This is a genomic window from Natrialba sp. SSL1, from assembly GCF_001861355.1.
Classification (GTDB): domain Archaea; phylum Halobacteriota; class Halobacteria; order Halobacteriales; family Natrialbaceae; genus Natrialba.
In genome coordinates this window covers 1-56,859 of sequence record NZ_MASN01000034.1, presented here as the reverse complement: position 1 = coordinate 56,859, position 56,859 = coordinate 1, and the positions used below count along the sequence as shown (strand labels likewise).

Annotated in this window: 56 protein-coding genes and 3 pseudogenes; 40 read left to right on the top strand and 19 right to left on the bottom strand. The window is 57.7% G+C overall.

The features are described 5' to 3' along the window. Positions 1-174: 174 nt before the first annotated feature. The 4 genes from BBD46_RS10560 (at position 175) to BBD46_RS10545 (ending at position 1,880) form a co-directional block, all read left to right on the top strand. Complete coding sequence (locus tag BBD46_RS10560; RefSeq protein ID WP_071401754.1) at positions 175-465, top strand: hypothetical protein; 291 nt, start codon at positions 175-177, stop codon at positions 463-465. Beyond that, on the top strand, positions 465-830 hold the full coding sequence (locus tag BBD46_RS10555) for a DUF7558 family protein (RefSeq protein WP_071401667.1): 366 nt from the start codon (positions 465-467) through the stop codon (positions 828-830). The genes BBD46_RS10560 and BBD46_RS10555 overlap by 1 nt, the downstream gene beginning before the upstream one ends. 112 nt (positions 831-942) lie before the next feature. Next, positions 943-1,311, top strand: coding sequence for a hypothetical protein (locus tag BBD46_RS10550; RefSeq protein WP_071401666.1), 369 nt, complete (start codon positions 943-945; stop codon positions 1,309-1,311). After that, positions 1,308-1,880, top strand: coding sequence for a hypothetical protein (locus BBD46_RS10545; protein WP_071401665.1), 573 nt, complete (start codon positions 1,308-1,310; stop codon positions 1,878-1,880). The genes BBD46_RS10550 and BBD46_RS10545 overlap by 4 nt, the downstream gene beginning before the upstream one ends. 2 nt (positions 1,881-1,882) lie before the next feature. On the opposite strand, the gene BBD46_RS10540 is transcribed toward BBD46_RS10545, so the two are convergent. Then, a complete protein-coding gene (locus BBD46_RS10540; RefSeq protein WP_071401753.1) occupies positions 1,883-2,143 on the bottom strand; it encodes a winged helix-turn-helix domain-containing protein in 261 nt (86 codons plus the stop codon). A 121-nt stretch (positions 2,144-2,264) separates the two neighbouring features. Between BBD46_RS10540 and BBD46_RS10535 the strand changes: the two genes are divergently transcribed. Beyond that, positions 2,265-2,525: a HalOD1 output domain-containing protein gene (locus tag BBD46_RS10535; protein ID WP_071401664.1), complete on the top strand. Its 261-nt coding sequence runs from the start codon at positions 2,265-2,267 to the stop codon at positions 2,523-2,525. Between the two features lie 11 nt (positions 2,526-2,536). On the opposite strand, the gene BBD46_RS22645 is transcribed toward BBD46_RS10535, so the two are convergent. Further along, positions 2,537-2,914, bottom strand: a complete 378-nt coding sequence (locus BBD46_RS22645) for a hypothetical protein (RefSeq protein ID WP_171908191.1) — start codon at positions 2,912-2,914, stop codon at positions 2,537-2,539. 280 nt (positions 2,915-3,194) lie between these two features. Between BBD46_RS22645 and BBD46_RS10530 the strand changes: the two genes are divergently transcribed. The 18 genes and pseudogenes from BBD46_RS10530 (at position 3,195) to BBD46_RS10445 (ending at position 18,175) form a co-directional block, all read left to right on the top strand. Next, on the top strand, positions 3,195-4,091 hold the full coding sequence (locus BBD46_RS10530; protein ID WP_071401663.1) for a DNA-binding protein: 897 nt from the start codon (positions 3,195-3,197) through the stop codon (positions 4,089-4,091). Between the two features lie 213 nt (positions 4,092-4,304). Continuing rightward, complete coding sequence (locus tag BBD46_RS10525; protein WP_071401662.1) at positions 4,305-5,231, top strand: transcription initiation factor IIB; 927 nt, start codon at positions 4,305-4,307, stop codon at positions 5,229-5,231. Positions 5,232-5,327: 96 nt separating this feature from the next. Beyond that, positions 5,328-6,218 carry a hypothetical protein gene (locus tag BBD46_RS10520; protein WP_071401752.1) on the top strand — a complete coding sequence of 297 codons (891 nt, stop codon included), beginning with the start codon at positions 5,328-5,330 and terminating at the stop codon, positions 6,216-6,218. A 431-nt stretch (positions 6,219-6,649) separates the two neighbouring features. Beyond that, positions 6,650-7,029, top strand: a pseudogene (locus BBD46_RS10515) (hypothetical protein). 68 nt (positions 7,030-7,097) lie between these two features. Further along, the gene (locus BBD46_RS10510; protein ID WP_071401661.1) at positions 7,098-7,760 is read left to right on the top strand and encodes a DUF6735 family protein; all 663 of its coding nucleotides are present in this window, start codon (positions 7,098-7,100) and stop codon (positions 7,758-7,760) included. 71 nt (positions 7,761-7,831) lie between these two features. Beyond that, complete coding sequence (locus BBD46_RS10505; protein ID WP_071401660.1) at positions 7,832-8,239, top strand: hypothetical protein; 408 nt, start codon at positions 7,832-7,834, stop codon at positions 8,237-8,239. A 122-nt stretch (positions 8,240-8,361) separates the two neighbouring features. Next, positions 8,362-8,853, top strand: a complete 492-nt coding sequence (locus BBD46_RS10500) for a hypothetical protein (protein WP_071401751.1) — start codon at positions 8,362-8,364, stop codon at positions 8,851-8,853. A gap of 2 nt (positions 8,854-8,855) precedes the next feature. Beyond that, entirely contained in the window at positions 8,856-9,221 is a 366-nt protein-coding gene (locus BBD46_RS10495) for a DUF7568 family protein (RefSeq protein WP_071401659.1), read from the top strand. Between the two features lie 78 nt (positions 9,222-9,299). Continuing rightward, on the top strand, positions 9,300-9,695 hold the full coding sequence (locus BBD46_RS10490) for a DUF7567 family protein (protein WP_071401658.1): 396 nt from the start codon (positions 9,300-9,302) through the stop codon (positions 9,693-9,695). An 83-nt stretch (positions 9,696-9,778) separates the two neighbouring features. Further along, positions 9,779-10,360 carry a hypothetical protein gene (locus BBD46_RS10485; protein WP_071401657.1) on the top strand — a complete coding sequence of 194 codons (582 nt, stop codon included), beginning with the start codon at positions 9,779-9,781 and terminating at the stop codon, positions 10,358-10,360. A gap of 53 nt (positions 10,361-10,413) precedes the next feature. Continuing rightward, positions 10,414-11,364 (top strand): winged helix DNA-binding protein, encoded by a 951-nt coding sequence (locus BBD46_RS10480; protein ID WP_071401656.1) that lies wholly within the window; start codon positions 10,414-10,416, stop codon positions 11,362-11,364. Then, positions 11,361-12,230 (top strand): hypothetical protein, encoded by an 870-nt coding sequence (locus BBD46_RS10475; protein WP_071401655.1) that lies wholly within the window; start codon positions 11,361-11,363, stop codon positions 12,228-12,230. Before BBD46_RS10480 ends, BBD46_RS10475 begins: the two co-directional genes overlap by 4 nt. A 153-nt stretch (positions 12,231-12,383) precedes the next feature. Further along, positions 12,384-13,070: a DUF6166 domain-containing protein gene (locus tag BBD46_RS10470; protein WP_071401654.1), complete on the top strand. Its 687-nt coding sequence runs from the start codon at positions 12,384-12,386 to the stop codon at positions 13,068-13,070. Between the two features lie 301 nt (positions 13,071-13,371). Next, positions 13,372-13,647, top strand: coding sequence for a hypothetical protein (locus tag BBD46_RS10465; RefSeq protein WP_071401653.1), 276 nt, complete (start codon positions 13,372-13,374; stop codon positions 13,645-13,647). Positions 13,648-13,744: 97 nt separating this feature from the next. Beyond that, complete coding sequence (locus BBD46_RS10460; RefSeq protein ID WP_071401652.1) at positions 13,745-14,491, top strand: helix-turn-helix domain-containing protein; 747 nt, start codon at positions 13,745-13,747, stop codon at positions 14,489-14,491. Positions 14,492-14,562: 71 nt separating this feature from the next. Then, entirely contained in the window at positions 14,563-16,467 is a 1,905-nt protein-coding gene (locus BBD46_RS10455; protein ID WP_071401651.1) for a heavy metal translocating P-type ATPase, read from the top strand. Positions 16,468-16,583: 116 nt separating this feature from the next. Next, positions 16,584-16,757: pseudogene (locus BBD46_RS10450) on the top strand (AAA family ATPase); the annotation flags it as partial. 257 nt (positions 16,758-17,014) lie between these two features. After that, on the top strand, positions 17,015-18,175 hold the full coding sequence (locus tag BBD46_RS10445; RefSeq protein ID WP_071401649.1) for a hypothetical protein: 1,161 nt from the start codon (positions 17,015-17,017) through the stop codon (positions 18,173-18,175). Positions 18,176-18,515: 340 nt separating this feature from the next. Here the strand turns inward: BBD46_RS10445 and BBD46_RS10440 are convergent, their stop codons facing one another. Then, the gene (locus BBD46_RS10440; RefSeq protein ID WP_071401648.1) at positions 18,516-20,807 is read right to left on the bottom strand and encodes a heavy metal translocating P-type ATPase; all 2,292 of its coding nucleotides are present in this window, start codon (positions 20,805-20,807) and stop codon (positions 18,516-18,518) included. 14 nt (positions 20,808-20,821) lie between these two features. Then, complete coding sequence (locus BBD46_RS10435) at positions 20,822-21,172, bottom strand: SHOCT domain-containing protein (RefSeq protein ID WP_071401647.1); 351 nt, start codon at positions 21,170-21,172, stop codon at positions 20,822-20,824. Positions 21,173-21,354: 182 nt separating this feature from the next. On the opposite strand from BBD46_RS10435, the gene BBD46_RS10430 reads away from it, so the two are divergent. Next, positions 21,355-21,807, top strand: coding sequence for a universal stress protein (locus BBD46_RS10430; RefSeq protein ID WP_071401646.1), 453 nt, complete (start codon positions 21,355-21,357; stop codon positions 21,805-21,807). 68 nt (positions 21,808-21,875) lie between these two features. Here BBD46_RS10430 and BBD46_RS10425 read toward each other — a convergent pair whose 3' ends face one another. Continuing rightward, positions 21,876-22,745: a permease gene (locus tag BBD46_RS10425; RefSeq protein WP_084777729.1), complete on the bottom strand. Its 870-nt coding sequence runs from the start codon at positions 22,743-22,745 to the stop codon at positions 21,876-21,878. A 45-nt stretch (positions 22,746-22,790) separates the two neighbouring features. Between BBD46_RS10425 and BBD46_RS10420 the strand changes: the two genes are divergently transcribed. Beyond that, positions 22,791-23,621, top strand: a complete 831-nt coding sequence (locus BBD46_RS10420; RefSeq protein ID WP_071401644.1) for an IS5 family transposase — start codon at positions 22,791-22,793, stop codon at positions 23,619-23,621. A gap of 21 nt (positions 23,622-23,642) precedes the next feature. Here BBD46_RS10420 and BBD46_RS10415 read toward each other — a convergent pair whose 3' ends face one another. From BBD46_RS10415 to BBD46_RS10400, 4 genes are all read right to left on the bottom strand, one after another. After that, positions 23,643-24,191, bottom strand: a complete 549-nt coding sequence (locus BBD46_RS10415; RefSeq protein ID WP_071401643.1) for a permease — start codon at positions 24,189-24,191, stop codon at positions 23,643-23,645. A gap of 94 nt (positions 24,192-24,285) precedes the next feature. Then, the gene (locus tag BBD46_RS10410; RefSeq protein ID WP_253184546.1) at positions 24,286-24,882 is read right to left on the bottom strand and encodes a class I SAM-dependent methyltransferase; all 597 of its coding nucleotides are present in this window, start codon (positions 24,880-24,882) and stop codon (positions 24,286-24,288) included. Between the two features lie 112 nt (positions 24,883-24,994). Next, positions 24,995-27,631, bottom strand: coding sequence for a heavy metal translocating P-type ATPase (locus BBD46_RS10405; protein WP_084777727.1), 2,637 nt, complete (start codon positions 27,629-27,631; stop codon positions 24,995-24,997). A gap of 92 nt (positions 27,632-27,723) precedes the next feature. After that, positions 27,724-28,314 carry an AsnC family transcriptional regulator gene (locus BBD46_RS10400; RefSeq protein ID WP_071401642.1) on the bottom strand — a complete coding sequence of 197 codons (591 nt, stop codon included), beginning with the start codon at positions 28,312-28,314 and terminating at the stop codon, positions 27,724-27,726. 133 nt (positions 28,315-28,447) lie between these two features. On the opposite strand from BBD46_RS10400, the gene BBD46_RS10395 reads away from it, so the two are divergent. Together BBD46_RS10395 and BBD46_RS10390 are read left to right on the top strand one after the other, a co-directional pair. Further along, entirely contained in the window at positions 28,448-28,654 is a 207-nt protein-coding gene (locus tag BBD46_RS10395) for a heavy-metal-associated domain-containing protein (RefSeq protein ID WP_071401748.1), read from the top strand. Positions 28,655-28,666: 12 nt separating this feature from the next. Beyond that, on the top strand, positions 28,667-29,029 hold the full coding sequence (locus BBD46_RS10390; protein WP_071401641.1) for an SHOCT domain-containing protein: 363 nt from the start codon (positions 28,667-28,669) through the stop codon (positions 29,027-29,029). Positions 29,030-29,059: 30 nt separating this feature from the next. Here the strand turns inward: BBD46_RS10390 and BBD46_RS10385 are convergent, their stop codons facing one another. Beyond that, positions 29,060-29,404 carry a winged helix-turn-helix transcriptional regulator gene (locus BBD46_RS10385; RefSeq protein WP_084777726.1) on the bottom strand — a complete coding sequence of 115 codons (345 nt, stop codon included), beginning with the start codon at positions 29,402-29,404 and terminating at the stop codon, positions 29,060-29,062. Positions 29,405-29,482: 78 nt separating this feature from the next. Between BBD46_RS10385 and merA the strand changes: the two genes are divergently transcribed. The 6 genes from merA (at position 29,483) to BBD46_RS10355 (ending at position 34,721) form a co-directional block, all read left to right on the top strand. Then, positions 29,483-30,937, top strand: a complete 1,455-nt coding sequence (gene merA / locus BBD46_RS10380) for a mercury(II) reductase (protein WP_071401639.1) — start codon at positions 29,483-29,485, stop codon at positions 30,935-30,937. An 87-nt stretch (positions 30,938-31,024) separates the two neighbouring features. Further along, entirely contained in the window at positions 31,025-31,240 is a 216-nt protein-coding gene (locus BBD46_RS10375) for a hypothetical protein (protein ID WP_071401638.1), read from the top strand. A gap of 122 nt (positions 31,241-31,362) precedes the next feature. After that, positions 31,363-32,364, top strand: coding sequence for a DUF6610 family protein (locus tag BBD46_RS10370; protein ID WP_071401637.1), 1,002 nt, complete (start codon positions 31,363-31,365; stop codon positions 32,362-32,364). Positions 32,365-32,438: 74 nt separating this feature from the next. Continuing rightward, positions 32,439-32,786, top strand: coding sequence for a hypothetical protein (locus tag BBD46_RS10365; protein WP_071401636.1), 348 nt, complete (start codon positions 32,439-32,441; stop codon positions 32,784-32,786). A gap of 87 nt (positions 32,787-32,873) precedes the next feature. Beyond that, positions 32,874-33,821, top strand: a complete 948-nt coding sequence (locus tag BBD46_RS10360; protein ID WP_071401635.1) for an ArdC-like ssDNA-binding domain-containing protein — start codon at positions 32,874-32,876, stop codon at positions 33,819-33,821. 90 nt (positions 33,822-33,911) lie between these two features. Next, a complete protein-coding gene (locus tag BBD46_RS10355) occupies positions 33,912-34,721 on the top strand; it encodes a hypothetical protein (protein ID WP_071401634.1) in 810 nt (269 codons plus the stop codon). Positions 34,722-34,734: 13 nt separating this feature from the next. Here the strand turns inward: BBD46_RS10355 and BBD46_RS22180 are convergent, their stop codons facing one another. The 3 genes from BBD46_RS22180 to BBD46_RS10345 all read right to left on the bottom strand — a co-directional run bounded on the left by BBD46_RS22180 (position 34,735) and on the right by BBD46_RS10345 (position 38,413). Continuing rightward, the gene (locus BBD46_RS22180) at positions 34,735-36,579 is read right to left on the bottom strand and encodes an AAA domain-containing protein (RefSeq protein ID WP_139173565.1); all 1,845 of its coding nucleotides are present in this window, start codon (positions 36,577-36,579) and stop codon (positions 34,735-34,737) included. A gap of 107 nt (positions 36,580-36,686) precedes the next feature. After that, positions 36,687-37,490, bottom strand: a complete 804-nt coding sequence (locus BBD46_RS10350; RefSeq protein ID WP_071401633.1) for a DUF6036 family nucleotidyltransferase — start codon at positions 37,488-37,490, stop codon at positions 36,687-36,689. Beyond that, positions 37,490-38,413, bottom strand: coding sequence for a helix-turn-helix transcriptional regulator (locus BBD46_RS10345; RefSeq protein ID WP_071401632.1), 924 nt, complete (start codon positions 38,411-38,413; stop codon positions 37,490-37,492). Before BBD46_RS10345 ends, BBD46_RS10350 begins: the two co-directional genes overlap by 1 nt. 138 nt (positions 38,414-38,551) lie before the next feature. Between BBD46_RS10345 and BBD46_RS10340 the strand changes: the two genes are divergently transcribed. Continuing rightward, positions 38,552-38,875, top strand: a complete 324-nt coding sequence (locus BBD46_RS10340) for a hypothetical protein (protein WP_071401631.1) — start codon at positions 38,552-38,554, stop codon at positions 38,873-38,875. Positions 38,876-38,963: 88 nt separating this feature from the next. Here the strand turns inward: BBD46_RS10340 and BBD46_RS10335 are convergent, their stop codons facing one another. From BBD46_RS10335 to BBD46_RS10320, 4 genes are all read right to left on the bottom strand, one after another. Beyond that, complete coding sequence (locus BBD46_RS10335; protein ID WP_049987539.1) at positions 38,964-40,241, bottom strand: Cdc6/Cdc18 family protein; 1,278 nt, start codon at positions 40,239-40,241, stop codon at positions 38,964-38,966. Positions 40,242-41,424: 1,183 nt separating this feature from the next. Next, positions 41,425-43,590: a type B DNA-directed DNA polymerase gene (locus BBD46_RS10330; protein WP_171908190.1), complete on the bottom strand. Its 2,166-nt coding sequence runs from the start codon at positions 43,588-43,590 to the stop codon at positions 41,425-41,427. Positions 43,591-43,592: 2 nt separating this feature from the next. Next, complete coding sequence (locus BBD46_RS10325) at positions 43,593-43,898, bottom strand: hypothetical protein (protein ID WP_071401629.1); 306 nt, start codon at positions 43,896-43,898, stop codon at positions 43,593-43,595. Between the two features lie 2 nt (positions 43,899-43,900). Then, positions 43,901-44,845 (bottom strand): hypothetical protein, encoded by a 945-nt coding sequence (locus tag BBD46_RS10320; RefSeq protein ID WP_171908189.1) that lies wholly within the window; start codon positions 44,843-44,845, stop codon positions 43,901-43,903. Between the two features lie 273 nt (positions 44,846-45,118). On the opposite strand from BBD46_RS10320, the gene BBD46_RS10315 reads away from it, so the two are divergent. After that, positions 45,119-45,805 (top strand): SOS response-associated peptidase, encoded by a 687-nt coding sequence (locus BBD46_RS10315; protein WP_071401746.1) that lies wholly within the window; start codon positions 45,119-45,121, stop codon positions 45,803-45,805. A gap of 18 nt (positions 45,806-45,823) precedes the next feature. Here BBD46_RS10315 and BBD46_RS10310 read toward each other — a convergent pair whose 3' ends face one another. Next, a complete protein-coding gene (locus BBD46_RS10310) occupies positions 45,824-46,852 on the bottom strand; it encodes a Cdc6/Cdc18 family protein (protein ID WP_071401628.1) in 1,029 nt (342 codons plus the stop codon). 110 nt (positions 46,853-46,962) lie between these two features. On the opposite strand from BBD46_RS10310, the gene BBD46_RS23135 reads away from it, so the two are divergent. The 4 genes from BBD46_RS23135 to BBD46_RS10290 all read left to right on the top strand — a co-directional run bounded on the left by BBD46_RS23135 (position 46,963) and on the right by BBD46_RS10290 (position 53,023). Next, positions 46,963-47,910 (top strand): TIR domain-containing protein, encoded by a 948-nt coding sequence (locus BBD46_RS23135; RefSeq protein WP_253184545.1) that lies wholly within the window; start codon positions 46,963-46,965, stop codon positions 47,908-47,910. 212 nt (positions 47,911-48,122) lie between these two features. Beyond that, complete coding sequence (locus tag BBD46_RS10300; protein WP_071401627.1) at positions 48,123-48,902, top strand: RipA family octameric membrane protein; 780 nt, start codon at positions 48,123-48,125, stop codon at positions 48,900-48,902. Positions 48,903-48,913: 11 nt separating this feature from the next. Further along, on the top strand, positions 48,914-49,135 hold the full coding sequence (locus BBD46_RS23525; RefSeq protein ID WP_071401626.1) for a hypothetical protein: 222 nt from the start codon (positions 48,914-48,916) through the stop codon (positions 49,133-49,135). 81 nt (positions 49,136-49,216) lie between these two features. Next, complete coding sequence (locus BBD46_RS10290) at positions 49,217-53,023, top strand: helicase-related protein (protein WP_071401625.1); 3,807 nt, start codon at positions 49,217-49,219, stop codon at positions 53,021-53,023. A gap of 8 nt (positions 53,024-53,031) precedes the next feature. Here BBD46_RS10290 and BBD46_RS10285 read toward each other — a convergent pair whose 3' ends face one another. Continuing rightward, positions 53,032-55,338: an Eco57I restriction-modification methylase domain-containing protein gene (locus tag BBD46_RS10285; RefSeq protein ID WP_071401624.1), complete on the bottom strand. Its 2,307-nt coding sequence runs from the start codon at positions 55,336-55,338 to the stop codon at positions 53,032-53,034. Positions 55,339-55,500: 162 nt separating this feature from the next. Between BBD46_RS10285 and BBD46_RS10280 the strand changes: the two are divergent. Then, positions 55,501-56,859, top strand: a pseudogene (locus BBD46_RS10280) (type IIL restriction-modification enzyme MmeI); the annotation flags it as partial.

Genomic DNA, 56,859 nt, shown 5'->3' with positions numbered 1-56,859 from the left:
TCTGAAGAAGGGAGACTAACTTTAACCAACAGTTCCGAGTGGTGTCCCCAGTTTTGTTGGTTAATACTCACGGAGCTAGACCTTGTTCTACCACTTCATCTGCTACCGATATACGAGTCTATCGGCGCCTGGAGGCGCGAGGCGCGCTCGAATAGCGTGCTCGAACTGATCCTCATGACTGGTTCAGATGCAATCAATAACACAGCTGACGATCACAGACGGCTTAAAACCGGACTCCTCGCTCAAGACCAGGCTACGACTTACGTCTCGACGGCAGACGTCGACGAAACGACCGCCCGATGCCTCGTTGGTGCTCTCCTCGAAGACGATGTGGTCATCCCGGATTCCGAACAGCGAGTGCTCGTTCACGAACCACGTGGCGAAGCGTTTGATTCGATCTGGCAGCTAGCTGTCTTCCATCGCGGCTGGACGGCCGCCCGCGATAGCGGCGAGGAGGACAAGTAATGCAGCAGACGCTCGTTGGCTGTGCCTTCTGTGACGCCCCGCCCGGCACCGAGGCCGGTGAGGCGCATACCTGGGGGCAGGACGAGCGGGTCACCCACCCGATCTGTGTCGACTGTGCCACCCAGACGCGGCCGGATCACGACGAACGCGATCATCACGCCTGCGACGGCTGCGGACTCGTGGTCGACGCGCTCGCAGCGCTCACGCGGTTCCGGGTGGAATTCGGTCACCTCGAAGGACCCCTCCAGATCCGCGACCGCTGTAGCCCCGGTGGGCCAGCTACATACTGGACGCGCGACCTCGAGGAACACGTCGTCGCGACGCCGGAAGCATCGCTCGACGCACTCGACGTCGACGTGCACTGAAGCAAACTCCACGTCGTGACTCGACGGGCCTATCCTCTGTCTTGAGACAATGTGCAAGGTCTGCACATATGCCGAAACGGTTATCCTCCTGTGTGCAGAACTTGCACATAGAATGAGCGCGAGCGATGACCCACGCCGAGTCCATTTCCAGTCCCCGGAGTATCTCGTCGACCGACTTGACGCGATCGCCGATCTCTTCGACAAAGATCGGACGGATCTCCTCGTCGAGGCCATCCGCGAGTACATCGAAGAGACCGCTGACAGCGAGACGTTCCAGGAGCTGGTCGCAACGAAGTACTACGACGACCAACTCGAGTTCGAGACGGTCAAACAACTGGTCGGCGCCGAGACCGCCCAGCGACTCCGCCTCCTCAAAGCCGATCTCGAGGACGAGCCACTCGATCTCGCTACCCCCGACGACGTCGACGTCTACGATGGCGACGCGACAACGGTCGACACCGCGACCGACGACGATCGATGAGCAGTCCACGTCTGCGAACGGTCGTTGCCGACACCAGCGCGCTGGTCAGTTTGGCCGTGCCGCGCGCCGACGCAGCGTACGATACTGAATCCGCCCCGGACCCCCTTCAGTATCTGCTCACCTCGTGTGACGTGTTCGTGCCACCCGAGGTCGTCGCAGAGCTCCGTGACATCATGCAGTATCAGGATATCCACGCTGCCGCAGCAACGAATGTGCTCGCGGCTCGCGACCACTACGCAGTCGAAGATCCGTACGAGCGTGACGAAACACCGGACACGAGGCCCACATTCGGGCTCGATGATGGCGAAACTGACGGGATCGTGCTCGCGAACGCGCTTGACGTCGACGGCTTTCTCACCGACGAGTTTGGTGGGACGAACTTCCCGCTCATCCACGCGGTACTCCAAGGACCACGAATCGTCCCGACACCACGGCTCATCTGTGATTACGCCCGGAACGGGCATATGACCCACGAGGAGGCACGAACGCTACTTAGCGCGATCAGCCCCCACCGAAGCTGGGACAACAGCCCATACGTCGCCCAGTTGGTGGCACTTCTGGCGGAGTAGGTTCATTCGCCCTCGAGGTCACGAGCGTCGAGTTCGCCGGCGAGATACTGTTTCCCCTCACGAGTGATATCGTAGACACCGTTCCCGAGATGAACGAGGAGACCGTAGGTGACGAGTGTTTTACAACGGGCGTTGATGTGCTGTCGAGAGAAGCGGACGCGGTCACTGTCAGCCATTTCCTTCGGGGTATCGGGACCCTCTTCAGCAAGATGCTCCAGAATGCGATCATCGGCACGTGACATCCAGTCGGCGTCAAAGCGCATAATCATCTCTGGTTGCGCCGACGCTATCCCAAACGCGCTAAGTCAATTGGAAAAGCTTAGAGCAATTTCAGTTGACTCCCAACCTTTTAAACGGTACTCGTCCTAAGCGTTGGACGCTACAATGGATCGCTCGTCAATGACTGGGTCTGGGGAATCGGCTGACCTCTTGGTCGACATCATCGAGACGCTCGAAGCATGTGGAGTGGATCGGGATGAGTACCAGCTGTATGACTCCATCGACGTCGAAGCGCTCGAGCAGATTTTGAACTCGTCGACTGAGGACGTGGAAGTACAGTTCACAGTGGAGGGAGTTCGGCTCGCGGTGACGCCGGAGAGCGTCGACGTCCTAATCGACGAGGAGTCCATTCCACCGAACCCGTAACTGAATCGGGGTCAGTATCTGACACACCCTGAAAGCCCTCGGCCGCTCGGCATCCCGCGACCGCCGCTGCGCTCCTTGTTCCTGCGGTGCTTGCGGGGTCGGGGGACGACCGAGACGGCCTCGCCCTTTCTGAGTCCACCAGGAGGTGGGGGGTCACCGAGCGTCGGAACTGGATGGCCGGATGTTTCTCGACGGCCCGCCCCGCTCGCCGCGTTCCGCCCTCCGCGTCGCTCGCGACCGACCATTCCGGGCATGCGGGCGCTCTCCGCACCGCGAGCGTCCGTTCCGGGCGTCTGGTCTCGACGCCAGCGGGTATCCCCGTCGGTTGCGCCCCTCGCGGGCTTTCGCGTTCCAGCGCTTTGTGCCGCCTGCGCTGTTGCGCGCCACACCGCGGCGCGCGTGCTCGGCGACAGTCGCCCTGGACACGGACCCGCAGCCCGGGCCGGACACGAACGGGCATATCCCGCTGGCCGCTCGCTCCGGGCGGGTCAGCGCGCGGTGCTGGATGATTGGCCTCCTCGGGCGCGCTCTCGCTTGCGCCCAAGGGCGCTCGCGAAGGCGCGAGCGAGAGCGCGCAGATGGTTCTGTCGGTCGTAGTCGTTGAGAAACCCGCGATGTTGTAGCATCGCGGTGTCGGGCGCGTGAGCGCCTTCAGGTCAGGTAAGACCAATGTCGAGTAAGAACGTCACCAGTGAAGTAGTTTCGGTCGATGAACAGGCATTCGAAAAAGCGGACGAAGCGGAGTTCGACGAGGACGGCTTCAAAGTCGTCGACGAGACCCCGGAGTTCCAGGCGACGGTGCAGATGGAAGTGCAGGCAAAGGTCGATTCAAACCATCCGGACGCGCGCGTCGAGGAAGGGCCGGATCACATGTTCGGGAAGACCCTCGAACAGGAAGAACGCATCAAGGCGCGGGAGGCCGAGCTAGAGCGCATCAGTGCCCAGGCTGAACTCGGGACACAGGAGGGTCGAGAGAAGCGGACGCGAGACATCGCGGCAAAACGGAGCGCTGAGCGGCGGATGACGTTCCAGAAGCGGAGAGCGAGCGTGAATCCGATGGCGGACCCGGATCGGCCGGATCCGCGTGCAGAACTCGAACAGGAGCAGTTGGCGGCTGTGAACGAACAGTCGATGCGATTGGCCGAGAAGCTGAATGGCTGGTCGCGGGCGGCGATCAGTCGGCGGCTGGCCGAGGCGGTCGTCAACGGGAAAGACATAATGAGTGCAGTCGTCGGCGTGTTCGAGGAGCTCCAGACGGCGCCGGGTCAGGTGATCCCGATCGGGACAGTCGAGGACGTGAACCGAAAGGAGGTGAGCATCGAAGGGACTGTAACCCAGTTGTGGGATGCGGATTCTTCGGCAATTCAGCAAGTCGGGCTCATCGAGGACAAGAGCGGGCGAACGAAGTTCACATCCTGGGTCGCGAGCGATCAACCGTGGATGGAAGAAGGCGAGCGAGTGCGGATTCACGGGGCGGCGCGGAATTGGTACCAGGGGCGCGTCTCAGTGGCCCTGACTGGGTGGAGCACCGTGTTGTTCCCAGAGCGCGGTCGGTGGTGGGAGTAGGCAGCTAACGCGGCCTTCTTTTTGCTGCTGCCCGTTCACCCGCTTCCCACCGCCCCACCCAACCTCCACGTTCCGGGCGGCTCACAGAGCCGCCGGGCTTTCGCCACAGCAGAACACTGCGCTGGCTTCGTACCGTTGGGTGTTTATCTGCCCCTGATGGGTGAGGGGCGTTCCGAGATGTACGATTCATTGTACTGTCCCTCGTGAGTTACCATGGCAACGAGAGAGATCTACGAGACGACGTTCGACGAAGATGTCCAGACTGACTCAAGCGCAAACCAGTGTCCCGAGTGCAACGGGCGGATCACCACCAATGCGGTCGAAACCGTCTGCGAGGAGTGTGGTCTCGTCGTCGACGAGCAGCGAATCGACCACGGGCCTGAATGGCGAGCATTCGACGAGGACGAACGTGAACGAACCGGTGCACCACTCACGACGACGCGGCACGACCGGGGCCTATCGACCGAGATCGGTTGGGGTACCGATGCGAATGGGAATACACTTTCTGGACGGAAACGCCAGCAGGTGGCCCGGATGCGCCGTGAGCAGACCCGAGGACGGTTTCAGTCCAAAGCCGAACGCAATCTCGCGCACGGTCTGGGGGAGGTCCGCCGGATCGTGAGCGCACTCGAGCTGTCCGAGACAATTCGTGACCAAGCATGCCAGCTCTTCCGCAGTGCTCAGAACGACAATCTCCTCCCTGGGCGATCGATCGAAGCGATGGCCGCAGCGAGCGTCTATGGGGCGTGTCGGTGCAACGGGCTCTCGCGAACCCTCGGCGACGTCACCGACCCGGCGCGCGTCGAGCAGTCGCGCGTGACGAACGCGTACAAGACGTTGAACACGGAACTCGACCTCCCGGCCCAGCCCGTGACGCCCAGTGCGTTCGTTCCTCGGTTCGCGTCAGAACTCGACGTCCCAGATCAGATCCGGCAGCAGGCCCGGAGGTTGGCGGAAAATTCCGAATCGGCGGGAGTTACCACGGGAGTCCGCCCGTCAGGATTCGCCGCTGCCTGCCTGTACAAAGCGGGGCGCGAACAGGGCCAGTTGCTCACACAGTCGGACGTCGCAGAGGTCGCGAACGTCTCACCGGTAACCGTCCGAACCCACCAGGACGCACTGGACGAACTATCTGTCTAAAGACGCTCCTTTTGTTGATTTGGGTGTTTGTGGAGGAATCGACGGATAGCAATCCTTTAAAACTGAAGACGAAGCATGTTGCGACCAGACCACTCTATGACCGGACGGTACTCTGACTACAAAGAACTACGACCGCTTGGCGAAGCGACGCACATTCCCGACGAGAAACTCACCAGTAGTGGCGAGGGAGAATCCCGACGTCACCGAACGGGTCCAGTCGACGCAGGCTATCCAGACGCCACGACGCCAATGGCGGCCGAGTGTACTTCCTGTGGCGCGTCGATCCCCGCTGGTCAGACGAAGTGCCGGTTCTGTCTCACGAATCATCTTGATGCAGCCACCGATGTACAAGACACCCCTGATTCGGAGTGTGATCTCCTCCACGTCATCCATGCTCTCGTCGAGTCGCGAACGTTCTACGGCGCCGTCGCAAAGGGATCTGCTGCAGCCTCTCTCCTGGCGAAGTCGGATTCCGACCCTGCGATCGACAACTGCCGGCCCATCTACGACCTCAACGAAGAGCCTGCAACGCAGCTTGCCGAGCAGTGGCCCTCGCTCCCCTCAGCAGCACGGATCACTTCAGAGCACGGTGAACAATTGCTCGAGACTGCTCGTGAACGGACAACGTGGGGATGCAAGACAGAGTCGCGTCGTGACGGCGAGCATGCAACGTTCCTCTACGAGGAAACCGGGAGAGTAATTCACGACGAGGATCGTCTTGCGGCCCTCCTAGAAGATGCAGACGACATCTGGCTGGTGCCAGCGATTGCGCTCCAGCGCTCCGTCGAGGATAGCAGTACCGAGAGCCCGCAACGTGAGAACCCGAACAGAGATCACTTCGAGTGTCGAGAGTGCCACCGGAAGACCGAGCATCGGTTCCAACGATTCGAGGCCGTCCCCGATGTGGAGTGGACTGGCCAGCCGATGTGGGAGTGCCACGTGTGCGGAACGCCCCGATACGGACCCGAGCCTGAAGGAGATCGGTAGGCGAGATAGTGATCTTAACCAACACTCGGGGGCGAATCTCTGGAATTGTTGGTTAACTAAAGACCAATTCAGAACCACCCCGGAGATACCTGCTCTCAGTCCGTCGGCGTTTGTCCGCGCCGATAATCGGCGGAGACGCACACATGGACCCGCGAGACACACCCAGTTACCGAATCCACCGCGCGCTCAGCAATCTCACCAGTATCGACATCGATCAATTAAATCCCGCCGATCGAGACCGGATCGACGCAGCGATGACGCTCTTGGAGCAGGTGAGGCGCCTCACTCGACCAGCTGCCGCAGAGGATGTCAGGTCTAGATAAAATCCAGACTATACGACCCTTGAGTAGCGGTTCGTCTTGATCCGCCTCGGAGGGAGTTTGTTACCCCCGAATGGGTGAGGGGCAGGAGAACGCCCTCGAGTACAAACAATGGCAACGCTCCAAGCAGCGACGACATCGACCGGTGCGATCGTAACGAATGCACAGGCAGTCCGCCAGCTCTGCGAAGCACATTGCTTCGGGACCCTGAATTGGGAAGTGGACGAAGAAGGAGAGTTCATCATCTGGGGATACGACGCCCTCGAGGTCTACAAAGCCCGTGAAGACGGCCTTCCCGACTACAAAGGTGGTCTTGTGACGCACGAGTTCCTCCAAACACTCGCCGGCTATCTCGAGCCTAACGAAGAACTCGACATCCAGACAGCTGGGTTCACGAAATGTCGGTTCCCAGTCCTCGCAAAGCGGTACGTCATCCGCGATGGCGAAGTCCTCCGCCGGATCTCAGTTCCATCGAGTCGATCGACGTGTAGCGTTGTTCTCCCCCAGGAGGGGTGCGGGGTGACACAGCACAAGCATCGCCTCGTGAGGTGATTGAATCATGGGACATCGCGCACTCGTTGCGTACGAACGAACCGACGGACAGTACACGCTCCACTACAGTCATTGGGGTGCAGCGAACCTCAAATTGAAGCACCGAATCTCGGCTGAATCGCCGTTCGGTGGCAAGGACACCGACTCCAAGTGGGCGAAACAACTCCTCGCAGAGCTGGCCGATGGCCTCGAGGCAGATGCCGTCGACGGTTACCTGGCTGACGAGGGCCGACCATCGACCGTCATCGAGCCGAAACCTCGAGCTACGGGACTCTCCCTCGACGAGATCGTCGCCGATCATCTTGACTACCTGCATCACGAGGCGTTCTACGTGGTGTCGACGACGTTCGAGATAGCCGCGTATCGGACGCTATGGTTCGGTCTGCAGTATGACTCGGAGACAATCGAACAAGACGAGACAGTCGGGAACGACGCGCTCGCTACCGTGCGCTGGTACGACGGTGAGCCGGTTGGCGACGGCCATCTACAGGGCCAGTTCCAGGCGCTCAAGGACGTCGTCGGCGACATGATCGACAAGGACGTCTTCACACCGTCGACGGCGAGGCAATATCTCAAGCGGAAGCTGGCCGAGTGGGTCAGCGATCGACAGGAATTGCTCATCCCGACCGGCGAATCGCCGTTCGAAAGTGCGAGTGTCGGACACTCGTAGGCGATCTGCTTCGAGGCAGTGGCTGTTTTTTCGGGGGCAAAAGGACTGAGCCCCCGTAGGCTCATGATTCGATGACCGAAGAACCAGCCGACGATCCATTCCACGATTGCGAGTTGGATCCCGACGCGATCCTCGGGACGCGAACCTTCGAAGATGTCCTGTTCACTGACGACACGGAGACGCCGGTAAACGTGTTAACCGGGGAGACACCAGCGCATTCACGAGCAACCGTCGACGAAGCGAAAGGATTCGCGTCGAGTATCGACACCGACACGCCCCAAATCGCACTCCCAGCCTCGGTCGAGACGCAGATCGAAACTCAGAGCAAGCCCTACACTGCCGCCGCGTTTTTCCACTTCAAAGCGACCGGTTCGCTTGAACTTCACCGGGCCTACCACGCCGCCTACGACTCAGACGCGTTCACCGTCGACTTCGAAGCGAACTACGAATCCGGAGACCTGACCATCACTGTCAAATGAGCAGACGAGCCCTGAGAATCCACGCCAGAGCAGGTTTTTTTCGAGCGCCGGCGATGGGTGCCGGCGCATCAACTGAGCAGCAGCGAGCAACCCCGGATCGTCGGCGTCTCAAAGTGATCAAGATGCACATGGTGATATACGCCCTCGTAGAGGCATCGACAAAGGACGAAGCATTGGCTGCAGGAAAGACAGTGTTCGACCGTCTGGTTGGTACAGACGCGCACTCCTGCGCCGTGTTCGACTATTACGTCACGTTCGAAGAAGAGGATACGTCCGTCGCTGGTAAGGCGCGGTGGGGCGATCTCCCGACTGCAGTCCCCGTCGACTCCGACGATGGGGAGGAGTTACTCGATCGGGGCTGGGAAGCAACGAAGGAGGAATTCGAGCGCAATCTCGAACGGGTGAGGGAGGCACTCGACGAGTTCTCTAACGAGGAAATCATGCGCGACGAAGATCTCGCTCGGCATGCGTTCCACCAAGTGGGCGCATACGATGGGCCGATGGTGTTCTTGTACACCGAGCACGCGAGCGGTATCCGTCATCGCGGGCAGCTGGATCGAATCCTCGAGGAAAGCGAAAACCCCTGGATCGTGCCTGCGGACGTCCACTTCTAACAATGCCCCGAATCTCCAACTGGCGGCGCGAGAGCCGTACGCCGGCGCTTAGGTATCGGAACACCGAAACCGGCGCTCGAGCTATCCTGCATCGAGCCCCTGACTCCTACCGCTACAAATGGCGTGGAGTGATCCTCGTTGATGGCTACCCGGTCTGGTCGAGAGGGTACGAGACGAAGGAGGCGACCACGTTCCGGGATGCGCTTCGGGACAGGCCAGCGCCCGAGCTAAGCTGCCCGGAGTGTCTGAACGAGGCTATCGTTATCGGTGGGAAAGCGGCTGACGGCGCAAAAGTCCAGCGCTGGTACGAGTGTCGGAACTGCGGATACGAAGCCCCCTCACGAATCGTGTACGGGGCCGAGCGCTGACTGTACGAACACGCGCTTGGAGTTGTTTTTTCGATCGGGCAAGAGAAATTGACCCGATCAAGCCGGGTCAGTCCACCAATGAGTCTCGAAGTACTCGACCGACACAGTGAGGCACTGTTCGAGTTCCTCTGGTGTCCCGTTTGCGGGCACGAGGTATTCACCAACATTCTCTTCGAAGGGGTGTTTTGCAAGAACTGCAACACGCGGGTCGAATTCCAGGAACCCATAGAAGATCGTGGGTACGAAGATGCCGTGATCGCGTGCTTCGACACGGACACGACCTGGAACCTCCACGTCGACAAGAAGCTCCGTCACGATCTGCCAGATGGGTCGGCGCGAGTGAAGATTCTCGGCGCACCGGGTGCCTACGAGGTCGACTGGTGGAGTCCGGAGCCGGGTGATGAGTGGGAGCCGGTCGAACGTGGTGAGTTCGACGACGTCGACGAGCCGGACGAGGTGTCGCATCTGGCGTAGAGGAATTCGATTTCTCGGCGATTACGTGGTCGTTGTTGTTGCGCCGGCGATGGGTGCCGGCGCACACGTGCCGGAGAGTATTGATGTCGACACGGAGTCAACTCCGATTCGTTCAACGAGTCGAACCGAATTCCAAAACAGATGAGCCGAACGCCTATGACCGGATCGCGCAAGTCTACCGACACTCCGACGGATATCCTTCGAGTGTCCTTCGAGATTTAGTCCAGTTGAAACAGCTCCTCGATGAAACGCGAGCGGAGCGAGGACCATCGTACACAGCAGCCGTCTTCGTGTTTCTCGGGAAGCTCCGAACGATGGATCTGTACGTGGATGAAGGCCGTGATCGAAGTATCGATGCTGACCAACCGGAGGATCTGTTGGATCCGTCCAACATGGAGCATCTGGATCAGCCGCTGTTTCTCCTCGGTCACGGCGTCGAAAATCCAGCGGACGGCATTCACGGTGACGAGGAGTACCTCTACGTCGTGGAACTGCCGACACAGAATCCATTCGACGAACCCGCCGAGTGGACCGTCAAAGTAAGCGCTCACAACGGCTTTCCTCGATGGGACGGACCGACTGAGGAAGCCTTCGAACGAGCCACGTGGCAGTTCCGCGGATCCCTGAAGAACGCATTCGGAGAGCTCGCTGTCGAAACCAGATAGTCAAGTAGAATCCAGAAACATATTTATACGATTTAGCTCTAGGGAATACATAGATGATTACGAAGGCCGGACTCGCTGTCATTGACGTACTTAGCACCGGCCGGGAGGCGACTCCAGAGGTACTCGCGATGGAAACCGGATATTCACAGGCCCATCTCTACGACGTACTCGATGAGTTGCTCGCAGCAGGGCTCCTCATGGAGACTCGGGGTCGTAAAAACCAGCGGCGAGTCCATCTCGCAGATCACTCGGTCACTGAAGCGTATCGGACGCTACGGTCGGGACTCGGCCACGTTGACTGGGGTGACCTTCTCTCGCCAGCCACACTTCGGGTGTGCTGGTATCTCGACGAACCGCGTCGCGTCACCAATATCGCAGAACGACTCGGGATGAGCCGACAAGGCGTCCATAATGCGTTGTCACCGCTCAAACATCGAGCAATGCTGTCACCGTCCGGCCCCGAGTACGCCTTGAGTGAGGATCTCTCACCACTACTGGCGTTCGCTCGTGCCGTCGTGACACACGAGCACCGATCGCGAGTCCGGGAACTCGCCCCGAGTGCGACGGTTGAGTGGTGCGATCCGAAGCGAGCCCTCGTCCGTGTACAGACAGCCGAGGATACGGACGCATTACAGACAGCCCCTGACTGGCGGCTGACCGGGCTCGCTCGATTTGAGAAGTACGGCCTGCAGTTCTTCCTCGCAGGCGAACCCGCGTTCTGGTATGCCCCTGATGAAGCACTCTCTCCTGCCGAGGTGGTGTGCCACACGCTCGTCCTCGATAGCGGGTCCCGTCGCGTCAGCTATGCAATGCTCCTGATCGAGAAGGAGGACATCGATCGGGAAACGCTCACCGAGACTGCGCAATGGTACGACTTGGAGTCCGAAATTAGTGCGATGTATCGGCCACTTCAGGGCGAGTTCGATGTCTCAGAGGAATCCCCTGTCGTCCTTCCGAGTGAATCAGAATTTATGGCACTCAAAGACCAGTATGGTGTCGCATGACCGCGTTTACAGGCGGAGAGGCGATCAAATCGTTTCTCGAAGAGTTCGACAGCTGGTTGTCGGAGTCCGTAACAGTATATCTCCTCGGTGGGTCTGCGATGACGGCTCGAGGCTTAAAGGACCAGACCGAGGATATCGATCTCGCGCTCGGAGTTGTTTCCGAGTTCGAGCACGTCTATCAGACACTCCAGTCACAAGGATTCACCGTCGTCGACGAGCCAACTGAGTCGTTCGAGGGTGTGGGTAAAACCATCGAACTGCATCATGAAGACCGTGGCTTCCAGATCGATATCTTCGAACAGCAGGTCGTCGGGAAGGTGTGGATCACCGATCGAATGCACGACCGAGCTGAAGAGTTCTGGGTCGGCCATCACGTGACGGCATGCGTTCTCTCTGATGAGGATATGTTTCTGCTGAAGGCAGTTTCCGGCGGGGATCTGGCGAGTGGCCGCCGGCGTGATATCGAGGACATGCGGACGTACGCTCAACGAGGGTTGGACTACGAAGTGATTCTAATCGAGATCGATGAGCAGCGACCCTTTAACACCGGTACGACTGAAACACGACAGATCCGTGACCGCTCACACCCGTTGTTTGCGATCGAGATGGCGGTAGATTCACTCTCCGGGCTTCCGAACATGTTCACCACCCGTATCGCAGAGTTCGCGACGGAGTTCGAGGTCGAATATACCGTTCTGGGGGCTGTCGAAGATGGGATCAACGATCTTGAGGCAATCCGAGAGCGAGTCCTCTCGAATGTGCGGGCGCTTTCAAACGAACAAAAAGACGCCGTCGACGACGCGATTGATCGACTGGTCGCAAAGCAGATTCTCGAGCACGAAGGGGAGACGATTGGAGTTCGGTGAGCAGAACCTCTGTGAGAAGCACAATACACCCGCATCCGGTGCGCTGACAGTGCCCACAGTGATCGCTTGCAAATCTACCGGACTGGATCCTTCGTTCCGTTTTTTAACCCCCGAGAGGGGTGTGGGGGTCATCGGCCCTCCCGCGAAACATCGATGAACGCGAACGAACCACCAACACCCTCAGAAGGAGTACAGTCAGAACAGTTCGCTCAGAACTACCGAAAGACAGTTGAATACGTCGGCTTTCGTGTTGACGGCAACACCGTCGTCCTGAACCTCTCGGAGCATCGGCGGCTCTCCCTCAAGCGGAGCCTCCAACTCGTCAATCACAGTCCGGGTGGCTTCGAGTGGGGATATATCGGAAGCGGGCCCGCACAGCTCGCCTGTGCGCTCCTCCTCGACTATTACGACGACGAGCAGTTCGTGCGAGAGCATTACATCGAATTCCAGAATCAGGTGATCAGTCATCTAGAGTGTGTCGGACCCGCGGAGTGCTGGCACCTCACCGGAGAGGAGATCGACGCCGCACTCAGAGCCATCACCGACGACGTCGTCCCCGTTCCGGACGGTGGTCTTCCGGCGCCGTCGTTGCCCGAGAACTGGCGGACTGTTTCCCGACCCGATCGACAAGTGTTCCAGCGGAATGATCGCGACCATTACATCGTTCTCGGAGAGGGTGTCGGCGAGTGGCTCATCATCCTGTGTAGCCAGGGAGATCAAGCCTATCCGGCCCCGTTGGCGAGTCGGACGGTTCGGGTCGACACCGATATTGACCAAGCCATCCGCGACCTCGCGGAGGAGAGCAACGACCTCATCCCGCCGACGATGAGGGAGGACTGATGGAGATCCTTCGGTTGTCGCGAGCCACTCACCAGCTCGTCGATCGCGGTATCGAGGCGCTCCCTAACTTGACTGTTTGTGATTCTACAAACCACTAATTTTCAAACATGAATTTGAATCAGATCTATCTACGCACGGGTTGTGCTCGATGAATTGGCAACAGTTCGATTATGAAGAGGAGTTCTTCGGAGTAAGGATACCAGTATCTGCTCCGAAAATGACGCTGCTATTCCCACATTTTAATCCGAGTTTGGAATAAAACAACTGAACGCCTTTCACTCCACGCCTCCAAAAATGGTGTATGGAAGACGAGACGGTTCGAGTTTGGTTAGTTGAGCGGACATACTCTGACGACGAACAGAACTTGATCATCCTTGTCTACGCGACACCTGATGGAGAGCAATATTTCAGAAAGGAACGCGCTCTCACGAGTTTCACCGATATGCGCGACACAACAGCTGCACTGGCTGTCAATCCCGAAAACTTAGGGACTGTTGATGATGAAGCCGAGCGGGAACAATATGCAACCGAGGCGATTCGAATGGCCGAAAACCACGATCCTGACGATCCCATCTAATTATTCGATGGTACATATGATTCGGTCAAAGAGCAACACAGATTGACCATAGGTAGAATACCGGTGTGTTTTGATGATGGAAAGCCTCCCAACCCGTATGAGAGAGCTCGTCTTTGCCCTCGACTACGAACCCGGGAGGAACACGCTTGCGGACGTTCTCGCTGACCATCCCGATGCTCGCGTCCGGTCACTATCTCTTCACGCTACAGCAGAGAGTCTCTGGCGCGTCGATCATGCCACTGGCTCATCAGAAGCCCTTCCCGCAATTGAGGATGCGGTTCTCACAGCCGACTACTATGCAGACTGTCTCGCCGCCAATCCGTGTGGTGCAGAGTCCGAAACACAAGTTCTTGATCGAACAGACGATACGCTCGTCCTCTACACGTACTGGCAGCGAACACAAGTCTGCGAATCTATCCCGCATCTCGCGCTTGAACACCTCGGTGACGGACTCCTCTTCGAAACCCAGCATGAACAGCGCCGCCACACATGGCGAATCATCCACCCAGAGGGTGCAGCCATCCACGGCTTCTTCGACGCACTGCACGCAGAACTCCCTTCCGAGATTGATGTTGAAATGCTCAGCCTCACAGGCCTCTCCCCTCCGACTACTACCAGATTCAACGTTGATGATATGTTGACTAATAAGCAACGAGAAGCGCTGACCGCCGCTGTTGAGCACGGATATTACAAGACCCCTCGGGAGACTAATCTCGGGGAGCTTGCTGAAAAACTCGATATGCCGCGATCAACGCTTACGTATCGGGTACGGCGAGCTGAAGCCCAGATAATCAAACAACTCACAACCAATGAAACCGCCATGGATATGACTCGTTCATCGTAATTGGTATGCTCTAAACTACATTTGGAATATTCCAAATTAAGTCTTATTCTGATCGTCCTCCTTTTACTGGTATGAGAGATTCAGATAACGAGGACGAAGGACACGCTCAGTGGAGCGGACCGTGGTACCTCTTCCCTCCAATTCGGAATGCGCTTCTTGCTGCTGTGATAGCTGTTCTCACGTTTACGTTCGGCTTCTTGAATTACCTTCCAGCGATAGCGGAAAACGGCCTGTACGCGGTAGCAATGGTGCTTGGAGGGTTCCACTGGGCGCGAGAAGGAATCGAGGAGCTCGTTGGAGAACACGAAATCGATATCGAGATTTTGATGTTAGCCGCCACCGGTGGCGCAGTCTTCTTCGGCCTCTGGGAGGAGGCAGCCATCCTCGCTATCCTGTACGGCGCTGCCGAAGGCGTCGAAGAATACACGTTCGTCCGGACACGCGCCTCAATCCGGAGTTTGCTTGATCTCGCACCCGAAGAAGCTCGCCTGGTCACAAATGGCAGCACACGAATGGTTCCAGCACGAGAGTTAGATATCGGTGATGTTTTTCGGGTCAAGCCTGGGGAATCAGTTCCAACTGATGGACGTATTGTCGATGGGCGTTCCACGGTTGATCAGGCGGCAGTCACCGGTGAATCTACGGCTGTCGATAAGCGAGAAGGCGATGAGGTGTTTGCTGGCTCTGTAAACCAGGAGGGTGTCCTCGAAGTGGAAGCCACCACGACATTCGAGGATAATACGCTTTCAAAGATGATCCATCTCGTTGAGGAGGCGCAAGAAGAGAAAGGGAAATCTCAGCTGTTCATTGAGAAGTTCGGTGGTGTCTATTCACCGCTCGTTCTCTTGGTCGCGCTCGGGCTCATGGGTGCGCCGTTCATTGCTGGCCTTCCGGGCTACTGGGCGGAACGTGCTATTGTCCTGCTTGTCGCGGCAGCACCCTGTGCCTTAGTCATGTCAACCCCGATTGCCATTGCCTCCGGAATCGGTCGAGCGGGTCGAGAAGGAGTACTGGTCAAGGGTGGTATTCATCTTGAAAACTTAGGGAAAATCGAAGCAATTGCGTTCGATAAGACCGGGACGCTGACTCGGGGCGAGCCGGTGGTCACGGACGTCGTTGCGTATGAGGGAACCGAAGATGATGTCCTGAGACAAGCGGCGAGTGTGGAGCAGTACTCTGAACACCATCTTGGTGAAGCGATCATGAATGCTGCTGCTGAACGCGGAATTCAACACACTGAGGCGTCTGAATTCAGTTCAATAACGGGATACGGGGCGCAAGCTCAACTCATCGAGGAGACCGTTTACGTTGGGAAACCAGGGCTTTTCGAACGATTCAATCATGACGTGGATGGGATTGCAGAAGCCGAGGAGCTTCAAAAAGAAGGGAAGACGGTTGTCCTTGTTGGGACACCGGAACGAATCATGGGAGTAATTGCGCTTCGTGATGAGCCGCGACCAGAAGCGAAAGGCGTCATTCAGGAACTTCACGAGAGAGACGTTGAGGTGTTGATGCTGACGGGGGATAATAAGGAAACGGCGCAAGCAATCGCGACAGAACTCGGTATTGACGATGTTCGAGCCGATTTAAAGCCAGAAGAGAAGGTCGAAGCGGTCAAAGAACTCACCACGAAGTACGGGGCAGTCGCCATGGTGGGTGACGGAATCAATGATGCGCCAGCATTGGCCCAAGCAACGGTCGGGATCGCCATGGGGACTGCGGGGACAGATGCTGCGATTGAGGCGGCTGATATCGCACTGATGGCGGATGACATCACGAAAGTGACGTACGCACTGTCACTCGGACAACGAGCACAGCGGATTAGCCGTCAAAACATCGTGTTCTCACTACTCGTACTAGCTGTACTCATTCCAGGTGCAGTACTTGGTGTGATCGGAATCGTCGGGGCCGTAATCGCCCATGAAGGGTCTGAATTATTGGCGATTGGGAACGGGTTGCGAGTGAGACGAGGGTGATACTGGGTCGGATTTTTTGGAATCGTAGCTGATGTTCGGGTAAAACATGATTCTGGAAATTCGGAAATGACACGCTTCCATTTATTACTGCTAATACTGTGTCGACACCCGAACCTATGATTACCGATGCGCGCGTCTTGCAGCCTGAATTCATTCCACGAGAAGTCCAGCATCGAGACGCGGAGGTCAACTACCTCTCCAATGTCCTCAACCCGATAACTAACGGAGGGCGTGCTGATCCTGCGTTATTGCACGGTCCGTCCGGTGTAGGGAAAACGTGCATCGCCCAGATCCGCGCACTTCACTGCTGGGAGGCTCACCCGTGGGTCCCGAATCCCGAGCAGGTCCGGCTCCGGCAGTCCGCCGCCGAGTAGCAACGAACTCCGACTACACCCTCGCCTCGGAACCCGTGTTAACCAACAGTCAACCGCTCTCCAGTCCAGATGTTGGTTAACGAGGTGTCGTTTTTTGCGCCCGGCAGAGGGGCGCAGGGCGCGAGACGACGCAGTCGCCCGTCGACGAGCGTTCCTGATTCGAGGTGACTGAAATGAAAGACCCAGAGTCCAGAACCATCTTCGCTGGCGTCGATGGACGTACCGACACCGAACTGCCCGAGTGGTATCAGCAGCGGCGAGCGGGCATAGAACCCGTTACATTCGCCGAGGCGGTCCGTGACCTTCCGCAGGCCGTCGAAACCACCGTGGCCTACCAGAACCCCTACACCGACGAGTGGGTCGAGACGGAGCGATTCAATGCCCTCGTCGAACCGGGTCGGGCTCGTACGCAGGCCCGTGATGGGGATGCAGAAACGGATCCCCTCTTCCACGTCCCGACAAATTCGTACTCGGTAATCAACCCAGTCGACGTGTACGGCCCGCTAGAAGAGGTCCTTCGCGAGGAGACCATCGATGGAGCACCGCTGGGCGACGTGATGTTCGGAGAGATGCGATGCTACCGAGGCGGGGGTGAGGTCCACATGGACATTATGTTCGATGGTCTCGAGGTCCGCCTCCCCGGCCGATCGGACCCGATCACGATGGGTGTCACGTCGGGCTACGACTTCTTCGGCGAGCATGCGGTCTACGTGGAGGGTTTCGCTCAGGACGGCTACTGTTCGAACACGATGCGCTCGCTCACCGACAAGGAGGTCATCAAGCACGTCGGCGACGTGGGGAACTTCCGGACGTGGTGGGAGGAGATCCTCGCGCAGGTCGAACTCGTCGCCGACGATCTCTTCGAGTTCATCAGGGATGCCCAAGACATCGAGCTCGATTTCTCGGAGCTTCCGTTCACCGTTACGGAGTTCTACAGCCTGCTGGGCTTCCCTGACTACTTGGCCGAGCGCGCCGCGAGCGATGCGGAAGCAAATTCGGTCTCACCCTTCGAGATCGACATGTGGACGCTACATTCCGGCGCGACGTACGCGCTCACCCACTTCTTCCAGGGGAAAGAGGGGGCGTCGCTGGACGGCTACGTTCGTACGGCCAACGACATCCTATTCAACCCGGAGGGAACCATCGAGCGCGTCGAACGAGCCTACGAGGAGCAGCTGGAGGCGGACGGAGACGACGGATCGCAGGCGCCGCTGGCCGGCGAACGAGCGCTGGCGAGCATCGAGCGGGTCAGAAACGATCTGCAGGAGAAGGTCGACCAGTTCGAAGAGCGTGAGGATGCTCTCCGCGAGCGATTCCAGGCCGCGTTGAGCTGAATTGGCTGGGCAGGACAGCTTTTTTTGAGGCGTTCGTCATTCGGTGTCGCCACGCGTGCATAGGCCTCGTATTCGTCGGGGATTCCACCAGAGACCATGAAACCCAGCAGCAAAACCCGGCAAGGAGACCGCCCACGAGATACGCGACCGCGCGACCGATCTGCGTCGGCCTTCCCTTGGGTGCGAACAGATGTACTCCGGCCAGAACTGCGACGCTCAGCGGAATCACCAAGAGTCAGCTGAGCTGTTGGGAGGCGAGCCACCCGAAGACGAGGCCGCCAAAGAGCGCGAGAAGCGTCTCCGGTAGCCTCGAGAGTCAGTGGGGTTCTGTCATCGGAGATCACCCAGAGAGATCTGCGCGTTTGAGGAACTGGGCGTTGATCGCGACGATGACCGTACTCGCGGACATCAACACGGCACCCACGGCCGGCGAGAGCAAGATCCCGATCGGCGCAAGAACGCCCGCTGCCAGCGGCAACGCGAACACGTTGTAGCCGGCTGCCCAGACGAGGTTCTCCTGCATCTTCCGGTAGCTCTTGCGACTCAACCGGACGAGTTTCACCACGTCCCGCGGGTCGTTTTCAACGAGGACGACGTCGGCCGCTTCGACGGCGACGTCCGTTCCGGAACCGATCGCGATGCCCACGTCCGAACGGGTCAACGCAGGGGCGTCGTTGACACCATCGCCGACCATCGCTACGAGATTGCCCTGTTCTTGCAGCTCGATGATCTTCTTGTCCTTGTCGTCGGGCAACACCTCCGCGAAGTACGTGTCAATGCCGAGTTCTTCGGAGACGGCGCGAGCGACATCTTCGCTATCGCCGGTCAGCATCGCCACCTCGACACCCATCGCGTGAAGCGCGTCGATCGCCTCGCGGCTCTCCTCGCGAATGACGTCCGCGAGGGCAACCGCCCCGATTGCCTCGCCGTCGCGGATCAGATAGACAACGCCCTGTCCGCGTTCGCCGGCCTCGTCGCTGAACGCCTTGAGCTCATCACTGGGATCGACGTCGAGGTGGCGAAGCAGGTTCGGGCCACCGACGTACACCGTCTCCCCATCTTGTCCACCGCTCGCCTCCGCGTCGGGAAGGGCAGCGGCTTCCAGCTCGACGGTCGCACGGACGCCCCGACCCTTCAGCGCCTCGAAGCCGTGGGCGTCGGGGACGTCCAGTTCCCGCTCCCGGGCGGCGTCTCGGATCGCTTCGGCGATCATGTGTTCGGAGTCGCTCTCGACGGCCGCCATCAGCGAAAGGACGTCATCCTCATCCCAGTCAGTCGTCGTCTCGACGTCAACGATGCCTTGCTCGCCTTTGGTGAGCGTGCCTGTCTTGTCGAAGACGATGGTATCGAGGTTGCGGGCCTCCTCCATCGCGATCCGATCCCGAATAAGCATCCCGTTGTTGGCGGCCATCGTCGTGTTAATCGCGACCACCAGCGGGACGGCGAGGCCGAGTGCGTGCGGACACGCGATGACGAGTACCGTGACGACACGTTCGACGACCGGCAGCCCGAAGCCGACCGCGATCGTCCACGCCACGGCGGTGAGCGCGGCGACGCCGAGGGCGGCGTAGAACAGCCATCCTGCTGCCCTGTCGGCGAGCACCTGCGTGCGCGACTTGCTCTGTTGGGCTTCCTCAACCAGTCGCACGATCCCCGACAAGGTCGTCTCGTCACCCGTCGCGGTCACGCGAACACGCAGACTGCCGTCGCCGTTGGTCGTCCCACCGATCACCTCGTCGCCCGGCTCCTTCCCAACGGGACGAGACTCACCGGTGATCATCGCCTCGTTGACGTTGGACTCGCCCTCTTCGACGATGCCATCGGCCGGAACGTTCGCCCCCGGCCGGACGAGCACGAGATCATCAGCCGCTAGCTCGTCGACGGGAACGTCCTCAGTGTCGCCGCTCTCCGTGATACGCTCGGCCGTGTCGGGCATCAATTCAGCCAGCTCGTCCAGCGCGCCCGACGCTCGACGGACGCTGCGCATCTCGATCCAGTGACCGAGCAGGAAGATGACGACCAGCGTCACGAGCTCCCAGAAGAACGGCTCGCCGATATCGAAGGCGACGGCAGCCGCGCTGTAGACGAACGCGACGGTTATCGCCAGCGAGATCAACAGCATCATCCCTGGTTCGCGTTTGCGGGCCTCGGCAGCCCCCATCCGGAGGAATGGGATCCCGCCGTAGAGGAATACGAGCGTGCCGAGTACCGGGCCGACGAGCACGCTTCCTGGGAACGTCGGTGCGGTGAACCCAAACCACTCCTGTAGCATCGGACTATACGCTAACACCGGTATCGCGAGGACGAAGCTGACGAAGAACCGCCGTTTGAACATCTCCTCGTGGCCGGAGTGGTCGACGTGAGCGCCGTGGTCGTGGTCGTGGTCGTCCGCGTGTGCGTCGTGATCGTGATGGGGCGCGTGCCCGTCTTCTGCATCGGGTTCCGCCTCGTGACGAGCGGTGTATTCGGCGTCCGTCTCTTCCAACCGCTCGTCGTCGGTCTCGTCTTCGACGTTCAGATTACAGACTCGACAACAAGGACAACGCCGATCCGTCAATCGCTCGTCGGGTTCCTGTGAGTCTGGAGCATGCTCTTCGGTGTGGCCGTCGTGTTCGTGGCTGTGGTCGGACATTGAGCTTGACTCACCTACTCATCTCGCCGGAGGCGTTCTCTTCGCTGCTCAAACTCCTCCTCGGAGAGATCGCCACGAGCGTACGCGAGTCGTAGCTCTTCGATCGCTTCGTCCGTTCGGTATCCATCCTGCGAACGAATCGTCCTGACTAACAAGTACCCACCCCCAAGGACGATTAGAAGGAAAAACGCCCACATGAGTAGCCACGACCACCACATTCCGCCAGTGCCGTTCCAATCACCCATATGGCCCCAACCGACCATTCCCATCATCGGCATCGCGAGGAGCATCATGAGAAACGGGACGATAAGAACGATGGCAACGATGATCAGTAGCGTGCGTGCGAGTGGATCTGTGGTTGACATATAAACCGATTTGCTCCGAGTAGTCATAATAGCTGGCCTGATTTGCCGGATGACGCCAAGAATGCCGTTGGTACAAGAAGTTTGACGACCTGTTTGGGGACACCAGAGCCGGAGTTTCTTCTGGAACATTTCAAGCCGTGAGTAAAATCAAGTAGTGGGTACGCGTAGGATGAGATCGAGCGATGTACGATCGACTTCTGCTGCCGACGGACATGAGTCCCGGTGTTGACCGTGCAATCGACCACGCAATTGACGCTGCTCAACGGTACGATGCGGAGTTACACGTCCTCTACGTCGTTGATTCGGAGGCATACAGCTCGTACCCCGGCGACGAATACGTCCACGAATTCGAGGGGTTAGAAAAGGCTCTCGAACAGGCCGGACAGGATGCCGTCGAAGAGATCACCGACCGAGCGAAAAACGAGGGTGTCGAGACGGAACCGATCATCCGTCACGGCGTCCCGCACGCTGAAATCCTCCAGTATATCGACGAGGCGAACATCGACCTGACCGTAATCGGTTCGAAGAACCGATCCGGTGAGTACCGGCGATTACTCGGAAGTGTTGCCGAGCGGGTCGCCAATATGGCAGAGCGACCAGTGACGATCGTCAAAACGCCGGTCGAGGAGGAGTAATCGAGCGAAACCAACCGAAGACACTTTTCCTCGTTCAGAAGAACGCTTCACAAGACAGCGAGAATCGATTACAGATATGCCTCTGGAGAATCTTGGAATTGTGTTCGTGAATCGTCGCTTTCGAAGTAGTAGATCGATTCGTCGTGAACCGTACAGTAATCGGCGTTCTTGACCGTGATGTCGGTTCCGGTAACCGGGTCTTCCACGACGCGATCGCCGGGAGCGCCTTTTCTGCCTCTCATAAGTAATGCGAGGAACCCTGCACCGATCAAGAGGAATATCACGTTCAGGATCGTCACGGGTTCGAAGCCGAGAATCGTCACGCCCTCTCCCGTTGGTTCTAATGTGGTATCGGGAATGAGACCGACCGCAGCGAACAGGTAATACACGATGAACCCGGTCGTCGCCATCGACACGAAGAGGATGATGGAAATACGCGTCCCGATTTTCTTCCCCCAAATCTTCCGGTAGATACGAATTAACTGCGGGACGATCAGGTCGGCGTACAGGAACGCGATGACACCCGCGAAGGCGAACCCCGAACCCCACAGTACCGCAGCGAGCGGGACGTTCCCCATCGAGCCGACGAACGTCGCCACCGAGATGAGCGGCCCGAGCACGCTGTTGTAGGCGACCTGCGTCACGCCCGCGCCGCCGCCCTCGAACAGGAGCGTCCAGATGGTCTGGGGAACGGCGGCTGCGACGAGTCCCGCCAACAGGAAACCGATCGCCAGCTCCTTCCAGAGCATCTTGAGATCCTTCTTCGTCTGGTTCGCGGCTTCGACCCACCCGTTCACCGACGTGATCTTCTCCTTCCAAGACGTCGTGTGCGTGTCCGGGTTCTGCTCGAAGAGTCGTTTACATCCCTCCGAGCAGAAGTAGACCGTCTCGTTTTTGTGTTCGACTGGCTGTGTTGAATCACTAGATGGCGGTGGAATGGTTCGCTAAATCGAAGGTCTTGAAGCGGGAGACTTCAGTTGTTCATGACCCAAATCTCCCGCTTCATTGGGGAAGTTGTGCCGGTTGCTCAAAACGTTACTGGCGATGGAGACGAATCCGCCGCTCCGAAAGGTGGCGGCGGATTCGCCGACTATGCCCTTGTTTCCCTGCATTGTCTGCGGATTTACCTCGATACGTCTTACCGGATGACGATTGACCTGCTGAAAGAGATGCCACAAATAACCGGGGAGATCGGCCTCAGCGCGGCCGATCTCCCCTCTCCATCCACGCTATGTAAAGCGTTCGACCGGATCAGTATGAGCGTCTGCCGAGTGCTGCTGCGCCAGTCGGCGCAGCTGCACGATCCCTCGGAACACGGTGCTGTTGACGCAACATTCTACGAACGATCTGCCGCGAGCCGCCACTACTGTCAGCGAATAAGCTACCGCGTTCAGAAGCTCAAAGTCACGAAACTCGTCGATACAGAGTCCCAAGCCGTCCTTGACGTACACTGCTCAACGAACCGAGAAGGAAGCGATGCAGACTTGGCTGAGCAGATCGCCCGCCGGAATGCGGGCGATCTGCGGTCCCTCGCCGCCGATAAGGGCTACGACAAACAATCACTCCGCAAAGCGCTACGCGATCTCGACATTAGACCGCTGATCAAACATCGTATCTTCGCGTCCTACGATCACGCGCACAACGCCAGAATCGACGAACAACGCTACAATCAGCGGTCTATGACTGAAACCGTGAATTCGGCTGTCAAGCGCTCGCTCGGCTTCGCCGTGCGAGCGCGGTCCTGGTTCCGTGAATTCCGAGAAATCGCCCTGATGTGTGTCGTCTATAACATCAAGCGAGCCGTGAAACAGTGAGTTCCACCGCCTTATGGCGATTCAACACGGCCGTTCGACTGGAATCCCGTTTTCGCGGTTGAGACGCATCTTACAGACCGGATCCGTAACGACCGGCTGTTCCTCCTCGAGGAGCCGTTCTCTGGCCTGTTGGGTTTCGTCGTATGGGATCCAGAGGTGGACGAGAACGATCGCGATCAGGATGAAGATCGGCGCGCCGACCGCCTGCGCGACCGCGAACTCCCAGCCCAACAACGCCCAGATGACGAACGTCAGCCCGATGACGAAGTTCGTCGAGGCAATCTTGAACGCGACGGCCGGAATGATGTGTGCCCCTTTCTTGAACAGCGTTTTCGTCGCGGCGATGTCCCCGAACGAGCAGGAGGTCGAGGCGGTACCGAAACCCATCGCATAGAGGACGGATTTCAGATCGGGCTCACCCATGTAGTTGACCATCCCTTCTTTGGAGACGAACGCTTGGATCGCGCCTGAGATCATAAATCCGAGTAACAGGGCCCACAGCGCCTGCCACAGGAAGTCACCTGCAAGGACGACTCCCTCCGCGATCGTCGTCAGTATCTCCCAAATCATCTGTCAGCACCCTCCAGTAGCCAGTTGATAGTGACAGTCTCTATCCAGCCCATCGCAATTCGTTGCGGCGTTTTGATTGATCTTCGCGTAGTGATCATGGTTTCACGAACGCATTCTTGATCGCTGTTGATCCACGGACGAGTCCCTCCCTCCGTCTATGTACGAGCCGTCCACGAACGAATGGACGAACTGGCGTCACGCCAATCGACATCCGTTCGAGTTCGACGATATCGAGTTCCTCCACCTGAGCGAATAGTGATGGCGTTCGACGTGTCAAATGACAGCCGCCGGCGACCGTCTTCCAGAGCGGTGCGAGCACGCCCTGTAGTCGCCGTCGCCACCCGTCATCGGCGAGGTGTTCGAGAAACCGGAACTCGCCACCCGGTTTGAGGACGCGAACGACTTCATTGATTGCCGTCTCGACGTTGGGAATCGTACAGAACACCATCGAAGCGATGACGATGTCGAACGAGTCGTCAGCATAGGGCAACGACTTGGCCACACCGGATCGGATTTCGACGTCCAGATCGAGCCTCTCGGCTCGGTTCTGTGCTTGTTTTCGCATGTGGGGATCAGGCTCGATAGCAGAAACGTCGAAAAAGTACTCAGAGCTGACGGCTTCGGCGAAGTACGGAAACATCGCTCCGGTACCTGCCCCGAGATCAAGAACGCGTCCCTCGAGATTCTCCACGAGATACTCACGATGGTGACGGAGTATTATGCGCTCTACGAGCCGCGTCGCCGGATCGTATATCGCAGCGAACAACCGATGAGAGGGAGCTTCGGTCACGGATAAATGCACCTCATTTCGAAATCCCAGCGAGTTGGTCGTACGCCCATACGAACGGCCGGAACGGTAGGAAGACGTAGTCGTCGTGGGGATCCCACTTCATGAACGCGAGGCTGTTCGAGACGACCGAGACGCTGGAGGCGGCCATCGCGATCCCCGCCAAGGCGGGATTGAGCAATCCGAGCGACGCGATCGGGATCAGCGTCGCGTTGTAGGCGAACGCCCAGAACAGGTTCTGGCGCACCTTCGAGATCGTCGCGTCGGCGATCCGCATCGCCTTGATCACGTCGATCGGGTCGTCCCGCATCAGCGTGATGTCGCCGCTCTCGATGGCCACGTCCGTTCCCGAGCCGATCGCGACGCCGACGTGCGCGGTGGTCAACGCGGGGGCGTCGTTAACCCCGTCGCCGACCATGATGGCTCGCGAGCCGTCTGCCTGAATCGCGTCGATCTCGTCGGCTTTGTCCTCGGGAAGCACTTCGGCGTGAACGTTCTCCTCAGGGATGCCAAGCTGCTCGCCGATCGCCCGCCCGGTACGCTCGTTGTCGCCGGTCAGCATCATCACTTCGTAGCCGCGCCGGTGAAGTTCGGCGACCGTCTCCTTGGCACTCTCGCGAACCGTGTCGGCGTTCGCAACGACGCCGAGGAGTTCGCCGTCAAGGGCGACGAGCATCGCCGTCTTCCCGTCACGCTCGAGCTGTTCCATCGTTTTCTCAACGGGAGCCGGGTCGATGTCGTTGTCCCGCATGAGCTTCCGATTCCCGACCAGCACGTCTCCCTGAGGAATTTCTGCCCGAATGCCGTGGCCGGGAACGTTCTCGAACGCCGTCGGTTCTTCGAGCCGCAGATCGCGTTCCGCTGCCCCCTCGACGATCGCCTGCGCGAGCGGATGTTCGGATCCCGATTCGGCGCTTGCCGCAACGGAGAGAACGAACGCTTCGTCCGCAATCGTCTCCTCTTGGACGACTCCACCGTCGGCGATCCCCGAGCCGCCGTCAGTTCCAACCGCTTCGTCGATCGGAACGACGTCGGTCAGTCGCATCTCGCCGTGGGTGAGCGTCCCCGTCTTGTCGAAGACCACGACGTCGATGCCGCGGGCCTTCTCGAGGATGTCTGCACCCTTGTATAGGACACCGTTTTTCGCCGAGATCGTCGAGCCGACCATCGTCGCCATCGGCGTCGCCAGCCCCAGCGCACAGGGACACGCGATCAGGATCGCCGATGCGAGGACGACGATACTGAATTCGAACACGGGAACGCCGCCCGCGACGGGGCCGCCACCGACCGGTTCGAGCAGCGGAATCCACGACCCGAGCGACGCGGAGACGCCGTGGAGGGCTTCGGGGAAGACCAGCCATAGAATCGACCACAAAACCGCGTTGGCGATCACCGCCGGGACGAAGTAGGCGGTGAACTTGTCCACCAGTCGCTGGATGTCGGGCTGGCGCGCCTGCGCCTCCTTGACCCGCTGGACAATCTGTTGGATAGCCGTGTCCTCGCCGACGTTCGTCGCTTCGACTAAGAGTACGCCGTTCTCGTTGATCGTGCTCCCGACCACCTGATCGTCCTCACTCTTCTCGACGGGGACGGACTCGCCGGTGACCATCGACTCGTCGACGGCACTCTGTCCGTCGACGACCACACCGTCCGTGGGAATCTTCTCGCCGGGTCGAACCTTCATCACGTCGCCGACCTCGATGTTCTCGATCGGGACGACCTGTTCCTCGCCGTCGACGATGATGGTCGCCTCCGTGGCCTGCATCTCGAGCAGTTCACGGAGCGCCGCGCTGGCACGGGCCTTCGATCGGGCTTCGAGCCAGACGCCGACGTAGATGAACCAGAGGATGATCGCGACCGCCTCGTAGTAGAGGCCGCCGACGATCAGATCGAGCTGGACGGCGGTACTGTAGAGATAGCCAGCGGAGGTACCGACGGCGACAAGCGTGTCCATGTTCGCCTGCCGGTTATTGACCAGCGACTTGTACGCGCCCTTGAGAAAGTGCCAGCCCAACGTTGCCATCAGACCGGTCGCGAGGACGAACTCGTACCAGCCGGTGTTGATCCCGAGGATGGTCTCCGGCAAAAAGCCCGGATAGAACATATCGACCATCACCAACAGGAACGGTGACGCCAAGATCCCGCCGATGATGACCCACTTGCGCTTCGTTCGGAGTTCGCGCTCGACGGCGCTCTCCCGTTCTTCGGTCAGGTCGTCGCCGTGCTCGTCGACTTGGCGATCCGGTTCGTAGCCGGCGTCTTCGATCGCGTCGTAGATCGCCGACAGCGACGTGTCGTGTGGGTTGAACGCGACGGTCGCCTCGTCAGTCGCGAAGTTGACGTCGGCGTCGAGGACGCCCGGCACGTTCTCGATCGCCTCGGCGTTCGTCTCCGCACACGTCGCACACGTCATCCCCGCGATCCCGATGGTCGTCTTCGTCCGATCGGGTTCGTAGCCGGCATCCTCGATCGCGCTGTAGATTTCATCGAGGACGACCTCGTCGGGTTCGTATTTGAGGGTCGCTTCGTCGGTCGCGAAGTTGACGTCGACCGACGCCACCCCCTCGAGATCGGCGACGGTATCCTCGATGGTCGAGGCACACGTCGCACAGGACATCCCTCGGATGTCGAGATTGGTTGTTCGGGTGTTCATGCTCGTATTACCCTACGCACCCCATATTTAGGCGATTTGTTGTTTCGAGACAAGGGCTACCGCCCCTCAGAAATTTTCGATTGCAAAGCGTGCTATGCGCCCTCTTCCAAGCGTCGATATCGCTCCTCGAAGCGAGCCAAGCAAGACGGACAGCAGAAGTGATAGATTTCACCGTCGATACGAGTCGTTTCACCTTCGTTGTCGACCGTATTGCTACATTCGGCACAGGTGAGCGCGAACTCGACGCCCTCGACCGATGGCGTCCACTCGACATCGTCGACCAATGTAACGGTGTAATCGATAGGTTCGATCTCGTCGAAAAGCGATTCCACCCACACACGGACGTTCTGTGCTTCGACGCGGGCATAGAACCAGATGTCGCCTTCGGAGGTGACGAAGACGTGCTCGATGCCGTCGGAATCACGAACGCGTTCCCGAGCGGTTTCGTGTGATCCGGGCGGGAGTTCGACTTGGATCAAGACGGGAATACCGGCTCGCAGCTGTGATCGGTCGACATCGATCGTGAAATGGTTGATGATGCCGGCTTCCTGCAACCGCGTGACTCGATCGGAGACGGCTGGCCCCGACAGGTCGACCTCGTCGCCGATTTCGCTGAACGATCGGCGCGCGTTTTCGGCCAACATCGAGAGGATCTTCAGGTCAGTCTCGTCCAAGTTGCGCATAGCCTCACTACTCACGCCGGACACAATAGTGTTCTCGATAATATGCCTTTGATCGGGCGGGTTCAGGTGGTTATATACTTTGGAATTCAAGCAGCAACTCACAAAGAATAGCATCCCCTATATTCAGATGGATATGAGTCAGACAATCACCGTGAAAGGGATGTCCTGTGAACACTGCGAGCAAACGGTCGAGGACGTCCTCGAAGCTCTTGACGGGGTTACATCCGCAACTGCCGACCACGACGCTGAGACAGCGACGGTCGAAGGGACGGCACACTCCGATGTCCTCACTACTGCTGTCGAGGAAGCCGGATACGAAGCAACAGACGCTGAAGCCTGAGATGAATCCATTATGACTCAAACAGAACCCCTGACTCGGACGATACTGTTGGTACTGCTCGGTCTCTTAGCCATCCCGCTAGTGATGATGCTGGTAATGATGCCAATGATGGGCGCGTTCGGCTGGTCGCATATGGGTGGCTGGATGTGGGACAGTTCCGGCGGGTGGGTAACGATGGTGCTGCTGATGGGTATTCCCCTACTCGTCGTGATCGGGATCGGATACCTTGTCTATCAGTCACTCGGAACGGAGACTACCGAGCAAGCAGACGAGGCGGTAGAGGAGCTCCGGCGAGTATATGCACGAGGAGAAATCTCGGATGAAGAATTCGAGAGAAGGCGTAAGAACCTTCGGCAGGATAACAAACCAGCGTAGTCGGAGCCCATAACCACCGTACCGAGAGAGTCAGGTCCGCTGTTCGGCCCACTCGAGAAGTGGTTCGAGTCGTTCCCCGAGTTCGTGCCCATCCTCGGTGAGCGAATACTCTACACGCGGTGGGATTTCGTTGTACTGCGTCCGTGAAACGAGGTTCGTATCTTCGAACTCGTCCAGCCGCTTCGAAATTGTGGACGTACTCGCCGTCGGCAGGTGTTCCTCGATTTCTGCGAATCGTAGCGAGTCGTGTGCGCCGATAATGCTGACGAGCTGCATCGCGTATTTTCGGCTCAATATGTTGATGACACCGGTTAGCGGACAGTAGCATTTGCCGTCGACGTCACAGACTGGGGCTTCTGCGGTGGTATCTGCCATAGCTCTGTAGCCTCCAACTTACTCCATAGCTTTGGACTCCGAAGTATAAACGCTCGCCGTCGTTAAGTACTGGTATTCATGAAGAACGACTCTAAATACGATCTCGTGATTCTCGGCGGTGGCGCCGCAGCCTTCGCTGCAATCACTGAAGCGAGCCGCCGAGATCTTTTAACGGCGATGGTGAACACCGGCCTGCCAATCGGTGGGACGTGCGTGAACGTCGGCTGTGTCCCGAGTAAGCATCTGCTCGCCGTCGCCGAGAGCGGTGCTGCAGCGACGGAGAATCCCTTCGACGCCGTTCGATACCCCGAGGAGCCGACCGTCAACTGGGCCGACGCCCTCGACGGCACCGACGAACTCGTCGAACGGTTCCGGCAGGAGAACTACGTCGACGTCGCCGACCACTTCGAGACCGACATCTACGAGGGCTACGGCCAGCTGGTCGACGACACGACCATCGAGGTCGTCGACGGCGCCGACAAGGGCGCGCGCATCACTGGGGAGAAGGCGCTCGTCGCGGCAGGAAGTTCACCGTGGGCGCCACCCATCGACGGCCTCGACGACGTCGACTACTATACAAGCGAGACCATCCTCGAGGAGCGCGACCTCCCAGGGAGTATCCTGATGCTCGGCGGGGGCTACATCGCGCTTGAGTGGGGTCAGATCCTCCACCGCGTTGGTGTCGACGTGACGATTCTACAGCGCTCCGGTAACGTGCTCTCAGATATGGAAGGTCAGCTCGGCCGGGAGATGCAACGAGCCTTCCACGAGGAGGGAATCGACGTCGTGACCAGTAACGACTTGCAGCAGGTTCAGGATGTAGCTACCGACAGTGGTGCTGACCCTGGTCAGAAGGGCGTCGCTGTGGAGACTGTCATCGAGGGCGAGAAGGGAGCGTTCACCGCAGAGGCGTTATTCGTCGCAACCGGCGTCCAGCCCAACAGCGAGGACATCGGCTTGGAAGCAGTCGGCGTCGAGACCGAATCCGATGGCGCGATTCGCGTCAACGAGCATTTCCAGACGACGAATCCCAACATCTATGCGGCTGGCGACGTGATCGGCGAACCCGAACTGGAGACGGTTGCCGCCAAGGAAGGCAATCACGCTGTCAAGAATGCCTTCGGCGACGAAAGCGTGAGCATTGACTACGACGCCGTCCCGGCAGTCGTCTTCACCAGTCCCGAGGTAGCAACCGTTGGGACAACTGAACGCGAATGTATGGACGAACACGGTACCTGTTCCTGCCGGACGGTTCAGATGGAAGATGTCCCTCGTGCAAAAGCCGTCAAGAACAGGGATGGAGTCGTCCAGGTGGTGAAGCACCACGAGACTGACGATATCGTCGGTGTTCACATGGTCGGCCCACGTGCCGCCGACATGATCATGGAAGCCACACTGGCTGTGAAATTCGGACTGACCGTGGACGACATCATCGATACAGTTCATCCGTTCCCGACATTCTCCGAAGCGTTCAAACAGGCCTGCCAGTCGTTCCGCAGGGACACGTCAACGATGAGTTGCTGTATCGAGTAAGCGTCGGGTTAGAACAAGATCTGTTAGAAAGACCACGTCGCACAGAGTGTTGTTTTGTCGGCCCTCAAGAGGCAGAGGCCTTCTGAGATGGAGACAACTGACGATGGAGAGAATGATGAGTTTCCACCAGAGAAACGTCTAGAAGCACCGAGAACACGCCTAATTGACGCTGGAATCGCGACGATCCCCGATATGGAGACGCTTCGGGAGTGTGTTGCCTACGAGAACGCCCACCAGAATCGGACGCAGATTTTGCGACGGCTCAAGTGGAGAGCCGAGGAGCTACGTGAGAATGAAGAGTAAGCGCCTTTCTTAACCAACAGACTGCGCAGATCTTCAGCGATTGTTGGTTAATTCGCGTTGCCTCGTTTTTCTATTCCCTGGAGGGGTGCGGGGCAGCCAACACCGGCCTCCCGAATCCAGTCATGTCCCTCGATCTGAGTGCTAACGCCAGCACGACTAGCGAAATCGCCACCGCCAGACAAGCTAACCATGTAGCGTTCCTTCATCGAGCGCCGTTTGTCGCCGATGCATTTGCTCTCGGCTTCCTTCCCGGCTTTCGCGAGGACTGTGGGTATCAGACAGGCCAGTACCTGAACCTCAAGATTCCTGTCGGAATGCTCGACAACGACTTCCGAAATCCCGATCTGGATCGATTCGTCGATCGGTTCTTCGAGCACGAGCCACAGGTCGGTGTCATCGGCGACATCTACGAACCTGCTGACGTCGACGACCACGTCGCTGCCGCTCGCGAGATTCAGGGTAGCTACCCCGGGGCCGAACTCATCATCGTCCCGAAGTGCCAAGCGGTGATCGACGAGATTCCCGAGGACATCGTTCTTGGGTATTCGCGTGGCTACGCTGACCGGTTGGCGTACGAGTTCTCCGATCCGACAGACTGGCGCGGCCGTCGTGTCCACATCCTCGGTGGGAGCCCACTCAAACAGTTCGACGTTATCCAGCAGCTGACCCGACCGACGCTCACGGACGACCCGCCGGCCGACATCGTTGGCGTCGACTGGAACGGGATTCATCGAGGCGCGCAGTTCGGCGAGTTCTGGACGGCGAACGGCTGGGACGATAGCGGTCGCGACGCCGATCACGTCACCGTTCGGAAGACGGTGCGCCATAGTCTCGCCCGAATCCGTGAATTCTGGAAATCCCACGGTATCTGGCCTGAATCGACACCGCAAGACGACGGGTTGAACGTTGAGTACGAGGGATCAAAACCAGCTGATCTTGAGCAGGCCGCCTGCACTGAGTGCGGTACGAACGTCTGGCGAACTCGTCGTGGCCCCTATGTCGCCGAATACGATACCGGGGCAGTCTGTGGATACTGTAGCTACGAGTGTTACTTTTCACACCGCCATCGAAACAACCTTGAGGAAATCGCCGGCGAGCAGAGCGTCTACATCCCGCCAGCGTAACGCAGCGTTCTGTTTTTCGAGCCCCGGGAGAGGGCGGAGGCTCGTTCGTGAGTCTTCTCCAGAGGTGAATTCCCGTGAGTCAGCAACAAACTGCAAACGACGTTTCAGTCGATGAGATCCCAATCGATATCTCGAACACCCAATCCGGGGAAATCGAGCCAGCCGAAGTGCCCGCGGAAATCGAGTCGATTACCCATGGTCTAGCGAGCGAGCAGCCGCCGACAAACCCACTGGTCGTTCTCAAGGCGGCTCGCTGGTGGTACATTCATGGTAAGGGCGGATCGGATCCCGCATTCCGGTGGGCCATCGAATGGACGCGTCATCTGGCGACCGAGACGCCTAGTGACGTCGAACGGTTCGACGAGTTCCTCGAGTACCTGGTCACGCTCGGCTTCGCTGACGAAACCCACGAACTCCGGTAACCGAGAGGGCGGTTTTTTGTACGCCCCGAAGGCGTGCGGCGCGTTCTGAACTGCCACAGTCGCAGTAAACTCGATTTGGTGAACATAATGGCTACAACCAGTGACTCGTCGGTCTCCTTCGAAGAGACCGACACGCGATCGGACGAGATGAACAGTACCATCAAACAGTGGATTGACGACCTCGTCGACGGCGTCGACGACGCGCAAGCCAGCGCGGAGTTCCAGGAGTGGCTCGATATTCAGAGTCGCTTCCATGACTACTCGTATCGAAACACGCTCCTGATCAAACACCAGTGTCCCGAGGCGACACGCGTGGCGGGCTACCGAACCTGGCAAGAGGAGTTCGAGCGGCACGTGAAGGAAGGTGAGTCGGCCATCTGGATCTGGGCACCGATCATCACGAAACAGTGCCCTGAGTGCGAGAACTCGCCGAACTATCACGAGAAAAGCGACTGCGATTACGACGAAACGCCCCCCAAGGAGTGGTCGAAGGGCCTGGTCGGGTTCAAGCCCGCCCCGGTGTTCGACGTCTCCCAGACCGAGGGTGAACCGCTCCCTGAACTCGAGACTGAAGCAACCGGTGACGCCGGTGACCTCGTCGACCGGCTGACCGATATCGCGGATGAACTCGGTGTGACGGTTCGGATCGTTCCTGAAGGCGAGTGGACGCATGGTGAAGCGAAGGGCATCTGCGAACATCTCAGTCTCGTCGATATGCAGCCGCGTGTCGAGGTTCGCGCCCGGGAGAACGACGCCGACCTCGTCCGAACGCTGATTCACGAGTACGCGCACGCCCTGCTCCACTTCGATGTCGACGACGGCACCGAACGGTCGAAACGTGAAGTCGAGGCCGAGGCGGTAGCCTACGTCGTCGGGCGCTACTGCGGGCTCGACACCAGTGGGTCGGCGTTCTACCTGGCTGCGTGGGAGTCGGACGATCCCGAGGTCGTTCGCGAGCGGCTCGGACGGATTAGTTCCACAGCAGAAGAGCTCATCGACGTGCTCGAAGGCGAATCCTCGTCCCAACATAGTTAACCAACAGAGGGATGGATTCCTTCCGTTCTGTTGGTTAAGTTTTTCAGCGCCCGCCGAGGGGCGGAGGCGCATTCAGACCTCCGTCGAATCATGACTGATCGCTATCTCACGATGGTCCTCGAGGAAGCCGAGCACGTTGCCGAGCAGCATGACCAGGTCGCTCGAACGGCGGACAACCAAGCCCACGAGTATCTTCGATACGCCGTCCTCCGAGTGCTCGAAGGACAGGCAGACCACCTGCCGACGGACTGGACGCCGATCGACGGCGTGACCGTCGGATACGGCAGCGACGACGCGATGTGCGACAGCTGGGGCTCCAGTGAAGACTGGTGGGAGACCGTCCCGCCACAAGAAGCGTGTACCCGCTTCCGAGTGTTCTTTCCGGACGACCACCAGACGGTTCCCCGCAACATCGTCGACGTGATGACCGCACTCGGTGCCTGGCGAGTGTGGACCGGGAGCGCAGCCGCGTGCGGGTCCTACGACCATCGCGATCGTCGTGAAGTCCACTACCTTTGGCCGGAAGGGCATTCAGTCGAGGACCTTCTCCACGAGCGGCTCAGTGGCCCTGCGGAAGCCGTCGCTCCCGACGGTGGCCGAACGGGCGACGTTCGCGACCGGCTGGTCGTCGACAAGAACCCAGAGTCACAGGACGATCTCGAGCCCCGCACGAAGCGTGCCGTCGCCGAAGCGATGGACGTCTCACTCCTCTCGAAAGGTGGCCGCTACGAGGTGCAGTCCACGTCCGGCAACAGGTACGAAGTCGACGTCGTCGACGAGTCGTGTACCTGTCCAGACTGGCAGCAGCGCTCACCTGAGGGTGGCTGCAAGCATCTGCGTCGCGTCGACCACGAGATCAAACGGGGTCGCGTGCCCCGACCAGACGGCCGCCTTCCCTAAACCGAGAAGTCGGTCAGATGACTTTCCCCCTATCACTTACGGTTTGATACAGCCGTTCGAATTGATTTTCAGGGTCACTTCGGAGCGTATCCCAGTCACCAAACAGAGCAAGATGTTTTTTAGCGCGGGTCATTGCAACGTTTAGTCTTCTTGCACCCTGGCCTTTAGATAGAAAACCGAGATTGCCTTTATTGTTCGATACAGTGAACGAGAGTATCATTGCTTCCCGCTCACTACCTTGGAATGCGTCAAATGTAGAAACATCTATGTCTTGACAATCCTCGTTTTCAAGCGAGTTCACTTTGCGCTGTAACCGATCAGCCTGAGCCCGATATGCTGCTGCGATTCCGAGATCGCTTCCTTCCAAACCGGTATTTTTGAGAAGTCTTGAGGCATACTCAACAACCTCTTCGATCTCTTTCTGATTATATCGAGAAGTGCCATCCCTCTCTTCACATCCGTCAACATGAGAAATCAAAATCGGTGCAATGTTTCCAAGCGGTTCAACCGCTCCCCCGTTCAAAAGCTGACCACCGTAGAATTCCTGATTCGGGAATGCTGCGATATCTTCATGCATTCGATATTGTGTATTGAACATTACACCTAGATCGTTTCCATACAGTCCCTCTTCCCCATACAGCCGTGTGAATGGTGAAATATGACTTGATACGGTTTCCTCTTCATGCTGGTCTGAGTTGCGCACTGGTCCAAGCTGTTTGTGATCGCCGACTAGAATTGTAGTGGCTGCAAGACTCATTGGAATCGCTGCTGATGATTGAGTTGCTTGGGTCGCTTCGTCAATAATTGCCACATCGAACCACTCCTTTCCAAGAGGAACTGATTCAATTCCCGCAGCACTATTATTGGTGGATAAAATCACACTCTCACGTCCCTTCACACCCTGTCCATAGAGTTGATGCACTAGAGGATTGAGACTAGCATCGGGATTCGCTCTCGCAACTCCCAGCCCCTCAGTTCGATCATAGTAGTGTAGACAAGTATCACTAATTTCCTGTACAGAAGAATCACCGAACAAAATGTTATCAACTGCTTTGTTTGTTTCTGCGGTTACCAATACACGCTTCCCAGCCTCAACAAATCTTCTTACAAGCTCCACAATAACGCGTGTTTTCCCGGTTCCAGGTGGGCCTTGGAGACAAGCAATTTTATCTGCAGATAGTGCCTTTTCGATTCCTCTCATCTGTGAAGCATTCTCATATAGCTGGTCGTCCTTTCTCGAAGACTGGGGTACAGAGTTCGACTCGAAGGTGACGTCTCGGTCCCCTAGAAGAATATCACAGTATTCGTTCGGGAGTGCATTGACAGCCTGTCTTTCGCGATCGTAGGGAGTTCTATTTAGAAGTTCCCCAATCTCAACATCTTCGGCATCGGTTATCGCCTCACGTGCTTGTTTGAGCTCTTGGTCAGAGCCTCCCAGCTTATGTAACGAAACGGAAATAGTAGCATTGGAAATGTCTGAGACTATCGCTTCATATGGGTTTCCAGTTTCTCGATCTCCATGTGCATTAGTCCAGAATGGGCGAACCAGCACCTCATTCTCAGGGTAAATATCATATCGGTCAGGAATATTCACCTCATCAAAGTCCTCATGTTCCTCTATCGGAACCTGAAATGAGAAAAAGATCTGTCGATAGTTCCTGGTGAGCATCGCCGTCGGAATGTACCCGAAGTTGTTATCTAATTCTAGAATCCTCGGATTTGTGTTTTTCTCAAAAATCTGCTTATTGGCCTCACGGTCAGCTTCCGCTTCAGCCGAAATAAACAGCTTAAGGCTTCGGCGGTAGGCTTCTCGGTCGCTATCATCGGATTTCTGCGGTGAGACTGTTTGTGTATTCATTAATGTCTCAAAGAGCTACTTCAGTAGTAGCCGTATTGAGATATAAATCAAACGGGAAACTTTCTGTGGAGCTAATTTGAGGGAGAGGGAAACACGACCATAGGGTGTTAGTCGACTCTGTGTACAGTCTGCCCTTCTAAGGAAGCTCGGTTAAATTCCTCAAGATATTTGATTCGCCTCGAAATCTCACTGGTATCCCGGTTGAGCTCACTAGATAATTCTTCGATAGTTTTCGGCCTATCGAGTGCCTGGAGGACTTCGAGCCCCCGGTAGTACCTATTCGTGAGCTCTTGGACGTGGCCCTCGATCGGCGTGGTCACTCCGTACCGCTCCTCGAGTTCGACCAGGGCCTCGTTCGCGAACGTGGCGAACTGATCGTCACCCAGGCGTTCGATCTGGGCTTCGAGTTCAGCCCGGACGACGTCGTAATCGAGGCCGGCCTGCACGAGCATATTCATGTCCTCAATGTCGTCGTCTCGGCCGGCGATCGCCTTGAACAGGAAGATATCCTCGTTGCTGACTAACCGGACCGTCAGTCGATCCGTGTCGAGGAACGGCTCGCTGCGCTCTTGCATCCCGTCGGTGAGCACGAGCTTGTTCGCGACCTGCTGGTTGAAGATGTCGAGGCGACACCCGTCGTCGTTCTCGACGCAGCTCGTCGCCCCCAGCGCCCGGTAATCTGGATCCAGCGATTGAACCTCCGCATACCCGAGGTCCATCAGAACCGCCCACAGCTGACCGTATGCGTCGCCATCCGGGACGACCAGGTCGATGTCTTTCGTCGCCCCCTTGAGGTCGCGCAGCGACATCGCGCCACCACCAATCAGGTAGACCGTGAGCGGGGCTGAGAGACCATCCCCGATGCGCTGGAATTCGTTCTCGATGTACTCGCGTCCGAATGTTGGTCTCATTATGGTAGTGGCACCTCGTAGTCAGCCGCCAACTCCTGGAACTCGTCCCACTCCGGAAGCCGGTCGTCGTCGTCCTCGCCGTGCGTCTCGAGGTAGCGGAGCAAGGCGTCGATTTCGTCTTCGAGGCCATACTTCGCCGCCTGCTCTCGGAGGTCCGCCTCGTCGACGTCGACGTGGCTGAGCAGGAGGAGACAGTACGAGCGGTGGCGACTGCCGTCGTCGATCAGCAGCGTGTGACAGCAGAGCTCCGCCGGCGAGACTGCGTCGAGGTCTTCGGAGTAGACGTAGTAGCGGTGGCCGGTGAGTAGGAACTGGAGGTCGAAGGCCGCGAATCGAGCGAGGCCGGTTTCGTGGAACCCCTCTGCGTCGATCTCCTTCTCGGCCTGCGCGAGGAATTCGTCGTAGTCATCCCAGAGAATCGTCCCCTTCGGGGCGACGGCTTCGAGGCGCTGGCGATGCAGTTGGTGTGCGAGTTCACGGGCGAACTCGTGGAGGCGGTCGAAGTCGGCGTTGAACTCGTAGTGGCCGTCGGCCGTCCCGACGAGACCACGGTCACGAAACCGCTTGAGGACGCGGTTAACCGTGTTGCGGTAGTTGTCGCTCCGGTCAGCGATTTCGGAGACGGTTCGCGGCTGGTCGAGGTAGTACAGCACCTCGAGTGCCTTGCCGGTCAGTAGCTCGGGGAAGTCAATGTGGGAGTGCTGACGAACGAGGTCCTGGTAGAGTTCGACGGCACGAGCGTCCGACGGGACGACTCGTTTTCGCCGCCCGTCGCGTTCCGTGTAGACGAGCCCCTTCTCGACGAGGTCGGCGACAGCACGAGAGAGGTAACTCTCGCTGTGGTCGAGCTTCGTCGCGAGCTCAGAGATCGTGTCGCCGCGGTCGACCGTGGCGAGGACCTCGAGTTCGATGCGCCGGAGCACGGTGTAACATAGTACGAAACTTGTATATAAAGAAGTTTCGAGTAGTGTTACAGGCAGCAATCGCAAGAACCGCCTCCATCGTCTTAACCAACAAAACTATGGACCTGTGGGCAGTGTTGGTTAACACGAGAGGAGCCGATGTCCTACGAACCCCCGACCCCACCGGCGAACCTTCCGACGGAGATCGTCACCACGCTCAACGAGTCGGATCCGGAGCAGCTCCGAGATGTTGCGACGTATGCTGAGGCGCTCGCCGAGCACAAGGAACGAGAGGCCCGTCTCGAGGAGTCGGCAGATCAAGAAGAGGTCGAGAAGCGCCCCGATGACCTCCCAGACGACGTGCCGGCGAAGGCGACGATCACGATCAAGGAAATCAACGACAACCGCTACTACTACTGGCAGTGGCGGGAAGGTGACAAAGTGAAGTCGAAGTACAAGAGTCCAGTTAACCCAGACGAGTAGTCGAAGCAGATACACACCCACCCCACGAGTCCGACGTATCGAGAGATACACTCGTGACCAGGGGTGTGGCGAGCGACCGAACCGAGGGCTAGGCCAAGTCCTCCAACCGACTGTCTCGGAGGACAGATTTCAACACGATACCGGTGTCCTGAACCAGCCGGTGCTCGAGATAACTGCCCTCACCCCGGCCACCCCCGGTCCGAGTTGATTCAACGACACCGAGGAACGCCTGCTCTTTCAACAGCTCGTAGACGCGGTGCTCGCTGAGAGTCTTCGCATCAGCCTTCTCTGTCGTCGCCTGATACCGTTCGAAAATACGGTTGGTCGAAAACCCGTCCTCGTTCGGATTCTCTTCGGTGAGCAGCGCGAGCGAATAGAGGATGAATTTGACTTGGGTCGTCGATCCACGGAGAAGCTCCTCGAAGCGATCGATTTCAGCCCACTCCTGGGCATCGCGAACGTGTTCCTCGACGACTGTATCGACGTTTTCTCGTTCGGCCAGTTCGCCGGCGTGACGAAGAATTTCGATGGCCTTTCTGGCGTCACCGTGTTCTTGAGCGGCTAGTGCCGCCGTCAGCGGGATCACATCATCCGAGAGAACCCCATCGTGGAACGCGTCCCGTCGGTGCTTCATAATCTCGCGCAGTTGATTCGCGTCGTAGGGTTGGAAGACGAACTCCTCCTCGCGAAGACTGGACTTGACGCGTTCGTTCAGCTGGTCGCGATACTCGATCTTGTTGCTGACTGCGATGACGCCCAGGTGGCAATCCGCTTTCCCCGATTCGCGAGCCCGCGAGAGCTGCATAAGAATATCATCGTCATCGAGTCGGTCCACCTCGTCGAGGATGATGATTACTGACTCGTAGGCAGTATCCAGAATCTCCCAGAGATAGTCGTAGTATTCACCGCTGCCAATCCCTGCGCGTGGAATATCGAAGTCAGTCTCGTCCGTCTCGTTGAGTGAACGAGTCACTGTCCTCGCGACGCGTGTCTGTGTGTTGTGCTGCGCGCAGTCGACGTAGACCGTGCCGACGGACACACCGTTCGACTCCGCGGCTCGCCGGGCTCGCTCGGTGACGTGACGGGCAACGAGTGACTTCCCGGTTCCCGTTTTGCCGTAAATAATCACGTTGTTGGGCGGATCGCCACGAACGATCGGTCTGAGTTCAGCAGCAACGGCCTTGATCTCGCCATCCCGGCCGACGATACGGCCACTTTCAGGGACGTGGCCCACCTTAAGCAGCTCTTTGCGAGCGAAAATGTTGGCGCGGTCGGGGTCGTCTTCATCAAAGTCAAAGAGGGGATCGTCAGCGGGATCCTCGTAGCGGCCGTCGAAGTCAGAGAGTTGGGACGGTTCCTCAGCCATCAATATCAGACATCGCGGATGGGACCTACTTAATGATTTGGCTACCTCGACCAGAGTGTAAATCGGGCTATGGTCGTCTTCTGATGTTTTGTCGCTGGCGTATCATCCTCACAAAGAGTCGAGCCGGTCCCGAGTGAAATCGGATTCGGAGCGAGAGTTACTGACGCAGACCGGCACCCCTAATCCAGAGTGAAAACGCCGGACTGGAGCGGGTTTGACACACCCCTGGTCAAGAGTGAATAGTCCTCCATCCGGGAGCAGCGTACTTGGTTGAGACGACACCCCCTGTCCAGAGTGTATCTCCCGAACCGGGTAATCAATCATATCTATGAGAGGACACATCGGCCCTGGGCGTCTGACGCACGGCAGACACCCCTCGTCCAGAGTGAAAGCGCCGGTGTGACGAGCTGGAGTGGAGTGTGAACCTCGAGTGATGGTGTCGAGCGTTCGTCGGCACCCCCAATCAAGAGTGAAGACGCAGGTCAGATCTCCAGCCGAAGCAAAGCAGGGTACAATCGGAACTGTTGGGATTGGGCCTCCTGATTCCGGTTGACGAGGAAGGTCGGGAGATACTAATCCCGATTTCGGCTTTGGTGCCGCTTCGCTGGTTGACGAATAGTCAGAATGACGATTGTTCCTTCAACGTCTCATAATACACGGACGACGGAATCGAACCCCCACACCCCTCGTCCAGAGTGAAACGCTACGAGAGTCCCACAGCTCACCGGGTGGAAACCACACGACGAGTCGGCTGGGAAGTACTGAAATCACAAGACGTGAGGCGTGTATCCCTCTAACAGCGGTCGTCACACAGTCGAAGATCCTCTAAACATACCAATCTTCATAGCATTACCTAGAGGTTTTATTACTACCCACTTCCTACCACTCTCCAAGTGCATTCAGCACGAGAAGAAGGACGAAAGCGGCATTCGTCCGGGTGGTTTCGAACCGCTGCTCGTGTTCACTGTTCCATTTCCTCCGTGTTCTCCCGTCTCAAGCAGTCTTTCCGCGATCCCCGTGGCTTTCTCCCCACAAGAACCACCGTTTCCCGTGGACCCCACCCCACTCTTCTGATTGGTTTTCACTCTGGACGAGGGGTGTGTGGGCGAAGTATTCTCCAACTCCCTTCCGTGTCTCCACTCAGCATTAACCAACAATCCTCCCGATACCTCGATAGTGTTGGTTAAAATCTCTCAATCTCAGTGAAGGCGGCCAAGTCCGTTTCCCGAGTTTCCGCGATCTCGCGTTGAATCTCCGTCCGATCCCAGCCAAACGGTGACAGCACACTCTCGACAGCTCTGACGAGTTGCGTCTCGTAGTACGACGCATCGTACGACTCTATCTCTTCGTAAGCTAACGCGACCCGCTCTCGCGAGCGCTTCTCGTCGTCGACAACTACGTACTCGATATCCTGTCCCGGATGGATGGCGAGGTCCTGCTCTCGAGCCCGCTTCAGCGCCGCCACGTTCTGAGTGGTCTGCGTGTAGCCCTCCAGCGGTTTGGAGACACGATTCCGTTCGACGAGCTGCTCGACCGGCACCATTCCAGCGTGGAGGCGCTTGATCGCGTCCTGAAGACAGTCGAGGACGGCGTCAGGAGATCGAGTTGCATCGAGCCGTTCGAGTGAGTCTCGCTGGACGTCCTCGATGAACGGTGGGGTTGAGCGTTGCCGGGCTTCGATACCGCGTATCTTGAAGTCGTCGTCGCCGTCGACCTTCCCGAAGTACTTCGTCAACGCGCCGGCGTCGCTCTCGCGCTGCGGCACGAACGCCACCCAGTCGTAGTGGGCTTCGTGTTCGAGCCGAATCTCGACGCAGTCGGTGATCTCCGTCGCGAGTGTCTTGAGGTCCTCGCGGTCATCGTCGTTGACGTCGGGGTCCGGAGTCACCCAGATGGAGTCGACGATGCCGTGGACGACGCGCCAGCCGCCGGCTTCCAGCCGCTGTTTCGCCGTCAGGAGAATCTCGCGAGCGAACGCGTTGATTGCCTCGTGGCACTCGATGCGGCCGAACTTCGCGTTGCTAAACCCTTGATAGCCGAAGCAGGCGACGAGGATCCACTTCAGCGCTCCCGATCGTCCCTCGAGTTCTGCCAGTCGGTCCTCATCGGGGTCGTCTCGTTCCTTCTCGCGACGTATGGCCGCCTTGATCTCGTCGCGAGCGTCGATGATCGGCTGCAGCACGTCGACGAGGTAGCCCCGGTCGTCGCAGATCGAGTACCCGAGGCCGGGGACGTCTTCGCGGTCGCTGTGGCAGTCACACCGTATAACGTCCGGCGAGACGTTCCGGGTACAGATGATGTTCGGGTACAACGAGGAGAAGTCGAGTTCGTGGACGTTCTCGTGAAGCCCGACCTCGGGCGCGAAGATGAAGCCGCCGCGGTCGGCATCGTGGAGCGTCCCCATGGGCTTGTAGAACTCGTGACGCCAGGAGTTCCATGGCACGAGAACGCCGCGGTCGTGGGCCTCGCAAATCTGGATCGCCGTGAGCACGTTCCCGATCGACGCCCACGCGAGCTCCTGGACGGGCTTTTTCGACCGTGAGACGAGGTCGAGGACGCCGTCAAGGTTCGTCTCCCCGTAGAAGAACGTGTTCGACCTGTCGATGATCGCGCGGCCGGGTACGTTGTACCGCGCCGGTGAGTGGCCGACGCGACCGTAGCTCGAGTACGTAGACAGGCTTGCGAGCTGCTGGTAGTCGACGTCCGGCCACCGACTCAGCGAGAAGTCGTCGACGCTAGCGTCCGTCGCCATCTCGTGGAGGGTTGGGACGATCTCGCTCGTCGAGCAGACCAGGACATCCGGATGGTATTCTTCGAGCGCCCCCTGGACGGCGGTCAGAATATCCGTCGGCGAGCCAGTGACGGTGTCGCCTGCGACGGACAGCTCCCCATAGACGTCGTTGCTCGTTTCGGTCACCGGGACGCTGAGCCGGAGCGTCGACAGCTCGCTCGCCGGCGTCGGATCGGCGCCGGTCTCCAGACAGTACCGGAACTCTCGCGAAAAGTCCACGTTGAAGCAGGCGAGATCCCCGACTGGATAGTCCGACAGCTGGCGCGCTTGCCGGGCGAGTGGAGTGACGCGGTTGATGTGGACGACGTCGACGGTGAGGACGGCCTCCTCGTCTCGTCGAAAGCCGGGGCGTCGCGTAACCATCTCGGTCGCGACGACGTCCGGGTGCTGGTCGTACACTGACTGGAGTATCGTGAGGTCGAGGTCGGCATCAGGGTCGCGAGCGGCGACGTAGAAGCGTGGGGTGTAGTCATCGCGCTCGGTCGCGACGGCGCCGTCGGCGGTTGCCTCCCACTCCAGGACGCGGCCGTCGTCCAGAAAGTCGATACTGAACGGCATCGTCACGGGTTCGAGTCCGGTGGGGTACTCTCCTGGTCATCGCGTGCTGCGACCGCGGCTTCGAGCTCCTCGAGGCGTTCCTCGTGGTCGTCGAGGCGGGCCTCCTGTTCGAGATCGATGCTGAGCAGCGCCGGCAGCAGCGGATTCTGGTGGTTCAACAGCCCGCTCGCGTCGGCGTGCTCGCGGGCGTACTCGAACAGCCGGTCGAAGCGCGGCTGGTCGCGACGTCGCAGTGCCCGGCGGAACTCTGCCCAGCGCTCTTCGATGGCCCGGAGCGCATCCCGGTACGTCGGGTTTGTGCGCCCCATCGCTATCGGCCTCCTGTCCCGGTCGCCGTCCACGCATCGAGCAAGGGGTCCGCAGTGGCCGCCACCGTCTCACCGTCAGCTGTGACGCCTGTCCCGACACCCTCCGGAGTCGGCGTCGACGGCGTCGACGTTGTCGGTTCCACGCCGACCTGCGTGGCGCGTGCCGCGAGCAGCTGCCGCCAGTACGCGAACGTCGTCTGGTAGTACGCGCCGTCGTCGACGGGATAGACGAGCGTCTCGAAGTCTTTGCCGACGACCCGTGGCCCCATCCGAGTCTGCTCGCACTCCAGGTGGTGGTCGGCGACCGTCGCGACTGACTCGGTGAATTCGTTTCGTTCGTTTCGCGTAACGAGCACCGGGATGTCGTACCCCTCGGCGTAGGTTGCCAACCGAGCGAGAGTTCGAGCCTGAAGGGTTCCCGCGTGGGTTTCGCCGAGGGTATCGTCGGCGCGATACTGGGCGTCGACGGCCGGCGCGACGATGAGGGCGGGCGTGTGGGGCGACGTGTCCTCGTCACGACTTGGTGCCCTTCGACCGGCCGCCCCGGAATCGGCGGTGGACGCCTGGATTGCCTTGTTCACCGCTGTTGGGAGATCACAGACGGCGCCGTAGTGCTGGTAGGCGGTAAATCCGCGTGCGACGTGGATTCGGTTGAGCAACCGTTGACTGGGCGCGATCTGGGCGAGTGTCGTCGTCGTCGCGTGTCCGTTTGCTTCGACCCAGAAGGCGGGCCCGTCGTGCAGGAGGAGATGGTCGAGTACGAGCGACTGCAGGATCGGGACGCCGCGGCCTCCCTCGACGTCGAGCAGCGTGATGCCGTCCTCGAGTGACGGCAACAGCATCTCGTCGGTAGCCGGATCGGCCTGGTCCGCAAGAGACCGATTGCGGTCTGCACCCCGAGTTGGCTGGTCCACCGCCAATCGGTTCGACGTTGAGTGTTCTCTCATACTCGACTAGTTGTCTACCTTCCCGATAAGCCGCGGCGTGGCGCTTCCGCGTTTCAGGAAAAGGCACGAGATAGATGGTAATCCTCCCTCAGTCGTCGTGTTTCTGCGGACGATTGACTGTTTCCGAGAACGTTTCCAGAACCAGACTAGTCGGACCCGCTCAGTTAACCAACATTCCCCGATTCTTCGTGGTTGTTTGTTGGTTAAAGACGTTGCTGCTGACAAGATTCCTGTGCGACCACGTTGAAGATGCCTCCCCCCGAACTACTCGTTATGTGTGGCCGAAACTCCCTCTTCATCGACCAGGCTGACCTCGAGGCCCGCTTCGATGCCGAGGTCGTCACGGACGGCGGGTACACACCCCGATACAACATTGCACCCGGCGACGATCTACACCTCATCACGAACGAGGCCTCCGACGAGATCGACGCCTACCACTGGGGGCTGATTCCGTTCTGGGCGGACGAACCCGAGGAAGGCATCATCAACGCTCGCTCCGAGACTGCTAGCGAGAAACGTGTCTTCGAGCGGGCGTGGGAATCACGTCCCTGCCTCGTCCCCTCGTCAGGTTTCTACGAGTGGAAATCGCCGAACGGCGGGTCGAAACAGCCCTACCGGATTTACCGGGAGGACGACCCCGCATTCGCGATGGCCGGGCTCTGGGACGTCTGGGAGGGCGACGACGAGACGGTCTCATGCGTCACGATTCTCACGACGGAGCCGAACGACTTGATGAACTCCATTCACGACCGGATGCCGGTCGTCCTCTCGCAGGACGCGGAATCTGACTGGCTCGCCGCAGACCCGGACACCCGCAAGGAACTGTGCCAGCCTTACCCGAAGGACGATCTGGACGCCTACGAGATCTCGACGAGGGTCAACAACCCCGACAACGACGATCCTCAGGTCATCGAGCCGCTGGACCACGAGCAATCGGGCCTCGGCGAGTTCAGTTCCTGATCGGTGACGGCGTCACGGTCACTGCATCGGCGACGCCGACGCCGAATCGACGAGCGAGTACTCTCGGTCCCGACTCGTCCCTTCCGCCTCGAGGAGGTTGTACTGCTCCATCTTCGAGAGGTACGTTCGGATAGTCCGCTTCGTCCGCGGATCATCGACGTCCTCGGTATAGCGCTCGTGAATCTCGCTCGGCCCGACCGGGCCGTGCTCGCGAACGATGTCGTAGACGACGCGCTGGTGCGGCGTGAGCGAGTCGAGGCTCTTCTGCTTGATCTGGGCCCGAGCATCCTCGGCGGCGTTCAGGAGAATGTCGTCGGTGATGCGCTCATGGTTCTCGCGATCGGCCTTGCCGGCGGCCGTTCGGAGGATGCCGATTGCGAGGCGGGCGTCGCCGGCGGCCGCGTCGGCGATTCGATATAGCTGGTCGTCGGTGATGACGTCCTCGTCGAGCCCCCACTTCGCCCGCGAACTCAGAATGTCGTACAGCTGCTCGTCGTGGTACTTGTCCATCCGGACGTGTTCGCTAGAGCGCAGCCGGCTCACGAGGCGGTCGTCGACGCGGCTGAACAGCTCCTCTTCCTTGTTCGCGATGCAGATGATCGCGAACTGCGGGAGGCTGTGGAGGTCGTAGATGACGCCGGGGTCTTCAAGCTGATCAACCTCGTCGAGGATGACGACGGTTCGCGGGCCGTCATGCTGCTGGAGGCGGTCGACGAGTTCGTCGTGGGGTGTCGACTGCCGGTGGATGTCGATGGTCGCGCCGAGGTCGTCGAGGATCTGATAGAGCGTGCGGAACCGGGTGTAGTTGCGCCAGCAGTTGACGTAGGTCGTCTCGACGTCGAGGACCTCTTCCCGGAGTCGCTCGGTGACGAATTGCGAGATGCACGTCTTGCCGGTGCCGCTGGGTCCGGTGACGATGGCTGTGTCGGCGGGTTCACCGCTCGTGATGGGCTCGAGAACGCTGGAGAGATGGTTGACTTCGGCGTCGCGATGCTCAACTTCTCGAGGGACGAACCCGGCGCGTAGAACGCGAGCATCGCGGATCATTGTGTTAGTGAGTGACTGGTTCTGCGTCAGACCATAAATACGTGACCGGGTTGTTTCCGGAAAGCAAATCTCACCAATTGGTCATCGGTTGAATACCGGGTCTCTTTGTGGTGATTCAGAAGGAATCTGTCGTGGTGGCTTTTCGGAAGTTCACGGAAACACAAACCTTCCTGAATAGCGAATATCCCCTTGGGTTTAAATATCCAAATTGCGATGTATCGCGTGTGACACCCAACGAAAACGACCCTGTCACCAGCGTGCCGACCGTCGAGGTTCAAAGCCCCACCGGAAGCCTTGACGTGAATGCCCTTATCAAATCAAACGGGGAAGACGATCCGTTTGCCGGCCTGTTTGAGGACACTACTGGAGGCTCCGATACGACATCCGTTCCAACCACAAACCAACAAAACACCGATGTCGTCGATCTCGGAAAAGACCTCCTCGCCGGATACGCCGACTGGAAAGATGGACAAGTTGATCATGATCCACACGATGATCCACTTCGTTACCTTTGGCACGACGCCCCTGAACTCATTATCGCTGCCGCCGTGGCAGGCTATTTCACATACAAGGGCGCTCAAGGACTTGGTGGCCTAGTTTCATCTGGTTCAACAACAGATGAGACCGGCACGTCGACGCAGCCGCGTCTCCCTCTGGAAGATCGGCCGTATCGGGTGTTTGTGAGTCACTCGTGGAAGTACTCCGAACAGCGTGAACGTATTGAGGAGTTCCTCGATGATGAAAATCGGCTGGACTGGCAGAACTTCAGTGTCCCAGAGGACGATCCGATGGAGTTTGAAGATAAGAATGATCTTCGTCAGCAGCTCTATCAGCAGGTTGGGCAGGCAAATGTGGTCGTCGTCGTCGCTGGGATGTACGTCTCGCACAGCGAATGGATCGAGGAGGAGATAGAGATGGCAGACCATTTCGAGAAACCTATTATCGGTGTGCGACCGAACGGGAACGAGCGACTTCCAGCTGTGGTAAAGGAGGAAGCCGATGAGATTGTCGGTTGGCGGCAGAAGTCTATCGTGAACGCCATCGCGAAGCATGCATGATTCACCCTCGGTCGAGTATGGCCCAAGACAGGGGGATGGCAGTACACGATCTTCACCCAGACGGCCAGAGCGTGATAAGACGCTCATCAATCAGTACAGGCACTACACAGAAAGCGTAATGGCGACCGAACAGCGTTTGGATCTGAACTGTTTCTACGGTCCCCTATTCTTAGAATGGCGCAAAGCATCATTCGCCGACACCTTAGCGGAATATGTCTGAATCAACTGACGAGACCTCTGGCGAGAGCGAGCCGAATAATGCAAATCTTGGCGAAAATACCGAGGACAAAGACACGCCTGAAACAGAGCCGGAACACCCCGAAGAGGTTACTGGGGGAGACCCGACCGAATCGGCCGAGCCCAATGCCGTAGAGAATGGGCCGTTAACGAATCTGAACGACGAAGAGACGGATCGCTTGATGGATCAATACATCCACTATGGGGAGGTGGCAATCGAGACTGCGAATCAGCGGGTTCAGATGAACCGATTTTTCGGCTTGATATTGACGTCGATACTAGCCGGACTCTTCGCTCTCGCCCGAGGAAATTTGACGACTACGAGTGCTGCAATCGTTCTATTCGCCTCTGGATTTGGAAGTCTGATCTGTTACTTTTGGTATCAGAGTTTACAGTCGTATCGCCGGCTGAACAAGGCCCGATATGCTATTCTCAACCAAATCGAGTCTGCCCTTCCTGTCCGAATGTATCTTGATGAATGGCGATACCTCAAGCGGGAAAAGCCCGATCCGGAAATCGTTGAGCCCCGACCTGATGACGACACAGATCACCGCTCGCATACGATTGTCGAACAGTGGTTTGTCCGTCTCCTTGCCGCTGGATATCTTACTGTCGGAGGATACGCTGGCGGGTTCATTCTAACTCCTTTGCTCACGGGTGCAGGCTATTCTCTGCCGTCTCCGACGGCAGTCGGGCTAATAACCGGTGCGACCGTTATGGCTGGTTCGATAGGGCTATTCTGGATTCGGAGCTGATGACACCTACTATGAAACGATTCGATATTGGAGACACGGTCCGAATCGATATCCCGGACGTGACAGATCCAGATCACGAGCGTCTCCATGGACGTCGAGGAACAATCGTTGAGATCCTCTCAGACGATGCAGGAACTGTGACTGGTGATCAACGAGAAGGCTATCTTTTCCGGGTTGAAATCGCCAATGGTGACACCGTTGACGTCCGCTGGCGGGATCTTCGGCCAGTTTGATTGGCTATTGTCTGGTGCCACCTCTGTAGTCTAAGTTCACTAAACACTAAGTTAGCGTACTGAATACATCTCGGCATTACGATGCTCTCGCTTCCTCCGCTTGTCGATAACGCCAATAGAACACTAGAAGACGCTTACAAGCGAATTATTCCCCAGATCGAGGAGGGCCGTATCGCAACTGGATACTTTTACCTCTCAGGATTCGACCTCTACCGGGAAGATCTTGAGAACCTGGCTGACCCCGACGAGCTCGGCCACGCTCCGCTTCGGATCTTGATGGGTCGTCAGACGAATAAGGGAACTGCTGACGAAATCGGTGAGGGGCAGAATCTCAAAGCGGAACTCAAAAGAGAGGTGAGAGAAAGCATCTCGGAGCTGAATAACGCTCAGATCGGGCGACTAGACCGGCTACGAGACTTTATCGCCGAAGGCGAGGTGAGCGTGCGTGTGCGAAATCCTGAGAACGGTTACTTCCACGCAAAGGGTGCATCATTTCGAGCGCCACTCAAAGATGACGAAGATTGGGGACAAGACGAGGATGAAGACACCCGCCCATGCGCTACAGTTGTCGGCTCCTCGAACTTCACCAAGAGCGGCCACCAGAACAACATCGAACTGAACCTCACGAGTCAGGACCGACACAAGGCCGAAGCGTTCGAGGAGTGGTACGACAACCAGTGGGCCAACGCTGAGGAGTTCAGTGAGGAGATCATCCGAATCATCGAGAATAGCGAGGAGTACCAGGACTGGAAGGAACAGCAGGAGGACGAGTCCGAAAAGAAGACGTCATCTGAGGGGCTGGGCACGTATCTCGAACCGTTCGAGCTCTACAAGCTGCTCGCCTACGACGAACTAAGTGGGAACGTCAACATCCGTGACAGCCCACTGTACTACTTCCAGAAGCTCGGGTACGAGAGTGCAAAGGAGAAGCTCTCCCAGTTCAACGGGTGCATCGTTTCCGACTCGGTCGGCCTGGGGAAATCATTTATTGGGGGTGAACTCCTCCACGACTACCGCCAACGTGGCGACCACTGTCTCCTCATTGTCCCGGCCAACCTGACTGATCAGTGGGAAGACCTACTCCAGAACGACACTGACGAAGACGGCAATCCGTACTTCGGGTTAGAGGTAGACGGCACGCACCTTGACGTGATTAGTATCAGTAAGTTCCAGAATCTCTCCTACGACGAGGTGCAGGACCTCAAAGACGAGTTCGACGTCCTGCTTATCGACGAGGCTCACCGGTTCCGGAACTACGGAAAGTGGCGACCGAACCCGGACCACGATGACGACTACAAGGGGACGCGACGACACGCGAATCTCAGGCAGCTCCGCGGAAAGACGATGATAATGCTGACCGCGACCCCGATCAATAACAGCGCTACCGACCTGAAGAACCTCATCAGCTTGTTCACCAGCCCGGAGGAACTTCGGAACAAGGCGTCACTCGACTTTGATGCGTTCGACGAATATATCGAGCTCTCGGAGACGCGAAAACGCATCGCAGCCGGGAAAGAGGAAGTCGGCGACGACGAACAGCAAGAAATCACCGAGCAGCTCCAGCGACACTCCTCTGAGATATCGAATATCCTTAACGAAGTGATGGTTCTCCGGACGCGCAAGCACGTCAAAGACCAGATACAGGACAGCGAAGACTTCGAGATGAGCTTCAAGCCGCCGAAACTCAACAAGCAACAGTACTCCCTGCCGGCGGCCTACCAGCCAATATATCGGATGCTTCCCGACGTGATGGACGCCCTCCACCTACCCCACATCACAGTCAAAAACCCGAAAGCAGGGAGCACGCTGAAAGCTCTCTACAAGCTGAACCTCCTCAAACGGCTCGAGTCCTCAACGTACGCGTTCGTCCAGTCGATCGAGACGCTACATCAGAGCGAACGCCAGCTTCTCGGCCTTCTTGGCGAACTTCCCGAGGACGAAGACATCGATATGCTCCGAACTGTTCGGGAAGGGGATGACTCTGAACTCGGTGACTTTGTCGAAGGAGCCGACGCTGCTGAAGATCTCGAACAAACACTCGAAGAATTCGGTTTCGATACCACCGCTATTCAATCGGAAGACGGAGCTGATACCGAGGGAGATGAACTGGCAGACGCCACCATCGGCGAGGTGAAAACGTACATCAGGGAGGACCTCACCCTTCTCTCGTATTTCCTCTCGCAGTTCATCGGTGATGTCGCCCGTGATGCGGGTGATGTGAGCGATTATGCGGTTTCCACGCGGCAATGGCTCGCTGACCACGGTGCTGGTGTCCTCCCCGATATTCCTGAAGAAGAGATGAATCCGATTCTCTACCCGAATAGTGACCTGAGTGAAGTCGACCCTGCCACACGCGACTTTTACGAGGCCGTCTTTTCACTCCGTGAGTTCCGCGACCCGAAGATCGACCGACTTGCAGATGTCCTCACTAACCACGATCAGAAGGTGCTCATCTTCACGCAGTATCGGGCAACTGCAGACTACGTCTATCGAACCCTCTGTGACAACGAGGATTCACCACTCACAGAGGCGAACAGTGCCGTCGTCAAGGGTGGCGACGAGAATAAACAGGACATCATTCAACGCTTTGCCCCCGAGGCGTCAGGCTACCAGCAAACGCTCGCCGAGTCGGGGGACTCAGAGCTACAGTACGTAGTGGCCACTGACACGCTGAGTGAAGGGGTTAATCTCCAGGACGTTCATGTGGTGGTCAATTACGACCTGCCGTGGAACCCGATGCGGATTGTCCAGCGTGTCGGGCGAGTCGACCGGATCGGGAGTACCGCCGAGAAACACGTCCACAACTTCTACCCGGACGGCGACATCGAGGCGGCGATTAAGCTCCTGAAACGCCTGCAGGCAAAGATCAACGATATCGCGCTCATCGTCGGAAAGGAGAACAATATCCTTGATCCGAACGAAGACCAGATTCTCGAAAAGACAGGTGTAGACACGGAGAAGACAATCGGGGAATTACAGGTGGACGAGATTGAGGACTCTCTCCAGAAGTCCCGTGAAATTGACGACGTGAATGAACTCGACGACACGAGCAAGAATCCGCTCCTCCGCAATGCTGGGAGTAATGAACACGCTGCGTTCGAGCGGTACCTTCTGAAGCGAGAACTGAACGAGGATTATGACCTAACTGCGGAAGACTTCGAGTACGCTGAGGACTTCTTCGATGACCCGCCCGAAGAACGGGAATTCCTCTACACAAATGTAACTGACCACGATGCCGGTCCTCGTCCGGGCGTATTCGCCCTTGCCCACCTCTGGTTCGACGATGATGACCACGAGTCCCCGCTTGGTCGCGTCCGTCGTGCTTTCTACTACAAGCCCTTCGCCGACGAGGTCAAAGAGCGGCCCGTGAGCACGCTCAACATTGACCCTTCAGTTGACGGCGAACCGATTACTGGAAATCCAGATACGGTGTTATCGAATCGCGGTGAGATTCAAGCAGTGCTTGACGAGCGTCTGGAGGTGATTCGAGAAGGCCAAGTTGAGGGTGCTTTCAAACAGGGGGAGGCCTTCTCGAAGGAACAGGAGACGATCCTCGATTTCATCAGTCACTACGTTCAGCCGAATCACGGCAATGAGCCGGCTCCTGTCGAAGAGTTCGAAACGGTAGGAGAATGGGCTACCGACATCGAAGAGCGGCTGCAGGAGGTAAAGCTGGCGAACACGGATGAAGACCGAATCCTACGAGAGATCTTTCGCCAGAACGAGCAGTACGACTCTTTCCCAGAGTGGCCGACCGGGGAGTTCCTCAGTCAGCTTGAGGAGTTCTTGGAAGAGAACGTCGAAGCCTCTACTGAATACCAGACGAAACTGATGGGAGAGAGTGATGTACAAGCGAAGCTCGTATGCTGGGGGGTTGTCGGACAGTGATTCGGGAGCTACGGTAGGGGCCCCTTCTGATCCAGTAAATCATATTTCTCCAAGACCAGATCGAAGTACATCTCGTCCATCAGCTTCGGATTCTCAACGCGATGGAAGTCGTCGAGAATAAACTTCACGTCACGACGTTCCAGGCCATACGCGTGGAATGCGGCCGCGTCGATTTCAGCCTGTAATTCTCTGCGTTCTTGATCTTCTACCGCTGTCTCGATTCCGCCGAGTCGCTCACGCATTTCTTTGAATTCTTTCCCGTAACAGTTCAATCGGGCAGCTCGTTCAGCGATATAATGGAACCAGTCATCTCCGTCGGTGAGCCGTGGTAGCTGGGATTCCAATAGCTCGCGCTTGACGATGTGCGTCTCGACTTTAGTTCGCATCAGGAAATCGAACGCAATGCTGTTCAGGAGCCCCGTTGCCACGAAGAGTTCTTGATCCGTAAATCGCCGGACGTAGGGTGACCGAAGTGGGGACTCTGTGAGGTGTTTCTCTTCCGGTTCAATAGCGAACGGCTTGAACGTGTTAATGGTGTGGAGACAGATGACGTCCTTCGGAAGTACCGTCGCTATTATCGTCCGCTCGTCCCGGGATCGAGAAACGTCTCGAATGCCGATTCGGTATTCAGTGCAATCGAGCAGGACATCTTCTTCCTCAAGTCCGTGACTACGGTGTTCGTCGAGTAGTTCATCTACGAATTGAACTTGAGACTTGCTCGTCTCTGAACCTCCAAAGGCGTCGTAGATTGCCCGTTTGAGATTACCTCTGTTGAATTTCTTCTCTCGAACACGGTACTGAGCACTATTCGGTGGATCGTACATCCCCCGACTCCAGTACTGGGGTCCATCTAACGCATCTGTGTGGGTATTATCGTACTGGAACTGGTGGATATTTTTGCCGCCATAGACGGGATAGTCGGCCTCCTCCGGCGATGTCAGGAGCCTATCCTTATCAGTCGATTCAACGAACTCCTTAGTGAGCATATCAACTGTCCAAGCCTCCTCTAAATCTTCATCCAAGGAAGGCTGCTCAACTACCTTCTCCAAGACGCCTACTTCGATCTGCGAGGTGATGGATGGGAAGATTTTCCCTTCTGGAGAATAACTGACGAGTACGTCGCGCGGAATGTTGACTGCCTCATCTTCGATCCTGTAGACTATATCCATGTCACGTTGGTTGAATATCCCCCGAAGAGCTGATGTCTTCCCCCCATATTCGAACGTCAGAATCGCGAACCGGTATCTATCGTCGATAGCCTCAAAGATACCCTTGTTCTCAAACCCGATGAGATTCTCCACGTCCGTGTGGTCCAGTAGATGCGTTCGAAGGTCTTTCCCCATCACTCCCCCGAAAATAGTCCCCGGGAGGAGCAGACTCACCTTCACGCCGTCTTTGGAGAGTCTGAAGACCCGCTCAAGAAAAAGAGCCGAAAGTTCGTTCTTTGTCGGCATCGTTCGACCGCCCACCACCGGAGATTGAAGCTTATAGACATCTCCTTGCGTGAAGAAGTTTGCCTGAGTTTCCATTGAGTCCTTGTAGTCCTCCCATTCCCACGCAACTTCAGGGCTTGAGAGGAGGTCTTCCATCACACCGTCTTTTTCCTCCGACTGATAGGTACGGAACTGCTCATCGTAGCGGATGAAGAAGTCGTCGCGATTCGCGTAGAGCATGTCCCATGGTGGGTTCCCGATGAATACGTCGAATCCACCTTTCTCGAAGACGTCGGCGAACTCCAACGGCCAGTGGAAGGGGGACCACTCCCGAATTTCCTCGATCGTAATGTCGTCAAAGCCAGCGTCTTGGAATTCTCGCCGAAGGATTTCATCAAATTTGTCCCGGTGTTCCTCTATTCTGTCTTCTGCCTCCTTCCGCCATTCTTGAGCTTCAATACTGGTCTCCGCTTTCTTGTGCTTCTTGATGGCTTCTTTCACGTCCTCAAAACGAGTTTTCACCTCCCAAGAATCGAGATCGCTGTCTCCGTCTTCGTTACTCTCGATGTCCGTATCTAGTTGACCGATTAGGCTGTTGCCCTGTCGTACGTTGAAATCGATGTTGGGGAGCGGCTCCACCTCGCTCGGTTCATCCTCGATATCAGCGACCATCGACAACCAGAGCCTGAGCTTGCAGATCTCAACAGCACCTTCGTCGATATCGACTCCGTACAAATTGTTGAGGATGGCCGTTCGCTTTGCGTACAATGATGAGGAGCCTTTTCCAGATTCGATTTCCTCTATCTCTTCTCGCGTTCTGGATTCTAGCTCCCAGCCTTTCCCTTCAGCTTCGAGTCGTTGGAAATACTCAATGCATTGCATCAACTGATCGTCTCGCTATTGGCTGTTTTCGACTTTATCTACGATTGCCGGTGAAATACAAGCTGCTTCTTACAATCTATTCAACAAGTGTATTGACCAGTGCAGTCGAAAGCCACCATCATATCCATCATTTTCATATGAGTAAAGCAACTTTCAGGTGGTATGACTCTCCAGCAGATCACCGCATCCGATATCGCGGGCTGGGACTCTTTACAGGATATAGCGAACTCCTTTGAAAAACGCGGGCTCAAACCACGCCCGAAACTTGGGGGCGATAACGAACTCGTAGTCCAGCTTGATGATGACGAATTCATCGTCATTGTCAATGCTGGCCCCGGTGAGACTGCCACGGACTTCAAACCGGAAAATCGCTCACGGCATACCAACCTTGTTGCCACCAACGATTTCGAGACCTTCACCTTCATTACGCGAGTCCGAAGCTGGGAGGGGCAGCAGCACGGTCGAATTAAGCATCAAAAGATTTCGTTCTCGAAGGAGCAGTTCACGCGGGACAGCGGAGAGAAGAACACTATTCTCCAGAAGCTGAACTCGATCGAGTACGGTTCCTCTGCTGCGATTTATGATACGCTCTACGACACGCAACAAGTCGTCAAGGAGTTCTATGAACAGTTCGAGGAACTCCGGACAGATCTCATTCAAGAGGTTACAGGCATCCCTGACGATCGTGGTGATGCGAAGCAACGATATGTGCAGGTCATTCTTGACCGGATGATCTTCCTATACTTCATCCAGGAAAAACGCCTTCTTGATCGGAACCCGAATTACCTTCATGAACAGCCGAATGAAGTCGTTGACGAGGGTGGTGACCACTACGAAGAGTTCTACGAACCGCTCTTCTTCGAATACCTTGCAGAAGACAAACAGAACCCTGACTTCGGTAGTCTTCCGTACCTGAACGGTGGCTTGTTCGCAAGGAATCCTGTCGAAGAGGAGTTTGAGGACGCGAAATTAGGTGGCTCTGCCGAGGAAACGAACGGGCTCTTCGACGATATCCTCGACTTCCTCTCCGACTGGAATTGGAACGTAGACGAACGACTCGACATCGTCGATCCCAAGAACCTCTCCCCAGCGATCTTGGGTCACATCTTCGAGCAAACGGTCAATCAGAAGGAGATGGGGGCGTACTACACACCGGAAGAGATCACGGGGTTCATGGCCCGACGGACGATCCATCCATATCTACTCGATCAACTCAACAAGGCTGTGGACGCAGACTACGACGAGATCGACAATGTGTTCGGATTCCCCGTGCTCGAGGCAGATAGTAGCGCAGAAGCTGTTGCCGATGGCGGAACCATAACTCAGCAAGTTCCAACGGAAAACGTCCAGACCAGCCATGTGGAGACTCTCTACCACGATATTCTGAAGGAAGCGCACATTCTCGATCCCGCTGTAGGAAGTGGCGCCTTCCTGCTCGCCGCACAGGAGGTGCTGATGGACCTATACATGCAATGCATTGAGTATTTCCAACGACTCGAAGCTGAAGGGAAAGGCTGGGAG

Coding starts and splice junctions, on each gene's coding strand:
- BBD46_RS10520 (WP_071401752.1), top strand. CDS start 5,328: ATGACCGGACGGTACTCTGACTACAAAGAACTACGACCGCTTGGCGAA.
- BBD46_RS10385 (WP_084777726.1), bottom strand. CDS start 29,404: ATGGCAGATACCACCGCAGAAGCCCCAGTCTGTGACGTCGACGGCAAA.
- BBD46_RS10505 (WP_071401660.1), top strand. CDS start 7,832: ATGACCGAAGAACCAGCCGACGATCCATTCCACGATTGCGAGTTGGAT.
- BBD46_RS10415 (WP_071401643.1), bottom strand. CDS start 24,191: ATGATTTGGGAGATACTGACGACGATCGCGGAGGGAGTCGTCCTTGCA.
- BBD46_RS10290 (WP_071401625.1), top strand. CDS start 49,217: ATGCTCTCGCTTCCTCCGCTTGTCGATAACGCCAATAGAACACTAGAA.
- BBD46_RS10435 (WP_071401647.1), bottom strand. CDS start 21,172: ATGTCAACCACAGATCCACTCGCACGCACGCTACTGATCATCGTTGCC.
- BBD46_RS10375 (WP_071401638.1), top strand. CDS start 31,025: ATGGAGACAACTGACGATGGAGAGAATGATGAGTTTCCACCAGAGAAA.
- BBD46_RS10420 (WP_071401644.1), top strand. CDS start 22,791: ATGACCCAAATCTCCCGCTTCATTGGGGAAGTTGTGCCGGTTGCTCAA.
- BBD46_RS10395 (WP_071401748.1), top strand. CDS start 28,448: ATGAGTCAGACAATCACCGTGAAAGGGATGTCCTGTGAACACTGCGAG.
- BBD46_RS10440 (WP_071401648.1), bottom strand. CDS start 20,807: ATGTCCGACCACAGCCACGAACACGACGGCCACACCGAAGAGCATGCT.
- BBD46_RS10545 (WP_071401665.1), top strand. CDS start 1,308: ATGAGCAGTCCACGTCTGCGAACGGTCGTTGCCGACACCAGCGCGCTG.
- BBD46_RS10335 (WP_049987539.1), bottom strand. CDS start 40,241: ATGGCTGAGGAACCGTCCCAACTCTCTGACTTCGACGGCCGCTACGAG.
- BBD46_RS10490 (WP_071401658.1), top strand. CDS start 9,300: ATGAGTCTCGAAGTACTCGACCGACACAGTGAGGCACTGTTCGAGTTC.
- BBD46_RS10325 (WP_071401629.1), bottom strand. CDS start 43,898: ATGGGGCGCACAAACCCGACGTACCGGGATGCGCTCCGGGCCATCGAA.
- BBD46_RS10550 (WP_071401666.1), top strand. CDS start 943: ATGAGCGCGAGCGATGACCCACGCCGAGTCCATTTCCAGTCCCCGGAG.
- BBD46_RS10465 (WP_071401653.1), top strand. CDS start 13,372: ATGGAAGACGAGACGGTTCGAGTTTGGTTAGTTGAGCGGACATACTCT.
- BBD46_RS10540 (WP_071401753.1), bottom strand. CDS start 2,143: ATGCGCTTTGACGCCGACTGGATGTCACGTGCCGATGATCGCATTCTG.
- BBD46_RS22180 (WP_139173565.1), bottom strand. CDS start 36,579: ATGAATACACAAACAGTCTCACCGCAGAAATCCGATGATAGCGACCGA.
- BBD46_RS10455 (WP_071401651.1), top strand. CDS start 14,563: ATGAGAGATTCAGATAACGAGGACGAAGGACACGCTCAGTGGAGCGGA.
- BBD46_RS10430 (WP_071401646.1), top strand. CDS start 21,355: ATGTACGATCGACTTCTGCTGCCGACGGACATGAGTCCCGGTGTTGAC.
- BBD46_RS10530 (WP_071401663.1), top strand. CDS start 3,195: ATGTCGAGTAAGAACGTCACCAGTGAAGTAGTTTCGGTCGATGAACAG.
- BBD46_RS10500 (WP_071401751.1), top strand. CDS start 8,362: ATGCACATGGTGATATACGCCCTCGTAGAGGCATCGACAAAGGACGAA.
- BBD46_RS10310 (WP_071401628.1), bottom strand. CDS start 46,852: ATGATCCGCGATGCTCGCGTTCTACGCGCCGGGTTCGTCCCTCGAGAA.
- BBD46_RS10350 (WP_071401633.1), bottom strand. CDS start 37,490: ATGAGACCAACATTCGGACGCGAGTACATCGAGAACGAATTCCAGCGC.
- BBD46_RS10315 (WP_071401746.1), top strand. CDS start 45,119: ATGTGTGGCCGAAACTCCCTCTTCATCGACCAGGCTGACCTCGAGGCC.
- BBD46_RS10330 (WP_171908190.1), bottom strand. CDS start 43,590: ATGCCGTTCAGTATCGACTTTCTGGACGACGGCCGCGTCCTGGAGTGG.
- BBD46_RS10360 (WP_071401635.1), top strand. CDS start 32,874: ATGGCTACAACCAGTGACTCGTCGGTCTCCTTCGAAGAGACCGACACG.
- BBD46_RS10525 (WP_071401662.1), top strand. CDS start 4,305: ATGGCAACGAGAGAGATCTACGAGACGACGTTCGACGAAGATGTCCAG.
- BBD46_RS10445 (WP_071401649.1), top strand. CDS start 17,015: ATGAAAGACCCAGAGTCCAGAACCATCTTCGCTGGCGTCGATGGACGT.
- BBD46_RS10370 (WP_071401637.1), top strand. CDS start 31,363: ATGTCCCTCGATCTGAGTGCTAACGCCAGCACGACTAGCGAAATCGCC.
- BBD46_RS23525 (WP_071401626.1), top strand. CDS start 48,914: ATGAAACGATTCGATATTGGAGACACGGTCCGAATCGATATCCCGGAC.
- merA (WP_071401639.1), top strand. CDS start 29,483: ATGAAGAACGACTCTAAATACGATCTCGTGATTCTCGGCGGTGGCGCC.
- BBD46_RS10555 (WP_071401667.1), top strand. CDS start 465: ATGCAGCAGACGCTCGTTGGCTGTGCCTTCTGTGACGCCCCGCCCGGC.
- BBD46_RS10470 (WP_071401654.1), top strand. CDS start 12,384: ATGAACGCGAACGAACCACCAACACCCTCAGAAGGAGTACAGTCAGAA.
- BBD46_RS10495 (WP_071401659.1), top strand. CDS start 8,856: ATGCCCCGAATCTCCAACTGGCGGCGCGAGAGCCGTACGCCGGCGCTT.
- BBD46_RS10485 (WP_071401657.1), top strand. CDS start 9,779: ATGTCGACACGGAGTCAACTCCGATTCGTTCAACGAGTCGAACCGAAT.
- BBD46_RS10400 (WP_071401642.1), bottom strand. CDS start 28,314: ATGCGCAACTTGGACGAGACTGACCTGAAGATCCTCTCGATGTTGGCC.
- BBD46_RS10475 (WP_071401655.1), top strand. CDS start 11,361: ATGACCGCGTTTACAGGCGGAGAGGCGATCAAATCGTTTCTCGAAGAG.
- BBD46_RS10285 (WP_071401624.1), bottom strand. CDS start 55,338: ATGCAATGCATTGAGTATTTCCAACGACTCGAAGCTGAAGGGAAAGGC.
- BBD46_RS10480 (WP_071401656.1), top strand. CDS start 10,414: ATGATTACGAAGGCCGGACTCGCTGTCATTGACGTACTTAGCACCGGC.
- BBD46_RS10405 (WP_084777727.1), bottom strand. CDS start 27,631: ATGAACACCCGAACAACCAATCTCGACATCCGAGGGATGTCCTGTGCG.
- BBD46_RS10300 (WP_071401627.1), top strand. CDS start 48,123: ATGTCTGAATCAACTGACGAGACCTCTGGCGAGAGCGAGCCGAATAAT.
- BBD46_RS10510 (WP_071401661.1), top strand. CDS start 7,098: ATGGGACATCGCGCACTCGTTGCGTACGAACGAACCGACGGACAGTAC.
- BBD46_RS10460 (WP_071401652.1), top strand. CDS start 13,745: ATGAGAGAGCTCGTCTTTGCCCTCGACTACGAACCCGGGAGGAACACG.
- BBD46_RS10340 (WP_071401631.1), top strand. CDS start 38,552: ATGTCCTACGAACCCCCGACCCCACCGGCGAACCTTCCGACGGAGATC.
- BBD46_RS10560 (WP_071401754.1), top strand. CDS start 175: ATGACTGGTTCAGATGCAATCAATAACACAGCTGACGATCACAGACGG.
- BBD46_RS10320 (WP_171908189.1), bottom strand. CDS start 44,845: ATGAGAGAACACTCAACGTCGAACCGATTGGCGGTGGACCAGCCAACT.
- BBD46_RS10390 (WP_071401641.1), top strand. CDS start 28,667: ATGACTCAAACAGAACCCCTGACTCGGACGATACTGTTGGTACTGCTC.
- BBD46_RS10535 (WP_071401664.1), top strand. CDS start 2,265: ATGGATCGCTCGTCAATGACTGGGTCTGGGGAATCGGCTGACCTCTTG.
- BBD46_RS10355 (WP_071401634.1), top strand. CDS start 33,912: ATGACTGATCGCTATCTCACGATGGTCCTCGAGGAAGCCGAGCACGTT.